Genomic DNA, 56,832 nt, shown 5'->3' with positions numbered 1-56,832 from the left:
CGCCGTGACGCGCTGGAACCGCTCGCGCCGGCCCTGGCCCGCCTGACCTGAGCCCGCGCCGACGGCCGCATCAACGAACGTTCCGACGGCAGTTCCGACGGCAGTTCCGACAGCCGTGTCGATCAAGAGGTTCGCGTCGGATTCCGGCTTCCGGATGACGCGAACCTCTTGATCAACGGGCCAGGGGCGTGGTCAGCAGCCGATCACCCAGTAGTTGGCGGCGGTCTGCTTGAGGGCGCTGGTGTAGAAGGTGTTGTAGAGGCCCATCCGCTGGTTGGAGCCGTTCGCGTAGGCGTAGCCAGCGGACTGGTACGCCCGGCCCGCCGCCACGTGCGCGTAGTTGCTGGCGGTCACGCAGGTCGCCGGAGCGGTCGGAGTCGGGGTCGGCGTCGGCGTGGCCGTGGGGGTCGGGGTCGGCGTGGCCGTCGGGGTGGGGGTCGGGTTGGTGCCGCCGCCGTTCAGGCCGAAGAAGAGCGCGTCACGGTACGTCGAGCAGATGGTGTCCAGGAAGTACGCGCCGGCGGTGCCACACTGCTCGGCTGCGGAACCCGGGTCGACCGGAGTGCCGTGACCCATCCCGGAGACCCGGTAGAGGCGTACGTCGTCGTTGCCGTACACCTCCAGGCTCGTGTTGCCGGGCAGCGACGAGGTGCTGCTCGGGGTCTGCGAGACGCCCCGCACGTTGGTCCACTGGTCGCGGGACTCGGTGGCGTTGAGCGGTGCGACGGTGTAGTCCGAGGTGCCGTGCCAGATGGCCACCCGGGGTCGCGGGCCGGTGTAACCGGAGTACGCGCCGCGGACCAGGTCGCCCCAGGCGGCCGGGGTCTTGTCCGCGCCCGGGCTCATGCAGCTGAACGCGTTGACCATGCTGGTGGCGCAGCGGTAGGGGATCCCCGCGATGATCGATCCGGCGGCGAAGACGTCCGGGTAGGTGGCGAGCATGACCGCGCTCATCGCCCCGCCCGCGGAGAGACCGCTGACGAAGACCCGGGAGCCGTTCACGCCGAAGTTCGCCTTGGCGTGGTCGACCATCTGCTTGATCGACAGTGCCTCACCCTGACCGCGGGTGGTGTCGCCCGACTCGAAGAAGTTGAAGCACGAGTTGGCGTTGTTGCCGGACGGTTGCTGGGCGACGATCAGGGCGAACTTCCACTGGTCGGCGTACTTCTGCCAGCCGGAGCCGGAGAAGTAGCCGGAGGCGTTCTGGGTGCACCCGTGCAGCAGCACGACGGCCGGGGAGTTGGCCGGCAGGTTGTCCGGGCGGTAGGCGTACATGGCGAGGTTGCCCGGGTTGGAGCCGAACCCGGTGACCTGGGTGAGGGTGGCGGCCTGGGCGGGGGCGGCGACGGCGACCGCGCCGGCCAGGGCGAGGGCAAGCCCGGCGAGCCCGCCGATCAGGCGGGTGATGGTGGACGAGGAGCGGCGCACGGCGGCCTCCTGAGAGGGGCGGACTGTGAACTGGGTCACGGTCGAATTGCCGTGACGTTACGACGATGTGTCGCCGCGATGACATGGGGCACACTCACACATTCACGACTGCCGAGGTGTACGCCAGACCGTCGACACGAGTCCTCCCCAACCCCACGCGACAACAACGGTCCCCTCCTCGCAGGTCTGACCGGCCTGTCCAGGTCCGGTTGGTAACGTCCGCTGCGTGCCGTCCTCCCCGTCGCTGGCCACCGGGCCCGCACCAGCGTCACCCCCGCGCGTCGTCCGGGACCGCCGGGCCGACCTGATCGTCGCGCTGGTGGCGCTCGCGCTCGCCGTCTGGGTGACCAGTGGGCTCTGGCGGGACCCGAACACCCGGACGATCACCGTCAACTCCAGCGACCAGGCGCTCTTCGAGTGGCTGCTGGCCTTCGGCGGGCACGCGGTCACCCACGGGGACAACCCGCTCTTCACCTATCTGATCAACGTCCCGGACGGCGTGAACCTCGCGGTCAACACCTCGATCACGGTGTACGCGGTGGTCTTCGCCCCCCTCACGTACCTGATCGGGCCACCGGCGACGTTCCTGGTGATCCTCACCCTGAACCTGCTGGCCACCGCGCTGGTCTGGTACTGGTTGCTCTCCCGGCACCTGGTCCGCAGCCAGCTGGCCGCCGGCGTCGGCGCCCTGTTCATCGCCTACTCCCCCGGCATGGTCTCGCACGCCAACGCGCACCTGAACTGGACCGCCGGCTGGCTGGTGCCGCTGCTGATCTGGCGGCTGTTCGCGCTGCGCCGAGGCGGGCACTGGCTCCGTGACGGGGTGATCCTCGGTGTGCTGGTCGCGGTGGCCTTCTCGATCGCCGCCGAGGGGCTGTTCTTCACCGCGCTGGGGCTCGGGGTGTTCGTCGCCGTCTGGGCGCTGCACCCGGCCAACCGGGCCGAGGCACGCGCCGTACTGCCCACCTTCCTGCGGGGGCTCGGGGTGACCGCCGTGGTCGCCGGCGTGCTGCTGTCGTACCCGCTGTGGTTGCACTTCGCCGGTCCGCAACGGTTCCACGGCACCGGCTTCGACCCGGTGATCCACTCCGAGGACATCGCGGCGTTCGCCGCCTTCCCGCGCCGCTCGCTGGCCGGTGAGGCGGGGCTGGGCACCTCGCTGGCACCGAACCCGACGGAGGAGAACTCCTTCTTCGGCATCCCGCTGCTGGTGCTCACCGTGGTCTGCTTCGTCGCGCTCTGGCGGCGGGCCGACCCGAGCCGCCGGGCCACCCTCTGGGCGCTGGGCGTCCTCGCGCTGATCTTCTCGGTGCTCTCCTTCGGCCCGGTCGCCAAGGTCGACGGGCGACGCACCGACCTCCCCATGCCGTTCGACCTGCTCGGCCAACTGCCGGTGGTGAACGCCGCGCTGCCCGCCCGGCTGGCGCTGGTGGTCGCGCCGGTGATCGGGCTGTTGCTGGCGTACGCGGTAGACCAGCTGCGCGCCGCACCACCCCGGCACCGCTCCACCGAGCTGGCCTGGCTCGTCGGTTTCGCGGTGGCCCTGGTGCCGCTGCTGCCCACCCCGCTGTTGACCGACGAGCGGGAACCGATCCCACGGTTCATCACCTCCGGCACGTGGCGCGACTACGTCTCACCGGACGGGGTGCTGACGCCGGTGCCGCTGCCCGTGGACATCTACCCGGACGGCCAGCGCTGGCAGGCGTACGCGTTGTCGCACCGGCAGGGCGAGTTCGAGATTCCCGGCGGGTTCTTCCTCGGCCCGGGCGGGCCGGACGGGCGCGGCCGGATCGGCCCGGTGCCGCGCACCCTGAGCGCGTTGATGGACCAGGCCGGCCGTACCGGGCTGGTGCCGATCGTGACCGACGGGACCATCCGGGAGGTCCAATCGGACCTGCGGCACTGGCGGATCGAGACGGTGGTGCTCGCCGACCAGGTGCACGGGGCGAAGTTCGAGGTCGACGAGGAGGCGCTGCTGCGGACCGGCACCGCCCTGTTCGGCGAGCCGCAGCGGGTCGACGACGTCTGGCTCTGGCGCATCCCGCCGGCCGCCCGGTAGCCGCGACGCGACCGAGCGGGACGTCGTGACGGGCCTTAGTCGCGTCTAATGGACCGATGGGAATGACGGGCCGGCGAGTGCGCCGTGCAGCCACGATCGGTGTCGCGCTGGTTCTCGTGGCACTCAGCGCGCCAGCCGCCACGGCCGGGGCCGGCTCTGTCGCCGACCGCACGACCGGCGTGGTCCCTACCAGGTTGCACAATCCGTGGCTGTGGCAGGCCACCGTGGGGCAACGAGCGGCCGGCCCGGCCGCGCTGGTGTTCTTCACCGACCGCACCCGTTACTTCGAGTCGACAGGTGTGCTTGTCGACCAGGACGGCGCGTACCGGCTGATCCCGATCGGCATCGCCGAGCGACACGGGTTGCTCTCCCCGGATGGACGGCACTACCTGCGGCCGGGCTCCGGCGAGCTGCTGGACGTCACCACCGGCCGGCAGCGCCGCACGATGAGCACCGGAGTCTCTCCCATGGCCTGGTCGTCGGACGGGCAGCAGGTGCTGGGCACTCGCGACAACGACGACACGGTGATCACCTACGGCCCGGAGAATCAGCAGCTCAACGACCCGGAGAAGCCCGACGATCTGCTCGTCGTCGACCCGTTCCGGGGCTCCGAGCGGGTGGTCGAGGTCGGCACCTTCGCCGCGCACAGCGGGGCGGCCTGGTCACCCGGTGGCGACCTGGTGGCGGTCACCGGCTCGCCGGACGTGCCAGCCCAGCTCGCCGAGCGCGAGCGACTGGTGGTCGTCGACCCGGACGGCGGCGGCGCTCGTTGGCAGGTCGACCTGGGCGACAGGCGAGTTCTGGCCGGTCCGGCCGCCTGGCATCCCGACGGCCGGCGGCTCGCGCTGCTCGCCTTCGACGGCTGCGCCGGGCCCAGCTGTACGGCCGAGCAGGCGGCGGCGCGCGCCTGGCGGGTCGAGTTCCTGGACACGGCCACCGGCAAAGACGTCGGCCAGGCCCTGCCGGCCGGCACCTCGGTCAGGGAGGTCATCGGCTGGCGCGGCGACGACCCGGTCCTGCGTTATGTCAGCAAAACGGAGCAGGACACCGACCGGCAGGCCGTTCTCGCCGCGCTGTCGCCCGACGGCGGTCGGGAGGTGCTGGTGACCGCGCCGGTCGGGTCAACCGACCTGATAGTGCCGGGCGAGCTGCTGGCTCGGGCCGCGTTCGGTGGGCCGGAGCCTCGGCCGTCACCGTTCGCCGCCCCGCTCTGGCTGTACCTCACGCTGGCGGTGTTGCCGCTGCTCACCGTCGGCCTGATCGTTCGGGTTGTTCGTCGCCGCCAAGCCGCGACTCAGGCGGCGTCAACGTGACACCGAGTGATGCGGCCAGGCCGGGCGGACGTGTCACCGAGCGGGCCGCAGACCAGCACCGACAGCTGGCGTGATCTTCGCCGGTGAGGCGGCTCACCAGGGAAGATCGCCCGCGGCGGGGCTAGGCTGGACGCCGTGACGACGACGACCCCCGGCCTGACGGCCGTCCACGGCGGCCTGCTCGACTACCAGGCCGCCTGGGACGAGCAGCGGCGCCTGCACGAGTCGGTGGTGGCCGGCGAGCGCGGCGACACCGTGCTGCTGCTGGAGCACCCGAGCGTCTACACGGCGGGCAAGCGCACCGAACCGTGGGACCGGCCGATGGACGGCACCCCGGTCGTCGACGTGGACCGTGGCGGCAAGATCACCTGGCACGGGCCGGGGCAGCTCGTCGGTTACCCGATCCTGCGGCTGCCCGACCCGGTGGACGTGGTCGCCTACGTCCGCCGCACCGAAGAGCTGCTCATCGACGTGTGCGCCGAGTTCGGGCTGACCGCCGGCCGGGTCGAGGGGCGCAGCGGGGTGTGGGTGCCCGAGGACGACCGGGGGCCGGCCCGCAAGGTGGCCGCCATCGGCATCCGGGTGGCCCGGGGCGTCACCCTGCACGGCTTCTCGATCAACTGTGACTGCGACCTGACGTACTTCGACCGGATCGTGCCGTGCGGCATCCGGGACGCCGGCGTCACCTCGCTCACCGCCGAGCTGGGCCGCCCTATCAGCGTCGCCGACGTGCTGCCGGTGGTCGAGCGCCGGCTGTCCACCCTGACCGAGGTCTGAGCGCACAGCCGGCGCACGGCCCTACGGGGTCAGGCGGTGCAGGTCGCGCGGGAACGCGGTGACCTCGCGGATGTTGGCCGCGCCGACCAGGCGGGCGACGAACCGTTCCAGGCCGATGGCGAAGCCGCCGTGCGGCGGCATACCGTGCCGGAACGCGTCCAGATACCCGGCGTACGGCTCGACCGCCTCGCCCCGGGCCGCCAACGCCGCCAGGTAGTCGGCGTGCCGGTGCAGCCGCTGCCCGCCGGTGACCAGCTCCAGACCACGAAAGAGCAGGTCGAAACCGTTCGAGTACGCGGGCCGCTCCGGGTCCGGGTGGGTGTAGAACGGTCGCTTCGCCATCGGGTATCCGGTGACGAAGAGGAAGTCGGAGCCGTGTTCGCGGCGGGCCCACTCGCCCAGCGCCCGCTCGTGGGCCGGTGCGAGGTCCGGCTCGTCGGCGGGCGCGCCGGCGATCGTCAGCGCCTCGGTGAAGTGCACCGCCGGGATCTCCGTGGGCACCTCCGGCGGCGTGACGCCGAGCGTCGCCAGGGCGCCACCGGCGCGCTCGCCCACCGCGCCCAGCATCCCGGCAAGGGTGTCGCGCAGCACCCGCATCACGTCGTGGTGGTCGGTGACGAAGCCCAGCTCCGCGTCGAGCGACGTGTACTGCGCGAGGTGCCGGACGGTGTCGTGCGGCTCGGCCCGGAAGACCGGCCCCACCTCGTAGACCCGTTCGAAGACGCCGACCATCAACTGCTTGTAGAACTGCGGCGACTGGGCCAGGTACGCGGGCCCACCGAACCAGTCCAGCGCGAACACGTTCGCCCCGCTCTCGGTGGACGAGCTGACCACCTTCGGGGTGTGGATCTCCACGAAGTCCCGGGTGTCCAGGGCGGCCCGGAAACCGGCCACCGCCGCCGCCGAGATCCGCAGCGCCGCCGAGCGGGTGGGGTGCCGCAACGCGGTGGGCGCGTTGTCGAGCTGGGTGGGCAGGCTCGCGGTGAGGGCCGGCCGGTACAGGTCGAACGGTGGCGGCACGGCGGGCGGCCCCAGTGGACGTACCGTCGGGTCGGTCAGCTCGACCCCGGCGGGTGCCGTCTCGTTCGCGGTGACCGTCGCGGTGACCTCGACGACCGTCTCCTCGGGAAGTTTCTCCAGCTCGGCGCGGACGGCCGGGTCGGTGACGACCACCTGGGCCAGGCCGGTGGCGTCGCGCACGATCAGGAAGGCCACCGACTTGAGCAGTCGGCGTCGGTGCACCCAACCGGCGATCCGCACGGTCGTGCCGATCCGGGTGGGCAGGTGGTCGGACAGGGTTCGTTGCATGGCGGGCTGCTCCTCGGTTGATCGCCACGCCGTCGCCGCCCTGGGGAAGCGAAGCGTCGCATCAGCCCCAGGGAGGTGTGGGCGAGCGGGAACCTCGCGGTGCCACCACACCTTCACCCCCGCCGAAGCGGGGGCCTCGTTCGTCGCCTGATGACCGGGGCCAGCCGGGCGGGCTCTACTGGGCACGGGTGACCCGCAACCGTTCTTCCCGCAGCTCGGGAGGGTCTTCGCGCACCGGCGCCAGACCGCCTCTCAGCACCGGCGGCTCTCTGCACTGGCGGGTCGGGGCGCTACTCGGCTCCGTCGTCGCTGTTGGCGGTGACGGTAGCACCCGAATCCCGCTCGTGTGACGCGCATTTTCGACTCCCCGGTGTCGGGCGTCACAACGTTCGGGGCGTGACGCCGGTCGCCTGACGCACATAGACACCCGCCGTCCGGCGTAGGCTCGTTTTCGTGACGATCGAGCACTCCGCGCCGACGACCGGCCAGGCAGCGCGCACCGCAACGGCGGCCCCCGAGGGGCGGCGACTGCTGCGCATCGAGGCGCGCAACGCCGAGACGCCGATCGAGCGCAAACCGCCGTGGATCAAGGTCAAGGCCAAGATGGGTCCGGAGTACACCCAGCTGCGCGGGCTCGTCTCGCGCGAGGGGCTGCACACCGTCTGCCAGGAGGCCGGCTGCCCCAACATCTACGAGTGTTGGGAAGACCGGGAGGCCACCTTCCTCATCGGTGGCGACCAGTGCACCCGGCGCTGCGACTTCTGCCAGATCGACACCGGCAAGCCGGCCGAGTTCGACGCCGACGAGCCGCGTCGGGTCGCCGAGTCGGTGGTCTCGATGGGCCTGCGCTACGCCACCATCACCGGCGTCGCCCGTGACGACCTGCCCGACGGCGGTGCCTGGCTGTACGCCGAGACCGTCCGACAGATCCACGCCCTTCAGCCGGGCTGCGGCGTCGAGCTGCTGATCCCGGACTTCAACGCCGTTCCCGAGCAGCTCGCCGAGGTCTTCGGCTCCCGCCCGGAGGTGCTGGCCCACAACGTGGAGACCGTGCCGCGCATCTTCAAGCGCATCCGGCCGGCGTTCCGCTACGACCGCTCGCTGGACGTGATCCGACAGGCCCGCGCCGACGGCCTGGTCACCAAGAGCAACCTCATCCTGGGCATGGGCGAGGAGCGGGCCGAGGTTTCGCAGGCGCTGCGCGACCTGCACGAGGCCGGCTGCGAGCTGATCACCATCACCCAGTACCTGCGGCCGACCCCCCGGCACCACCCGGTGACCCGCTGGGTCAAGCCGGAGGAGTTCGTGGAGCTGCGCGAGGAGGCCGAGGAGATCGGCTTCGCCGGGGTGATGAGCGGGCCGCTGGTGCGCTCGTCGTACCGGGCCGGCCGGCTCTACAAGCAGGCGCTCGACGCCCGCTCCGCCACCTCCGTCACCACCGCGGGCTGACCCCACCGGCAGCGCCGCGCGGCCGTTCGGCGTCCGGATGCCATGATCGTGGAATGACCCTCGGCGTACGCCAGCAGCCGCGTGGCGCGGGCTCCCCGCGCCCGCGGCCGGGCGCGCGTGTCGGGTTGGTCGGCTGGCTCACCGGGTTGGCCGTGCTCGTCGGAGTGGGTTACCGACTCTGGCTGCTGGGTCAGGCCGCACCGCCGACGAACAGCGACGAGGCCACCATGGGGTTGGCCGCGCTGCACATCGCCCGGGGCGAGGGCTTTCCGATCTGGTTCTACGGCCAGCAGTACATGGGCACACTGGAGGCGTACCTGGCCGCGCCGGTGTTCGCCCTGGCCGGCGGGCCGTCCCTGCTCGGTCTGCGGCTGCCCACCCTGGCGCTGTACGTGCTGTTCCTGCTGCTGTCCTGGCGGTTGACGCTGCGGCTGACCGGGGACCGGTGGTTCGGGCTGCTGGTGGTGGCATTGCTGGCGCTGGGCTCCGACCGGGTGATCAAGAACCAGTTGATCGCCGGTGGCGGCTACCCCGAGATGAACGCCGCCGGGGTGGGGCTGGCCGTCCTCGCCGTGGATCTGGCCGCCGGCCGGCCGGGATGGCGGCTGGCGCGGTGGGCCGCGTGGGGGCTCCTGGCCGGTCTGATGCTCTGGGTCGACCCCCTCGTGCTGCCGTACGTGGTGGCGACCGGGGCGGTGCTCGTCGGGTTCTGCCGCCGGGAGCTGTGGGGGGCCGCCGGTGCGCTGCTCGGCGCGGCCGCCGTGCTGGGGGCGTCCCCCCTGCTGCTGCACAGCCTGCTCAACGGGCGCAACCCGCTCCACGCGGTGCTCGCCGCCAGCGGCGCGAACGCCACCGCCGGCTGGGCGGACCGGCTGCACGGCGGCCTGCTGCTCGGCCCGCCGCTGGGCATGGGCTTCTGCGCTCCCGGGCAGTGCGCCACCTGGCAACTCTGGTGGGCGCTGGCCCTGCCGCTGCTGCTGGCGCTCGGTGCCGCCACCGCCTGGCGGGCACTACGCCGACCGCCCACCGGCCCCGCCTCGCCGGCCGGTGCCGTCTCGCCGGCGGACCTTGCGTCGCCAGCCGGCCCTGCCTTGCCGGCCGGTCCTGCCTTGCCAGCCGGTCCTGCCTCACTGGTCGATCCCGCTGATGCTGGTCACCCGGTGCTCGTTGCACCCCGGGTGGCGGCGGCGGTTCGGCTGGCGCTTGTGCTGGCCGCCGTGGTCACCCTCGGGGCGTACACCCTGAGCAGTTCCGCCGGGCTCACCCCGGTGGAGAGTTCCCGCTACCTGTCCTGCCTGCTCATCTCCCTGCCGGTGCTGCTCTGGCCGGTGTGGACGGTGGCCCGGCGCGGCCCGCGTCCGTCGGCGACCGGCCGGCACGGCTCCGGGCGAACGCTGGCCCGGCCGGTCGCCCTGGCATTGCTCGCGGCCACACTGGGCACCGCCGCCCAGGCCACCTGGCGGTCGGCGCAGACCGCACCGGCGACCCGGGCCGCCGACGCCCGGCACGCCGAGTTGGTGAGCACCCTGCGTCAGCTCGGCGTGCGACAGGTGCGCGCCGGCTACTGGACCTGCAACCGGCTCACCTTCGCCACCGCCGAACAGGTGGTCTGCGCGGTCGTCGACGACGCGCTGCGTCCCGGGTTCGACCGCTACCCCGCGTACCGGCGGGAGGTGGACCGGGCGGCGGCGCCAGCCTGGGTCGCACCGGCCGGCTCACCGCTGGCGGACGTGCTCGACGAACGGCAGCGCGCCAACCCTGGCGGCCTCGACCTGGTCACGATCGACGGCTGGCGGATCTACCTGCCGCGATGACCGCGCCGGGCGTCGGTGCGACGCAGCGGCGCGCGTCAGGGCGACTCAGCCGTGCGCGTCAGTGCGACGGTCCGCAGCGCCGCGTCCAGACCCGGCCGCGGCGGCGCGCTTCAGTGCGACGCGGCGGCGCGCGTCAGTGCGACGAGGCCGGCTCGGTGAGCAGGCCGAGGCGGTGCGCCAGGGCGGCGGCCTCCACCCGGTTGGTCACGTCCAACTTCGCGATGATCCGGGACACGTGCACGCTGGCCGTCTTGGGCGAGATGAACAACTGCTCGGCGATCCGGCTGTTGCTGTGCCCCTCGGCGACCAGTCGCAGCACCTCGCGTTCCCGGGCGGTGAGCAGGTCGGCGCCGGCTCCGCCCTGGCCCGGGGTGCGCAGGCCGACGCGTCGCGCCAGGGTCGCGGCAGCCTCGACCAGGGGCACCGCACCCAGGCGTCGGCCGATCTCGGCGGCCTCGGTGACCGCCGCCGCCGTCTCGTCGCGCTCCCCGGCGGCGGCAGCGGTCTCGGCCAGCGCCAGCAAGGCGCGGCCCAGCGGGTACGGCTGCCCGTCGGCCCGCCACGCGTCCACCGCCGTACGCCAGGCCGGCAGCGCCTGGTCGCCGACCGCCAGCAGCGCGGCGACCTGGGCGGCGTGCGCCCGCGCCGCCGGGTGCCGCACGGGCAGGTCGGTGGCGAGCGCCGCCACCGAGACCGACAGGTCCCGGTCGCCTACCCGGGCCGCGGTACGCGCGACGGCGCTGAGCACCGGCCAACCCTCGCGGGGCAACTGCGGCAGGCTCTCGTCGACCGCCGCGACCCGGGCCGCCCGGATCGCCTCCACCTTGTCGTCGGCGGCCAACGCCGCCTCGATCGCCAGCTCGTGCAGGGGGAGACGGTGGTTCGGCCACAGGTAGGGCCGGCCGAGGAAGGTGAGCGCCCGGTCGACCAGCTCGTCTGCGCCCGGGTGGGCGCGGGCCAGCCGCAGCCCGGCGCTCAACTGGAGCCAGTGCAGGCCGGTGACGCCGGACAGGTCGATCCGGGCGGCCTCCGCACACACCGCCTCGGCCTCGTCCCAGCGACCCAGCGCGATCAGCGCCTCGGCCCGGTTGGACAACAGGTACGCCCCGGTGGAGCGGCTGATCCCCACCCGCCGCGCCTCGGCCACCCCGGCCTCGGCAGCCTGCGCGGACTCGGCGTAACGGCCCAGCTCGCAGAGCACGTCCGACTGGTAGACCCGGGCGAGCACCAGGCCCGACACGTCCCCGGCCGCACGGACGACGGCCTCGGCCTCGCTGAGCTCGGCCAGCCCTCGCTCCGGGTCCCGCCCGCCGTGGCAGAGCAGGGCGATCCGCGCGTGCAGCAGGGCGACATCCTCGCCGAACGCCTCGGCGTCCGCGGCGGCCTCGGCGGCCACCCGGGCCGCCTGCCTGGGGTCGATCTTGACCAGGTGCGCGGCGATGTCGGCGAGCAGCCGGACCCGCTCCGCGCCCCGGGGGCCACCAGCGGCCAGCCGGTACGCCTCATCCAGCTCCCGGCGGCCGTCACTCTTGCCGAGCAGGGCCATCAGCCGACCCCGCTGGTCCAGCAGGCGGGCGGCGCGCAACGGTGCGGCGTCGGCGTCCACCTCGGCCAGGCCGGCCCGGGTCAGCGTGATGGCCCGGCTGAAGTCGCCTGCGGTGACCGCCGCGCCCAGCGTCTGCTCCAGCAACGCCAGGTGATCCATGCCGAGCAGGTCGGCCGCGTCGGGCACCAGCTCCCACAGCTCCAGCACCCGCTCCAACAGTCGGCGCTGCTCCGCGTAGGCGTACCGGTCGGCGGCGGCGCCGGCCGCGGCTCGTGCCGCGACGAGGGCCCTCGGGTGGTTGTGCGCGGCGTACCAGTGGTGGGCGATCTCCGCCGGGGCGCGACCCGCGGCGACCAGGTGCGGCTGGGCCTCGATGGCGGCGGCGAAGCGGGCGTGCAGCCGGGCGTGCTCACCGGGCAGCAGCTCGTCGTGCACGGCCTCGCGGACCAGCGCGTGCCGGAACTCGTAGTCGCCGTCGCGGTCGGCCACCACCAGCTGGGCGGCGACGGCGACGCGGAGCGCGTCCTCCAGCTCGGCCTCGGGCAGCCCGGCGACCTCGGCAAGCAGGTCGTGGGCGAAGCGGGTGCCGCCGGCAGCCGCGATCCGCAGCACCCGCTGGGTCGGCTCGGGGAGTCGGTCCACCCGGGCCAGCAGCAGGTCACGCAGCGTCTCGGGGAGCGCGGCGCAGCCGAGCGGGGAGCCGGCGACAGCCAACTCCTCGATGAAGAAGGGGTTGCCCTGGGTGCGGTCGTGGACATCGTCGACGGCCCGGGCGGGTGGCTCCGCCCCGAGCAGGTCGGCGAGGATCGCGCCGGTGCCGTCACGGTCCAGTCGGCCCAACTCGACCCGTTCCACGCCTCGGGCGCGGTCCAGTTCGGCGAGGAACGGGCGCAGCGGGTGCCCGCGCTGCAACTCGTCGGTGCGATAGGTGCAGACCAGCAGCAGGCGACCCGGCCGCGCCGCCCGGACCAGGAAGCCGATCAGGTCCCGGGTGGAACGGTCGGCCCAGTGCAGGTCCTCGATGATCAGCACCAGCGGGCGGGCATCGGCGAGTCGTTGGAACAGCTCGGCGACCAGGTCGAACAGGTAACCGCGCGGTGCGTCGCTGAGCGGGACGGCACGGGGGCCGGCCAGCGCCGCGGACGCCCGTCCCAGCTCCGGCAGCAGCGGGGCGAACTCCGCCTCGTAGCCGGCGAAGACCTCGGGGCCGTCGGCGCGCAGCACCGCGCGCAGCGCGGCAGCGAACGGCGCGAACGGCAGGCCCGCCTCGCCCAGCTCCAGGCACTGGCCGACCAGCACCCGCGCCCCGCCGACGGTGGCCGAGCCCCCGAACTCCTCCAGCAGCCGGGTCTTGCCCACACCGGCCTCACCACCGACCAGCACGGCGGTCGGCTCCCCCGCCCGGGCGCGGCCCAGCGCGCCGCGCAGCGCCGCGATCTCACGATGGCGGCCGACGAGGACGGAGCTGGCGGCGCGTACGGTCACAGGTTCGAGCATGCCATGACGGCCCCCGCCGCCAGCCCCGCCGATCGGCCGGTGGCCGGGCGGCGGGGTGGCGTCGAGTCGGTCGGCCAGCACGGCGGGCGACGTGGGGATGGCAGCCGAGGCGGGCGCGGTCACCGGCGGGCGTCGCCGGTGCGGCCGGCCGGCCTGCGCCGACCCAGCCAACCGCGGCCGGAAGGACGCGGCAGCGACCGGGCGAGCCGTTCCGCAGCCGCCTCGGCGCGCAGCTCGGCGGAGTGCGTACGGTGCAGGGAGAGCAGGAAGTCTGCGTCGTTGCCGAACATGTCGGGCTCCTTCGTGGCGTCGTCGTCTTCTGCTGACGACTCTTCGCGCGAAGGCCCCACCCGGGCATGGGCACGGTGCCTCATCTTCCCGGCCGGCACCCTCCTTACGCGTCCGTCCTCCGGCGGTGAGGAGACGTAAGGTACTCAGCTGCCCCGGCACCCGGACGCGGATCAACGGGGCAGGCGGCGACCACTAGACTCTGCGTCATGGCAAAGCCCCAGGAGAAGGTCTCGTTCGGCCAGCGGCTGAAGCAGATCGGGATGGTGTTCAAGTTCACCGCCAAGCAGGACCGGTGGTTCGCGCCGTTGGTCGCCGCCGCGGTGCTCATCCCGCTCGCCCTCACCGTGGTCGCGGTCATCCTCTGGAGCTGGATCTGGCTGCCGATCGGCATCCTGTTCGTCCTGCTCGCGGTGCTGATCGTGCTCAACCTGCGGTCCAACAAGGCGATGATGAACGCCGCCGAGGGTCAGCCCGGCGCGGCGGCGCAAATCATGGAGAACATGCGCGGCGACTGGCGGGTGACCCCGGCGGTCAGCTCGACCACCCAGATGGACATGGTCCACCTGGTGATCGGTCGCCCCGGCGTGATCCTGCTGGCCGAGGGCAACCCGCAGCGGGTGCGCGGCCTGCTCGGGCAGGAGAAGCGGCGGCTGTCCAAGGTGATCGGCTCCGCTCCCCTGCACGACTACGTGATCGGGCAGGAGGAGGGCGAGCTGCCGATCCGCAAGCTGCGGACGACGCTGCTGCGCCTGCCCCGGGCGCTCTCCGGCAAGGACGTCAACTCGCTGGACAAGCGACTCAAGGCGCTCACCGCCCGGCCGCAGATGCCCAAGGGCGCGATCCCGAAGAACATGCGCCCGCCGGGCGCCTTCCGCCAGTCGCGGGGCCGCTGACCCCCGAGGTGTACGCAGGAGAAGAGCCGGACCCGAACGGGTCCGGCTCTTCTCGCATGCGTCCCACTGCGCTGCCCCGTCACCCACCTCGTCGATCATGGAGTTGTGGTGGGTGACAAAGTGCCCGTACGGCAACAAGCCAGGCGCCATAACTCCATGATCGACCGAACTCGGAGGCGCGGACCGGCCGTGGCGGGGTTTGTTCAGCCGCGGGGGGCGTCGACGATGACCGAGTCGGCGAGCCGGTCGTGCAGGCCGCGACGGTGCTCATCCATGATCAGCGCAGGGACGACGAGGGCCAGCAACAGGCCCCGGATCAGTCCTCGGAGCACCCCGATCCGGCCACCGTCGTGCCAGTTCACGCAGCGGACCTTCGTGACGTACATGCCCGGCGTCTGGGTGAACAGGCCGAGGAAGATGCCGTACACCAGGACCAGCACCAGCACCGGCGGCCAGCCGTCGCGTACGGGGTCGGCGAAGATGTTGGACACCAGCAGGCAGAGCACCCAGTCGATGATCAGCGCCCCGAACCGTCGCCCGAGGGTCGGCGGGGTGAAGGTGGGGTCGGTGGCCGGGGCTGCCGGGCTGTGCGGATTGGTCACAGCGGTCAAGGGTATCCGCGTCGCGACGAGGGTCGCCGGGTGCCACCGCCACTGTGTGCCGATTCAGGCTAAAGGCATCAGATGTCATTACACTGGCACAGTCGGTACGACGTTCGCGGCGGGCCGAGGGCGTGGACGAGAGCGCCACTGACGCTCCGCGAGGGACGTAACACGGCAGAAACAACGGAGACACGGCCGGGCAACCCCCCGGCCCTAGCGTCGCCAGAAGCCTAGCCACCCCGTGGACGTGCCAGGAGGATGTGTGTTCGCCAATCCCGAGGAACTGCTGCGATACCTCAAGAACGAGGACGTGAAGTTCGTCGACGTTCGTTTCTGCGACCTGCCCGGCGTGATGCAGCACTTCAACCTGCCGGTCGAGTCCGTCAACGACGACCTCTTCACCGACGGCCTCGCGTTCGACGGTTCGTCGATCCGCGGTTTCCAGGCGATCCACGAGTCGGACATGCTCCTGCTCCCGGACGTCGCCACCGCGTTCATCGACCCGTTCCGCGCACAGAAGACTCTCGCGCTCAACTTCTTCATCCACGACCCGTTCACGCGCGAGGCCTACAGCCGCGACCCGCGCAACGTGGCGAAGAAGGCCGAGGCGTACCTGGCGGCGAGCGGCATCGCCGACACCGCCTACTTCGGCGCCGAGGCGGAGTTCTACATCTTCGACTCGATCCGCCACGAAACCTCGGCGCACCAGTCGTTCTACTACATCGACTCGATCGAGGGCGCGTGGAACACCGGCCGCGAGGAGCCGGGCGGCAACCGCGGCTACAAGACCGCGTACAAGGGCGGCTACTTCCCCGTCCCGCCGGTCGACCACTACGCCGACCTGCGTGACTCGATCGTGCGCCGCCTCGTCGACACCGGCTTCAACGTGGAGCGCTCGCACCACGAGGTGGGCACCGCCGGCCAGTCCGAGATCAACTACCGGTTCTCGACCCTGCTGCACGCGGGTGACCAGCTTCAGCTCTTCAAGTACATCGTGAAGAACGAGGCCTGGGCCAACGGCAAGACCGCGACCTTCATGCCGAAGCCGCTGTTCGGCGACAACGGTTCCGGCATGCACACCCACCAGAGCCTCTGGCTCAACGGTGAGCCGCTGTTCTACGACGAGACCGGCTACGCGGGCCTGTCCGACATGGCCCGCTGGTACATCGGTGGCCTGCTGCACCACGCGCCGTCGCTGCTGGCCTTCACCAACCCGACGGTCAACTCGTACCGTCGCCTGGTGCCGGGCTACGAGGCGCCGGTCAACCTGGTCTACTCGCAGCGCAACCGGTCCGCCTGCACCCGCATCCCGGTGACCGGCAGCAACGCAAAGGCCAAGCGCGTCGAGTTCCGCGTCCCGGACCCGTCGGCCAACGTCTACCTGGCCTTCTCGGCCATGATGATGGCCGGCCTGGACGGCATCAAGAGCAAGATGGAGCCGCCGACGCCGATCGACAAGGACCTCTACGACCTCCCGCCGGAGGAGTGGGGCGACGTCAAGCAGGTGCCGGGCTCACTGCCGGCCGTGCTCGACTCGCTGGAGGCCGACCACGACTACCTGCTCGACGGTGGCGTCTTCACGCCCGACCTGATCTCCACCTGGGTGGACTGGAAGCGGGCCAACGAGGTCGACCCGGTGCGCCTGCGCCCGACCCCGCACGAGTTCGCCATGTACTACGACTGCTGAGCAGCCGCTTCACTCCCGGCTCGGGCCGGTTCCGCGATGGCGGAGCCGGCCCGAGCCGCTTTGTAACGCCCCCCGGCATACCTTCGCATCCGATATATTGCGGAGGTGGACACACCGCTGCGCGAACCCACCTTCCTGATCCTCACCGCGCTCGCCGTCGGGCCGATGCACGGCTACGGGCTGATCGGCGAGGTCGCCGCCCTGTCCGACAACCGCGTGTCGCTGCGCCCCGGGACGCTCTACGGGGCGCTCGACCGGCTGGTCGACGCCGGCCTCGTCGAGGTCGACGGCGAGGAGGTGGTGGACGGCCGGCTGCGCCGCTACTACCGCCTCTCCCCCGGCGGCGAGGCCACCCTGAGCGCCGAGACCGAGCGGCTGCGGCGCAACGTCGAAGCCGCCACCAGCCGGCTGTCCGCGCGGACTCGCGCCGCTCGCCCGATCACCCCGCGCACGGCCGGAGGGCTGGCATGAACGACCTGGAACGCCGTTACCTGCGACTGCTGCACGCCTACCCCGCCGACTACCGGCGGGCCCGCGGCGCCGAGATCGTCGGGACGTACCTCGATCTCGCCGACCCGGGCCGGCGCTGGCCCTCGCCGGCGGACGCCGCGGACCTGCTGCGCGGCGGCCTCCGCCAGCGGCTGCGGGCCGCGGGTGTCACCGACCTGATCCCCGGGGTACGCCTCGCGGCGCTGCTGGCCCTGGTCACCGCGAGCGCTCTCGCCGGCGTCTGGGGCGTAGCGGAGTTGCATCCGACGCCGACCGAGTGGGGCGTACCCCACGTCGGCCCGTTCGTCTCGCTCGGTGTCGTCGCGTGGGCGGCATGGCTGCTGACGGCCGTGGTGATCGCCGTCGCGCCGATCCGGATCGCCCGGCTGACCATCGTCCTCGCGCTCCTGCTCACGCTGGCACCGCTGCCGATGGCCGTGGCGCTCGACGCACCCCGACCACCGCTGTTCGTGCTGCTGCCGCAGGTGGTCCTGGGCCTGCTGGGGCTCGCCCTGCCCGACCGGCCCTCCCGGGCGGTCCGCCTCGCGCCGCTGCTGTCCGCACTGTTGGCGCTGGCGGCGACGGAGTTCCTGGTGGGGTCCGACGCGATGGGTGGCTACTACGCCCCCACCGCGGCGCGTTTCCTGCCCACCGTCGGTGGGTTGCTGCTGGTCGTCGGGACCCTGCTGGCCATGGGCCTGGCACTGGGCGGGGACGCCCGCGGCGGCTGGGCGCTCGTCACACTGCTCACCCCTGCCGGCTTCCTCGCAGTGCCCGCCCTGGCCGGCGGCACCGGGATACACGGCGCCGTCACCTTCACGCAGTTGGCCGCGAGCGCCGTCGCCGTCGCGCTCGCCGGTCCTGCCGTACTGCTCCTGGCCATCCTCGTTCGCGCCCGCCTAAGCCCCGTCACCAAGCGCGGCGGCGAAGCCTGCCCCACCTGCGGCACGCGGGCCTGACCACCAAGATCGTGCTCCATCATTGATGTAGTGGTGTCCGGTGCGCAGGATGCCACTACAACCATGTTCGAGCGCGATCTTGACCGCACAAGCTTGACGATCATGAGGTTGCCCAGACATTCCGTCCGATTTGTCGCCCGTCAACCTCATGATCGACGAGCTGGACGCGGGGGCGTGCGGCGGCGCAGCACGAACGCGAGCACGAACGCGAGCAGAACGGTCATCGCCACCGCACCGGGGGCCTTCGTGAAACGGGCCAGGTTGGTGCCGTCGGGCAGAGCGAGGAAGGCCGCCCCCGCTGCCGGCAGCACGAACCACGTCGTCCTCGCAGCGGACAGCGCGAGCAGCCCCAGGGGCCAGGTCGCGTACCAGGGGTGGAAGACCGGGGACAGGACGACCGTGGCGACCAGCGCCAACGCCGCACCGTGCAGTGCCACCCGGGGCCGCGCCGCCGAAGGCACCCAGGGACGTGCCGGCTCGACCCGTGCCACCCGCAGCCGGTCGTCGTTCAGCCCGCCCAGGGTCTGCCAGGCCCGCCACCAGAGCACCACCAGCACCCCGGCGAGCAGCAGCAGGGCGACTGCCCGGGCCACCGGCACCGCCTGCGGGTCCCGGCCGACCAGCGCGCCCGCGTAGTCCACGACCAGGCCGACGGCGGTGGGTGGCGACGTCCACTGCTCCGAGTCGCCGCTGTGGGTCAGCCCGCCCACCCAGCCGAACCCGAGGCCGGACAGCGTCGAGGTGACCAGCAGCGCGGCGAGCAGCCCGACGGTCAACCAGCCGCCGTCGCGCAGCAACGCCCGTACGGTGTGGCGGCCGTGCACGGCGGCCAGCGCGGCGAAGGGCACCACCACCACGGCGCTGGCCTTCACGGTCACCGCCAGGCCGAGCAGCGCTCCGGCGACCAGCAGCGCCGCCGGTCGGCCCGGTCGACGGACCACGATCAGCAGCCCCCACAGCAGCAGGCCCAGCATCACGGCGTCGTTGTGCGCGCCGGCCACCAGGTGTACGCCGACCAGGGGGGCGGCCAACACGAGCCACCCGGCGCGCCGGGTCGGTACGCCGGCTGCCCGGGCCAGGCCGGGCAGGCAGATCGCGGCCAGCAGCAACCCCGCCACGGCGATCACCCGCAGCAGCACCACCGTGCCGGTGAGCCCGCCGCCGAGGGTGACCGCGAGTGCCGCCAGCAGGACGAACACCGGCCCGTACGGTGCCGGCGTGTCCCGCCAGATGGGTGCCACCGTGTCCAGCCACGGGCAGCCCGCCGCCGCCACGCCCACCGCGTACGGGTCGACGCCGTGCGCGTACGTCCAGCCCTGGCAGGCGTACGAGTAGACGTCCCGGCTGCCCATCGGTGGCGCGACGAGCAGCGGCAGCGCCCACAGCCCGGCGGTGACGTACGCCCACCGGGTCGACGGTGTTCCCCCGCGCAGCGACCACCACGCACCGACCAGCAGCGCGGTGCCGAGCAGCCAGCAGACCAGCGTGGCCGGGCCGTCGGGGGTTCGCCAGATCGACGCCGGTGTCGTGCCGAACGGGGCGTCGGGCAGCGCCCCGCCGAGGTGGCCGGCCACGGTGAGCAGGACCGCGCCGGCCAAGCCGACGTACCGGGCACCCGACACCGCCAAGGCGACAGACGGCCGCGGAACAGACGGCCGCGAGGCAGACGGCGGCGGGCCGGGCGGGCCGGGAGCGGTCACCGGCGCACCTTCCCTCAGTCGGCGGCGACCGGTTGACGGGCCGCCCGAGCCGACCGTACCAACCGGACGACCACCACGATCACCAACAGCGTCATCAGGGGCGCCCCGACCGTCTTGGTGAACCGGGGCAGCCCGGTGCCGTCCGGCAGCACCAGGAACGACGCGACCAGGGCGATCACGGTGAACCAGCCGGTACGCCGTGCGGTGGCGGCCAGCACGAACAACGGCCACGTCCAGTACCAGGGGTGGACCACGGGAGAGAGCGCGACGGTGACGGCGAGCGCGAGGCCGGCGTAGTAGAGCGGGTCGCGGGTGCGGGCCCGCCACCAGAGCCAGACGAGGAGGCCGGCCAGGACCACCACGGCTATGCCGCGGGTCACCGGCAACGCGTCGATGTGAGCGCCGAACAGCGCGGCGATGTAGCCGACGGTCTGACCGACGGCGGTCGGCGGGGACGTCCAGGCGATGGCGGCGCCGCCCTGGGACAGCCCGCCGGCCCAGCCGAAGTCCAGCCCGCCGGCGATGGTCACTCCCACCACGGCGGCGACCGCGCCGCCGACCACCCAGCCGCCGTCGCGGATCAGCGTTCGGAGCCGGTACGGCCCGGCGGTGGCGGCGAGCGCGGCGAACGGGACCACCACGACGGCGGTGACCTTGATCGCCACGGCGAGGCCGAGGAGCAACCCGCCGACCAGCAGCATGTCGCGCCGACGCGGGTGTGCGGCCACCACGGCCAGCCCACCGACCAGGGCGGCGAGCATCAGTATGTCGTTGTGTGGGCCACCGATCAGGTGCGCGGCGACCAGCGGGGAGCCCAGCGCCAGCCACACGGCCCGCTTGGCCGGCACCCCGGCCCGGCGTGCCAGCACCGGCAGCGCCCACGCGCTCACCACCACCCCGACCAGCGCCAGCGCCCGGAACAGCACGATGCTGGCGGTCAGGGAGCCGGCGACCTTGACGACCGCGCCCGCGACGAGCACGAAGAGCGGCCCGTACGGCGCGGGGGTGTCCCGCCAGATGTACGAGACCGAGTCCAGCCAGGGGCAGGGCAGCGCGGAGACTCCCTGCTCGTACGGGCTGATGCCACCGGCGAAGCTGGCGCCCTGGCACGCGTACGCGTACACGTCACGGCTGCCGAAGGGCGGCGCGACCAGCAGCGGCAGCAGCCACAGCCCCACGGTGACCAGTGCCCACCGAGTCGACGGGCCGCCGTCGCGCAGCACCCACCAGGCGTACGCCATCAGGCCGGTGCCGACCGCCCAGGCGGCCAGGATCAGCGGGCCGTTGTCGCCCTGCCAGATGCTGACCGGGGTGCTGCGCAGGGGACCGCTGGGAAACGCGCCGCCGAGGAACGCGGACAGCGCGAGCAGCATCGAGCCGGCCAGGCCGGTCCAGCGCGCGAGGTGGGGAGGCACGCCCGACATGCTGCCAGCAACCCGGTGGGTGACCAACGGCAGGCACCTCAGCAGTGCTTGGCCGGTGCCAGGCTGCTGGAGATCGAGTAGTCGCCGGCCGCGCGGACCCGCACGTCGGTCCACCCGTCCGCGCCGGGTCGCAGGCAGCCGTCCGGGCCGTCGAGCGACAGCCACCGCGACCACCGCACCCGGACCGGCACGTCACCGGGCGGGGCCGTCAGCCGGACCGATCCCCGGTCGGCGGTGACGAGTCGGCCGGGGGCCCCGACCAGTGGCGTCGGGTCGACCACCTCGTACAGGCGCCAGGTCGGATCGCGCCAGACCTCCCGCAGGTACGGCAGGTCGCCGCGGATCAACGCGGCCTCGTCGCGACCCCACCGGTCGGCGGGAGCGTCCGGGGCGACCACCACATGGGTCACCGCCTGGTCGCGGAGCCACTGCTCGTAGGTCTGCGCGCTCAGGGTGCCGTCGTAGAACAGCGCGTTGCGATCGCTGTCGACTTGGCGCTCCCAGCCACGGGCCAGCGGCACGGTCGGTGGCAGGTACGCGGACTCCCAGTGGTCCCGCAGGGGCACGGCCTCGACCCGCCCGGCTGGCTGCCGTCGGTCGAGTTCCGCGACGAGCGGGCGGTAGAACCCCGGGGCGCTCTCGGCGGCGCCGGCCCGGGTGACGTCGCTCAGCATCACCGGGGACTGCCACCACACCGTCGCGGCGAGGAGCCCGGCCAGCCAGGGGCCGGGCAGCGGCGCGTACGCGGCCAGGACGGGCAGCGCGAAGAGCAGCGGCAGGCGCAGCGCGTTGGAACCGATCGGGCTGGGCACGTAGTACGCGCCGACCAGGAGCAGCACGGTGAGCAACGCGCCGACGCGCAGCACCCGGCGGCGACGCGGCAGCACGACCGCCACCAGCACCGCGAGCGCGACGTTGATCCGCATCGACTCGGCCGAGTACGGCTGGGTGCCCCCGTTGCCGAAGAGGATCGCGATCGGCGCCAGGGTGACGGCGGGCGCCACGGCCAGCACGAATCCCTCCGCCAGTGGTCGCTCCGAGCGCCACCCACCCGGCAGTGCACGGCCGGGCCCGTCGCCTCGGCGCAGGGCGGCCAGCAGCAGCGCCGCGCCGGCCAGCCCGGTGAACAGGCCGGCGACCGGGCTCGCGGCCGTCGCCAGGGCGGCGCAGCCGGCGGCGAGCGCCAACCGCAGCGGGCGTGGTGGGCGTTGCGCGCTGACCGCGCAGAGCGCCAGCAACCCGAACGCCAGCCCGACGGCGAAGGTGACCCGACCGCTGGCCAGGTTGCCGACGAGGACCACGGCACCGAGGACGCCGGCCAGCAGCGGCCGTCGTGCCCGACCCCGGACGAACAGCCAGCCCAGCGCCGCCGCGCCGAGAACTGCGGCGACGGCCCCCAGTGGACGCATCCCGATCAGCGCGCCCAACCTGGCCGTAAACAGGCTGTAGCCGTACTGGTTGACGCCGCCGTACCAGCCGAGGTCGATGGGCGCGGCGCCGTACCGGTCGGCGAACTCGGCGCGGGCCACCTGGGCTGCGAGGTCCGTGCCCATCCGCGGCGCCAGCAGGAGCGCGACGGCGAGCACGACCGCGGCCCCGGTCGCCGCCGCCCAGACCACCTGCGGGGACCGCGTGGCCGGGCGGGTCGACGCGTCAGGCATTCAGGACCCGTTCCGTCGCGGTGCGGGAGCGGCGGCCGACGCGCAGGTACTCGTCGAGGAACTCCCCCGGGTCGTCCCGCCCGAGGAGTCGGACCACGCCGGCCAGCTCCACCCCGTGCCGGGGCAACTGGTCGCCGGCCCGGCCCCGGACCAGCATCAACGCGTTGCGGACCTGCGCCGCCAGGGACCACCCGGCGGCCATCTCCGCGGCGTCCGTCGAGTCGATCAGGCCGGCCCGCTCGGCCGCCGCGAGGGCATCGAGGGTACGCGTGCCGCGCAGCGACGGGACCCTGCCCGCGTGCCGGAGCTGGACGAGTTGCACGGCCCACTCCACGTCGGCCAGCCCGCCGCGCCCCAGCTTGGTGTGGGTGGCCGGGTCGGCGCCCCGGGGCAGCCGCTCGGTCTCCACCCGGGCCTTGATCCGGCGGATCTCGACGACCTGCTCGCGGGTCAGCCCCTCGGCCGGGTACCGCACCGGATCGATCATCGCCTCGAACTCGGCGCCCAGCTCGGCGTCGCCGCAGACGAACCGGGCACGCAGCAGGGCCTGCGCCTCCCACACCCGGGACCAGCGGGCGTAGTACGCCGCGTACGCGGCGAGGCTGCGGACCAGCGGGCCCTGGCGGCCCTCCGGGCGCAGATCGGCGTCGACGCCCAGCGGCGGGTCGGGCGCGGGCACGCCGAGCAGTCGGCGCAGCTCCTCGGCTATCGCGTGGGCGGCGGCGCTGGCGGCGCTCTCGCTGGCACCGGCGGGCGGGTCGTAGACGAACAGCACGTCGGCGTCGGAGAGGTAGTTCGACTCGTAGCCGCCGAGCCGTCCCATGCCGATCACCGCGAACCGCAGCCCTTCCGGGGCCGGCTGACTGGCCTGGGCGGCACGCAGCGCGGCGGCCAGGGTGGCGTCGGTGACGTCGGAGAGAGCCGTGCCGACCTGGGTGATGTCGGCCAGCCCCGGTGCCGGCCGGTTCGCGCCGTCCGGTCGGGTGGGGCTGGGTGCGAGCGCGCCCGCCCGGCAGAGCACGTCGGCGCAGGCCACCCGGACCAGCTCGCGACGCCGCAGTGCGCGTACCGCGCGGGTGGCCTCGACCGGGTCGACGTGCCGGGCCGCCGCGGCGAGGAACCCCTCCCGGAGCACCTCACGGGAGCGGGGCGCCAGCTCGTTCTCCTCGGCCAGCAGCCGCAGTGCCTCCGGGTCGCGGGCGAGCAGGTCGGCGACGTACCGGGACAGGGCCAGGACCCGGGCCAGCCGACGGGCGACCGGGCCACCGTCGCGCAGCAGCCGCAGATACCAGGGGGTGCTGCCCAGCTTGTCGGAGACCTTCCGGTAGTTGAGCAGCCCCCGGTCCGGTTCCGGAGCGTCGGCGAACTCGCTGAGCAGCACCGGCAGCAGGGTCCGCTGGATCGCCGCCGTGCGACTCACCCCGCCGGTGAGCGCCTGGAGGTGGCGCAGCGCCCCGGCCGGGTCGGCGAACCCGAGGATCTCCAGCCGGTGCTTGGCCGCTTGCGGGGTGAGTCGCAGCCCGTCGGCCGGCACCCGGGCCACCGACTCCAACAGCGGCCGGTAGAGCAGCTTGGCGTGCAGCCGGCGTACCTCGGTGGCGTGGGTGACCCACTCGGCCCGGAAGCTCTCCACGGCGCTGCGCCCCGGCGCTGCCGTGAAACCCAGCGCGGCGGCGAGCCACCGCAGCGCGCCCGGCTCGGTGGGAACGGTGTGCGTACGACGCAGGCCCTGTAGTTGCAGCCGGTGCTCGACGCTGCGCAGGAAACGGTAGCCGCGCAGCAGCGCCTCGCCGTCGGCCCGGCCGACGTAGCCACCGGCGACCAGCGCGCGCAGCGCCGGGATGGTGCCCGGCGCCCGCAGCGTCTCGTCGCCGCGACCGTGCACGAGTTGCAGCAACTGGACGGCGAACTCGATGTCACGCAGCCCGCCGGGGCCGCGCTTGATCTCGCGCTCCAACTCCTTCGGCGGGATGTGGTCGATGATCCTGCGCCGCATCGCGCGGACGTCCTCGACTGCCTCGGGTCGCTCGGCCGCCCGCCAGACCAGCGGCGCGAGCTGGTTGATCCACTCCTGGGCCAGCGGGAGGTCACCGGCGGCCGGGCGGGCCTTGAGCAGTGCCTGGAACTCCCAGGTGCGCGCCCACCGCCGGTAGTAGGCCAGGTGGCTGGCGAGGGTCCGCACCAGCGGGCCCCGGTTGCCCTCGGGGCGCAGCGCGGCGTCCACCGGCCAGGCGACCAGCCCACAGATGTGGATCAGCCGGGTCGCCACCAGCGTCGCGGCGGCCAGGTCGGCGTCCTCGGCGGCCACGAAGATGACGTCCACGTCGGAGACGTAGTTCAGCTCCCCGCCGCCGCACTTGCCCATCGCCACCACCGCGAGCCGTGGCCGCTCGGTGCCCTCCGCCAGCTCCGCGACGGCCACCTCGTAGGCGGCGGCCAACGTCGCGTCGGCCAAGGCGGACAGCGCGGCCATCGTCTGCTCCAGGCCGCGCCCACCGGTCAGGTCGGCCGCCGCGATCCGCAGCAGCGCCAACCGGTACGCGGTCCGCAGCACCGCCACCGGGTTGCCGCTGCCGGTCGGCTCCAACCGCCCCTCGGCGATCGGCGCGAGCCCGTCCGGGGCGGTCCGCAGCGCCGTGCAGTGGTCGGGATGAGCCACCAGGTGGTCGCCGAGCGCCGCCGAGGCGCCGAGTACCGCGATCAGCCGGCGCCGCAGCCCCGGGTCGGCATGCAGCTCCGCCAGCAGCGGCGAGTCGGCCGCGCCGTCGGTCGTGCGGCGTTCGGCCTCGAAGATGCGGTGCAGTTGGCGCAGCGCCAGGTCCGGGTCGGCGGCCCGGGACAACGCGGCGAGCAGCTCCCCGGCCGGTTCGTCGGCCGGCTCCTGCTCCTCCGGCCGCCACAGCCGCAGCCCGTCCGGGCCGAGCAGGTCGGCGGCGCGCGCGCCGCCGTCGCCCTCGGCGGTGCCGAAGCCGTACCGGGCGAGCCGGCCCGGTGCCCTGGTCGGCCGGCTCATCAGTGCCCGAGCAGCGGCAGGCCACGCCGCATCGTGCTGTCGTCCAACTCGCCGAGGGCCAGCGCGGCGAACCGGGCGGCGAACGGCTGCCAGACCTCCTCGACGTCGGGCAGCACCGAGGCGCAGGCCGCGACCACCAGCTCCGGGTCGTAGCCCAGCTCCGCGAGTTGGGTCGAGTCGGTGGCCCAGTCGGCGATCATCGCGGCGTCGCACTCGATGTGGAACTGCAGACCCCAGGCCCGGTCACCGAGCCGGAACGCCTGGTGCGGGTAGCGGGTGGACGCGGCCAGCAGGGTGGCGCCCCGGGGCAGCTCGGTGATCTCGTCGGCGTGCCACTGGAGCACGTCCGGGATCAACGGCACGTACCGGAACAGCGGGTCGTTCTCGGCGGCGTCGCGCCGGCCGACCACGCCGGGGCCGATCTCCGGCCCGGACGGGCTCCGCTCGACCAGGCCGGCGTGCGCGGTGGCGAGCAGTTGCGCGCCCAGGCAGACGGCCAGGGTCGGCACACGGTACCGGACCGCCTTGCGCAGCAGGCCCTCCACCGCCGGGAACCAGGGTGCGCCGGGCGAGCCGTCCGGCAGTGGGTACGCCTGCTGGTCGCCACCGAGCACCACCAGCGCCGCATACCCCTCCAGGTCGGCGGGGAGCTCGTCGCCGGCGTGCGGGCGAACCACCCACAGCTCCAGCCCAGCCTCGGTCAGCCACTCGCCCAGCAGGCGGGCGTCGTCGGTCGGGTCGTTCTCGATCACCAGCGCGGTTGCCACCCGTCGAGGCTAGCCGGTGCGCCGCACGGCACCACGCCCCGCCACAGGCCCGCGCCGCCGTCGGTGCCCTCTGCGGCGGCCAGGACCTGGCACGGTCGTTAGGCTCAGCGGTTGTGATCAGCGAGGACACCGCCGCCGTACGCCCGCCCGTGCTACGCCCGGGTGACACGGTGCTGCTGGTGTCGCCGTCCGGCCCGACCTCAGCGGAGCGGGTGGCCCGGGGCATGGAGCTGCTCACCGGGTGGGGCCTGCGCCCCGTGCCGGCACCGAACGCGTACGCCCGGCACGGCTACCTCGCCGGCACCGACGACCTGCGCGCCGCCGACCTGAACGCGGCCTTCGCCGACCCGGAGATCCGCGGGGTGATCTGCACTCGGGGCGGCTACGGCGCCCAACGGATCGTGGACGCCATCGACATGGCCGCCGTACGCCGCGACCCGAAGGTGGTGGCCGGCTTCTCGGACATCACCGCGTTGCAGTTCGCGCTGTGGCGGGGCGCCCGCCTGGCCGGGGTGCACGGCCCCGGGGCGGCCTGGCGCGACGAGCGGACGCCGCTGCGCTCCGCCGAGTCCCTGCACGCGGCGCTGATGACGACCGAGCCGGTGTCGATCACCGCGGTGCCCACCGAGGAGACCTTCGGCGTACGCGTCCCAGGCCTCGCCACCGGCACCCTGCTCGGCGGCAACCTGTGCATGATCGCCGCGTCGATCGGCACACCGGACCTACCCGACCTGACCGGGGCGGTGCTGTTGATCGAGGACGTGCAGGAACCCCCGTACAAGGTCGACCGGATGCTCACCCACCTGCGTCGGGCCGGCGCGCTGGACGGGCTGGCCGGGGTGGCGGTCGGGCAGTTCACCGACTGCGGTGACGGCTGGGACACCACGATCGTCGACGTGCTCACCGAACGCCTAGGCGGCCTGGGCGTACCCGTCCTCGGCGGCCTCCCGATCGGCCACGGCCCCAACCAGCTCACCGTCCCGGTGGGCACCACAGCAACCCTCGACGCCGAAGCCGGCACCCTGACCGCAACCCCCGCAGTCCACTAACGCGCTCCCGCTCCCGCACCCACCCCACCCCCTCCCCTGCCGCCCACCCCGCCCCCGCCCCGGTGATCAAGAGGTTTGCGTCAAATTCGGGCAGGATTCTGACGCAAACCTCTTGATCAACCAGGGTGGGCGGGGTGGGGGCGGCCGGGGGCGCGGGGTGGGGGTGGGGGTGGGGGTGGGGTGGCAGGGCGCGGGGGGCCGGGGGTTCAGGGGGTTAGGTGGGCTACTGCTCCGGTTTCCAGGGCGGCCCAGACGCCCTCAGGGGTCGCGGTGATGCCGTGGGGTTCGGCGTCGGGGATGGGCAGGTCGTGGCCGTCGATCCGGCCCGTGCCGTCGATGTGACCGATCCGGTTGGCGCCCCACTCGGTGAACCAGGCGCCACCGGCCGGGTCGGCCACGATCGCGTGTGGGCGGGCCGCTCGGTCCGGCAGCGGGAACTCGGTGATCCGGCCGTCCGGGGTGATCCGGCCGAGCTGACCGGCGGCGATCTCCACGAACCAGATCGCGCCGTCGTCGGCGAGGGCGATGCCGACCGGGCCGGCGTTCGCGGTGGGCACCGGATGCAGCGTCACCTGGCCGTCGAGGTCGATCCGGCCGATCGCGTTCGCCTGGTTCAGGGTGAACCAGAGGGCCTGGTCCGGGCCGCTGGTGATCATCGAGGCGTACCCGCCGGTCACCGGCAACGGGAAGGTGTCGACCGTGCCGTCAGTGCCCACCCGGCCGATGGTGTCGGAGGTCATCCCGGCGTACCAGAGCGCGCCGTCGGGGCCGGCCGCGATGCCGCCCGGCCCGGTGCCGGCCGGCAGGGCGATCGTGCTCTGCCCGCCGTCGACGGTGATCCGACCGATCCGGTCGTCACCCGAGCGGGTGAACCAGAGCGCGCCGTCCGACCCCGTGGTGATGATCAACGGGCGACCGCCGGCCGGTTCCAGCGGGTAGGTGCGGACCGCACCGTCCGGCCCAAGGCGGGCGACCCCGCCGGCGTGGACCAGCGTCAGCCACAACGCGCCGTCGGGGCCGGCCGTGATGCCGTACGGGCCGGCGCCCGGCTCGGCGAGTGGAATCTCCCGGATCTCGACGGTCGTCACCAGCTGTGCCCTTCTGTCGGCGGAGGCACCAACCCTGACCGCTGGTCCGGTCGGCACGCCAACCCTGACCGCTGGTCTGGCGGCGACGCAACCGTTTTCGCCGCCCACCGGCCTCGATTATCAGGCCGCTGACAGGTTCGCCATGGGTTGCGCCCAGACTCCTCCGTCACTGTCGGTGACGACAACGCAGGATGATCGAGTCTCTGGAGGACAGCATGTCCCGCACCATCCGTAGGAAGCACCTGCTGGCCGGCCTGGCCACCGCCGGCGTCCTCGGCGTGGGGATCGCCGCCCCGACGATCGCGTTCGCCGCGGACACCCCGACGCCGACCCCGAGCGCCAGCACCGCCCCGGCTCCCGGCGCGAAGGCCGACCGGCAGGGTGAGTTCGCCGAGGCGCTCGCCAAGGAACTGGGCGTTCCCACCGACAAGGTGACGGCCGCGCTGGAGAAGGTCCGCGACCAGCACCGCCCGGCCGACCGGCCGCAGCGCCCGTCCGCCGAGGACCGGCAGGCCGCACTGAAGCAGCGGCTGGACCAGGCGGTCAAGGACGGCAAGCTCACCCAGGAGCAGGCCGACGCCATCACCAAGGCCGTCGAGGCCGGCGTCTTCCCCGGGCCCGGTGGCCACCGCGGCCCGGGCGGTCACTGGGGTACGCCCACCAAGTGACCCGGCCCCGGCAGGCCGGACGCGCGGCCAGCCCGGCTTGATCCACTCCGATTTCATAATGTCGCGGTGTCCGACGCACTCGGACACCGCGACATCCTTAATCCCGAGTCGATCATCAGGCCCGAGCCGCGCCGGGCGGGCCGGGCATCAGGCGGCCCGGGCGATCAGCCCTGCGGGGGCGGGGGCGCGAACACGCCGAGGTGGTTTCCGGCCGGGTCGAGCAGGTGGGCCAGGGTGAGGCCGCTCGGTGCCGTACGTGCCGCCACCAGCACCTTGCCGCCGGCCGCCTCGGCCTGCCGGCAGGTTTCCGCCACGTCGGTGACCTCGGCGTAGAACACCGCGTAGTTCGGTGACGTGCCGTCGGTCGCCCGGATCGCGCCGCCGATCCCGGTGTCGCCACCCGCGCCGGTCACCCGGTAGGACCCGCCGCTGCCTGCGCCCTGCTCCTCGAAGGTCCAGCCGAACAGCTCCCCGTAGAAGCGCTCGGCCTCCTCCGGCCGGTCGGTGCCGATCTCGAACCAGGTGATGGGCGTCGTGGACATCTGCTGCCTCCAGGGTTTGCCGTACCGACCGTTCGGCCGTCGTCTGGAGCAGTCTCTGGGCCGTCCGCGACACCGTCCTGTCGGTGTTTCCGGATCACCCGACGGAGAACCGCTCTCGCAACACCGGATCAGACCAGGCTCAGCGAGCGGACCCGCTCGCGCGGAATGTCCAGGTCGGCCGGGCGCAGCTCGCGGGACACCACGTCGGGCAGCGCCTGGGCGCTGCCGATCCGGTCGGTGCGGAAGCAGCGCAGCTCGTCGCGCAGCCGGCACCAGGCCAGCAGATACCAGTGTCGTGGGTTACCGAGGTAACCCAGCGGCTCGACGTCACGGACCGAGTCGACGCCGGCCCGGTCGGCGTACCTGATGCGCAGCACCCGCCGCGCGGCGACCGCGTCGGCGACGAGAGCCGGGACGGGCGTGGGCGGCCCGTCGCCGACCAGGTGTACGCGGCCGGCGAGGCGGTGCGCCTCGGCGGCGTCGGCGGCCGGCAGCACCGCCATCAGTTTGCGCAGCGCGGTGACGCCCGGGCCGGCGAACGGGGTGCCGGCGAGCCGGCCCAGCGCGACGGCCATCGCGACCGCCTCCGCGGCGGTCAGGTTGACCGGCGGCAGGGTGCGGGCGCGATCCACCACGTAGCCGCCGGTGCGCCCGGGCTCGGCCCAGATCGGCACGCCGGCCTCCTGTAGCGCGCCGATGTCCCGTTCGATGGTGCGGCTGCTCACCTCGAAACGCGCGGCCAACCAGCGGGCACTGCGCGGCCTCGGCGACACCGCCCGCAGCTCCTCGACCAGGGCGTAGAGGCGGTCCGTACGGTTCATGACCGGCACGCTACGGCCGGGGTACGACGCCCTCAGGCGCCTGCCCGCACGGCGACGCGGACGGCCGTCACAGCAACGCGGACAGCCGCCCGCACGGCGACGCGGACGACCGCCTCAGGCGATGCAGGCACAGACGATCAGCGCGGCGCCGAAGTGGGTGGCGGCGCTGACCCGGGCCGCCGGGTGCGGCTCGTCCGAGCAGATGACCTCACCGAGCTTGCCCGGGGTGAGCAGGTCGAGCACGAAGAAGGCCAACGCCATGATGGCCAGCCCGACGATGCCGAAGACCACCGTGGAGGCGAGCCCCCTGCCGAAGTCGCTGTAGCTGGTCAGGATCGCGGTGAACACGATCCCGGCGATGCCGAGCTGGTTGGCGGCCAGCAACAACCCCGCGTTGGCGTTGCGCTGCACCCAGATCAGGTCGCGCAACCGACCGGGCGTGAGCAGGTCGACCAGCACGAAGCCAGCCGCCATGAGCCCCACGCCGACGATCCCGAACACGACGCTCTGCCAAGCACCGCTGAGCAGATCCTCCAGCACCGACTGCCTCCCGACTCTCCGCCCGGAGGGGTACCGGCGCGGTGATCGAGACGATAGCGCCAGCGCGCAAGCGCGTCAGCCCCGCGGTTACAACGCCAGGTAACGCTGCCGCTCGTACGGGGTGACCTCGCGCCGGTACTGCTCCCACTCGGCCCGCTTGTTGCGCAGGAAGAAGTCGAAGACGTGCTCGCCGAGCACCTCGGCGACCAGCTCGGAACCGGCCATCACGTCGATCGCCTCGGCGAGGTTCTCCGGCAGCGCCTCGTATCCCATCGCGCGCCGCTCCGCGCTGGTCAGCGACCAGACGTCGTCCTCGGCGCCCGGCGGCAGCTCGTACCCCTCCTCGATGCCCTTCATGCCGGCGCCGAGCAGCACCGCGAAGGCCAGGTAGGGGTTGGCCGCCGAGTCCAGGGAGCGGACCTCGACGCGGGCCGAGTTGGGCTTGCCGTACGCGGGGACCCGGACCAGCGCGGACCGGTTGAGGTGACCCCAGCAGACGTACGCGGGGCTCTCCGTGATCCGGTCCGGCAGGGCCTGCGGGAAGAGCCGCTTGTACGAGTTGACCCACTGGTTGGTGACCGCGGTGTATTCCCGGGCGTGCACCAGGAGGCCGGCGATGAACGACTTGGCCACCTTGGAGAGCTTCATCGGGTCGCCGCTGTCGTGGAAGGCGTTGCGCTCCCCCTCGAACAGCGACAGGTGGGTGTGCATCCCGCTGCCCGGCTGGTCGGTGAACGGCTTCGGCATGAAGCTGGCCTGCACGCCGGTGGAGAGCGCCACCTCCTTGACCACGTGCCGGAAGGTCATGATGTTGTCGGCGGTGGTCAGCGCGTCGGCGTAGCGCAGGTCGATCTCCTGCTGACCGGGCGCGACCTCGTGGTGGCTGAACTCCACCGAGATGCCGATGCGCTCCAGCGCCAGCACGCCCTGGCGGCGGAAGTCGCGGGCCACCGCGTGCGTGGTGTGCTCGAAGTAGCCGCCGGTGTCGACCGGGGTGGGCACCGAGCCGTCCTGCGGGCCGTTCTCCAGCAGGAAGAACTCGATCTCGGGGTGGGTGTAGAAGGTGAAGCCCTTCTCGGCGGCCTTGGACAGCGCCCGGCGCAGCACGTGCCGGGGGTCGGCCCAGGACGGACCGCCGTCGGGCAGCAGGATGTCGCAGAACATCCGTGCGCTCTCGCCGCTGACGCCGCCCTCGAACGGGAAGACCTGGAAGGTGGTCGGGTCGGGCATGGCGACCATGTCCGATTCGAAGACCCGGGCGAAGCCTTCGATCGCCGAGCCGTCGAAGCCGATGCCCTCCTCGAAGGCCGCCTCCAACTCTGCCGGCGCCACCGAGACGCTCTTGAGCGTGCCCAGCACGTCGGTGAACCACAGCCGGACGAACCGGATGTCCCGCTCTTCCAGCGTGCGGAGGACGAACTCCTGCTGACGGTCCACTTCCCCAACCCCTCGCGACGCTTCTGCTGTCCGCCTTGGCCGGGCTGCCGCCCGACCTGATCGCCCAGTCTTACCGGGCCTGGTTACGCAGACGTTACGCGAACTGCCGCCGGCCGTCCCCTCGCCTCCCGCCCGGCGGACGGGGGCCCGGCCGCCGACGGGCCCGTGCGCCCGCCGCACGGCAGGGGCCTTCGCCGCAGCGTGGCGGCCATCTCGCCGGAGCGTGGGGATTGTCGCGTCGAGGCTGGGGCAAGATGAGGACATGCCCACCCTGCGTCTCGCCCTGTCCCAGGTCAACCCGAGCGTCGGCGACCTCGCCGGCAACGCCGACCTGGTCCGCAGCTGGACTCGCCAGGCCGCCGATGCCGGTGCCCAGCTGGTGCTCTTCCCGGAAATGATGCTCACCGGCTATCCGGTCGAGGACCTGGTCTTCCGGCGCTCCTTCGTGGCCGCGTCCCGGGCCGCCGTGGAACGGCTCGCCGCCGACCTCGCCACGGACGGCCTCGGCGAGGTGCCGGTGGTGGTCGGCTACCTGGACGCCGACGGGCCGCCGCAGGTCAGCGGCGACGCCGAGCCGGGCCGAGGGGCCCGCAACGCCGCCGCGCTGCTGCACGGGGGTGCCGTGGTCGCCCGCTACTTCAAGCACCACCTGCCCAACTACGGGGTCTTCGACGAGGACCGCTACTTCGTCTCCGGCGACGCGCTGACCGTGGTGCGGATCGGCGGCGTGGACGTCGCGCTGACCATCTGCGAGGACCTGTGGCAGGCCGGCGGTCCGTTCGCCGCCGCCCGGCAGGCCGGCGTCGGCCTGGTGGTCAACATCAACGGCTCGCCGTACGAGCTGAACAAGGACGACATCCGGCTGCCGCTGGTCCGCCGCCGGGCCGCCGAGGCGGGCGCCGCCATCGCGTACGTCAACATGATCGGCGGGCAGGACGAGCTGGTCTTCGAAGGCGACTCGATGATCGTGACCGCCGACGGTGAGCTGCTCGCCCGGGCCCCGCAGTTCGTCGAGCACCTGCTCGTGCACGACGTCGAACTGCCGGCGGCCACCGCTGCGACGACCGCGGAGACGGTCGCGGACGACATGCGCATCCTGCACAGCACGCTCGACGGCATTCCGGCCGCGCCGACCGGCCCGGCCGCCACCGGCGGTCTGATCGAGCCGGTGGCCGACGAGGCCGAGGTGTGGCAGGCCCTGGTGCTCGGCCTGCGCGACTACGTCAACAAGAACCGGTTCCCGTCGGTGGTGCTCGGTCTCTCCGGCGGCATCGACTCGGCGGTGGTGGCCGCGTTGGCCGTCGACGCCCTCGGGCCGGACCGGGTGGTCGGGGTGTCGCTGCCCAGCCAGCACTCCTCCGAGCACTCCCGCGAGGACGCCGCCGACCTGGCCAAGCGCACCGGCCTGGACTACCGCGTCGAGCCGATCCAGCCGATGGTGGACGGCTTCCTGGCCAACCTGTCGCTGTCCGGTGTGGCCGTGGAGAACCTCCAGGCCCGGGTGCGTGGCGTGATCCTGATGGCGCTGTCGAACCAGGAGGGCCACCTGGTGCTGACGACCGGCAACAAGAGTGAGCTGGCGGTCGGCTACTCCACGCTGTACGGCGACTCGGTGGGCGGCTTCAACCCGGTCAAGGACGTCTGGAAGACGCTGATCTGGCGGCTCGCGAAGTGGCGCAACCGGGACGCGGCCCGGCGCGGCGAGACCGCTCCGATCCCGGAGAACTCGATCGGCAAGCCGCCGAGCGCCGAGCTGAGCCCGGGCCAACTGGACAGCGACAGCCTGCCCGACTACGACGTACTGGACCCGATCCTGATCGGCTACGTCGACGGTGACCTCGGCCGCGACGGGCTGGTCGAGTCGGGTCACGACCCGGCGGTGGTGGACAAGGTGCTGCGGCTGGTGGATACCGCCGAGTACAAGCGGCGGCAGTCGGCACCGGGCACGAAGATCTCCATGAAGGCGTTCGGCCGGGACCGCCGTCTGCCGATCACCAACCGGTGGCGCGAGCACGGCTGAGGCGTACTCCTCGGGGTGCCGGGTCGGTGGTGCGACCCGGCGCCGCCTCGCCGGGCCACGCGGCGCGGGCCTCGCGGTTTTCGGTGGAGTGACATCTTGCACTGGGCCCTGCCGTCATCCCGTCTCACGGTGCGACGATCGCGGCGGAACCCGGGGACCGCGCAGGCGGCCTCGAGGAAGGGAGACAGAGATGGTGGAGTCCACTCCGAACGAGGTGACCGCGCTGTACGGCGGCCCGGCCACCCGACGGGTCCGCACCCGGGACCTGATCGCCGCGAAGGAGCGCGGTGAGCGGTGGCCGATGCTGACGTCGTACGACCAGTACACGGCGTCGATCTTCGACCAGGCCGGTGTGCCGGTGCTGCTGGTCGGCGACTCGGCCGCGAACAACGTGTTCGGCTACGAGACGACCCTGCCAGTGACCGCCGACGAGCTGCTTCCGCTGGTGCGGGCCGTGGTGCGGGCGACCCGGCAGACGCTGGTCGTCGGTGACCTGCCGTTCGGCTCGTACGAGGAGGGGCCGGCGCAGGCGCTGCGGACCGCCGTCCGGTTCATGAAGGAGGGCGGCTGCCACGCGGTGAAGCTGGAGGGTGGCCGCCGCTGCGCCGAGCAGATCGCCGCGATCGTCGGCGCCGGTATCCCGGTGATGGCGCACATCGGCTTCACCCCGCAGAGCGAGCACACCCTGGGCGGTTACCGCGTGCAGGGCCGGGGCGACGCCGCCGACGAGGTGCTCGCCGACGCGCGGGCGGTGGCGGAGGCGGGGGCGTTCGCGGTGGTGCTGGAGATGGTGCCCGGCGAGGTGGCCAAGCGGATCACCCACGAGCTGCCGATCCCGACGGTGGGCATCGGCGCCGGCCCGGACACCGACGCGCAGGTGCTGGTCTGGCAGGACATGGCCGGCCTGCGGACCGGGAAGACGCCCCGCTTCGTCAAGCGGTACGCGGACCTGGCCGGGGTGCTCACCGACGCCACCCGGCGTTTCGCCGACGAGGTCCGAGGCGGCGAGTTCCCGACGGCCGAGCACACCTTCTAGGAATGCTCACGGCGTGATCCACTCGGGTTTGCCGAAAACGCGGTGTCCCTGACCTCGGGACACCGCGTTTTCACGAAACCGGAGTCGATCACGCCGCCTGCGACGACTCAGAGATCGGTGACGCGGATGCCGGCGTGTGCCTTGTAGCGCTTGTTGATGGCGATCAGGTTCGCGGTGAACGCCTCGATCTGGTGGGCGTTGCGCAACCGGCCGGCGTAGATGCCGCGCATCCCCGGGATCCGGGCGGCGAGCGCGCCGACGATGTCGACCAGCTCGCGGTCCTCGGTGCAGATCAGCACGTCCAGGTCGATCCGGTCGACCTCGGGGTCGGCCAGCAGCGGGGCACTGACGTGGTTGAACGCCGCGCAGACCCGGGAGTCGGGCAGCAACGCGGCGGCCTGCTGCACGGCGCTGCCCTCGGCGACGGTCAGCGCGTACGGGCCCTGCTTGTCGAAACCGAGCGGGTTGACGCAGTCGACGACGATCCGGCCGGCGAGTGGCTCGGCGAGGGCGGCGACGGTGGCAGCGTGCCCGTCCCACGGCACCGCGATGATCACCACGTCGCTGCGTCGGGCCACCTCGTCGTTGGCCGCGCCCGTGACACTGCCGGTGGCCGGCACACCGGGCAGGGCGGCGATCTCGGCGGCGGACTCGGCGGCCCGTTCAGCGGACCGGGAGCCGATCAGCACCGTCTGCCCGGCCCGGGCGAACCGGTAGGCGAGACCTCGCCCCTGATCGCCGGTGCCGCCGATGATGCCGACCGTCAGCCCGGACACGTCGGGCAGCGTGCTCGCGTCGTATGCCATGGCCTCATCCTCGCAAACCGCTCGCTCCGTCAGCAGCGCCGCGCGCTGTGAGAATCCCCGCTGCCGCGAGCGGCCGCACCGGCAGGGACCGGGCCGGGAGCGACCGCACCGCAGGGACCGGGCCGAGGCGGGCAGTCGGCACCGACAGGGACCGGGCCGAGGCGAGCGGCCCGGGTCAGGCCAGCTCGAACAGGACGGTACGGGCCGCCGGGTCGGCGGTGACCAGTCGGACCCGGACCCGTTCGCCCAGTGGCAGTTCGCCGAGGCAGCGGCTGCGCACCGGCGGGGCGTCCAGCGCGACGGTGCCACCGGGCGGTCGGGGCCGGGACCTGCCGTTGGGCGGGGCGTCGACGTCGAGGACGGCCGCGTCGAAGGTCTCACCCACCCGGTGCTCCAACACCGCCGCCTCGGCCAGCTCGACGGCACCGCGGGTGGCCGCCGAGGCGGTCCGGTCGGTGCTGGCCATCACCTCGGGCAGTCGGGGCAGCGCGGCACGGGCCCAGTCGGGCACCGGCTGGCCCGCGTGCAGGGCCAGGCAGACCTCCGTGGCGTACCGGTCGGCCAGGCGTCGCAACGGCGCCGTCACGTGGGCGTACGTGGCTGCCACGCCACCGTGCTCCGGTTGCTCCGGCACCGTCCCGTCGAAGGCGGTGTACGCGGCACCGCGCATCAGCTCGGCCGCCTGGTCGATGAACGCGGCGGCACGCGGCTGGGAGGCGTCCAGACCGGCGATCACCTGACCCGGGCCCACATCGTCGGGCCAGTGCACGCCCAGCGGCGCGGCGGCGGCCCGCAGCCGCTGCACGGCCTCCGGTTTCGGCGCGGGCATCGTCCGCAGCAACCCGACCCGGCCGGCCAGCATGATGTCGGCGGCAGCCATGCCGGTGAGCAGGGAGATCTGGGCGTTGTACTCCTCCATCGGCGCCGGCGCGCGCAGCACCAGCCGCCAACCCTCGCCGTCGGGCTCCAGATCCTGCTCGGGCAGCGGCAGGTTGATCGCGCCCCGGCGCAACCCTCGGGCCGTCAGCCGGTCACCGATCTCGGGCAGCAGCGCGATCGGCTCGGGCAGCCGCCCGGCGTCGGCCGCCGCCTGCACCCCGACGTAGTCGAGTTTGGCCCGGCTGCGGACCAGGGCGCGTTCCAGCTCGACGGCCACGGTGCCGCCGTCGGCGTCCAGGTCGATGGTCCACACCACCGCGGCCCGGTCGTCGTCGGGCAGCAGGCTGGCTGCGCCCTCGCTGAGCGTGTGCGGGTGCAGCGGCACGTTCCCGTCGGGCAGGTAGATGGTCTGCCCGCGCCGCCAGGTCTCCGCCTCCAGAGCGCCGCCCGGGGTGACGTGGGAGGCGACGTCGGCGATCGCGTACCGCACCCGGTAACCGCCACCCGGGCGGCGGGAGAGGTGCATCGCCTGGTCCAGGTCGCGGGAGGTGGCCGGGTCGACGGTGACGAACGGTACGTCGGTGCGGTCGACGGGCGGTCGCGGCGGAGCGCCGGCCGCCTCGTCGGCCTCACGTTGGGCGTCGGCCGGAAACTCCCCGGGCAGGCCGAGTTCGCGGCGCAGCGCGCCGAAGTCAATGCGGGGCGCGAGTACGCGTCGGATGACCACGGGTCAATCCTGACAGCGTCGCCGGTGATCCGCTTCCGGTGACCGGCCGAGATATCTCCCCCGGGTGAGCGGGGTCGACCTGCGCTCAGCCGGTCGCCTTCCGGGCAGCGCTGCGCGGGCTCCGGGGGGCGGTGGCGCGGGCGGCGGCAGGGCGGGCCGGTGACGTGCGGGCGGTCACCTTGCGGGCCGGGGCCTTGGCCGCGACGGTCTTCTTCGCCGGAGCCTTCTTCGCCGCCGCCTTGCGCGCGGTGGTCGACGAGGTGCCCGTCACCTTCGCGGCCGGGGCCTTCTTCGCCGGGGCCTTGCGAGCGCCGCCGCCGGGACCGGTCGACGCGGTCTTCTTCGCCGGAGCCTTCTTGGCGGCCGTCTTCGTCGCCGCCGTCCGCTTCGCCGCGGTCTTCTTGACGGCGGATGCCTTGGTCGCGGCCTTACGCGCCGGTGCCTTCGCCGCGGCGGTGGTCTTCTTCGCCGTCGAGGTGGTGGTCTTCTTCGCAGCGCTCACGGTCTTCTTCGCGGCGCTGGTGGTCTTCTTCGCGGTGCCCGCGGTCTTCTTCGCCGTACCCGTCGTCTTCTTCGCGGCGGCGGTGGTCTTGCGCGTCGCGGAGGCCGGGGCCCGCGTCGCCGCGACCGTGGTCGAGCGGGTGGTGGTCTTCTTCGCGGGGGCCTTCTTGGCCGTGGTGGTGGCCTTGGTCGTCGCCTTGGTCGTCGCCTTCTTCGCGGGAGCCTTCGTGGCCGCCGTGGTGGTCTTCTTCGCCGGGGCACGTCCCGCGCCGCCGGCGGCCTTCCTCGCCGGGGCCTTCGCCGCCTTCGCACCCGCGGTGGACTTGCGGACGGGGGTGGTCCGGCTCGCCGCCGTGTTGCGCTCCGCCGCGGCGGTCTTCTTCGCGGTGGTGCGTCGGGCGGCCGGGCGGGTGGTGGCCTGCTGTGCTTCGGCCATCGTGGTTCCCTCCTTGGGGACGTGCTCTCGCGTGCGTCCTCGCGGAGCACGAAATACCTCGGCACGGGCCGTCCCGCGCCGCCTACTTGTCCTCCCCGGCCCAACGAGCGTCCTCGGCATCCCACGCCTCGTTCCGCTCCTGCACGCGTTGCAGGGCGTTCTCCGCGTCGGCCGCCGAGTTGTACGGGCCGAGAACGTGCTTCGCCGGACACACGTCGGCGTCCGTCTCGACCCGGTGATGCCGGGTGCACCAGTAGAACTGCCCACCACGTTCGCTGTCGCTCATGGGAATCACTGTGCACCGCGAACCGGCAGGCCGCCACCGGATCGCACAAGTCGCCGACCCTCTCCACAGTAGATATGCATGGGGTTCGTCGGGCCGGAATGGCGAAACGCGTGGGACTGGAACACCAGAAGATGCGCAGGTGAGCCTCGCTGTGTGGGCGCGCCTATGATCGCCGGATGGCGACACCGGACTACATCGTGGCGATGCGCGAGCACGTCGGCCACGACCTGCTCTGGCTGCCCAGCGTCAGCGCGGTGATCCGCAACGACGCCGGGGAGCTGCTGCTCGGCCAGCGTTCCGACGACGGGCGCTGGTCGGTGATCAGCGGGTTCGTCGAGCCGGGCGAACAGCCGGCGACCGCGCTGGTCCGCGAGGTGCGGGAGGAGACGGGTCTGGACGTCGCGCCGGTGCGGATGTCCAGCGCCGTGTCGCACCCGCACACGTACCCCAACGGGGACCAGTGCGAATACCTGAACCTGGGCTTCCTGTGCCGGGTGGTGGCCGGCACCGCCCGGGTCAACGACGACGAGTCGCTGGCCGTGCGGTGGTTCGGATTGGACCGGCTGCCCGAGCTGGACAAGCACGCCCTGCTGGTCATCGCCTACGCCCTGCGCGACAACAAGTCGACCGGTTACCTGGAGCCGGGCATGACGTGGGACGACGTTCCCGACTGAGCTACGCGGTCAGACCGACGACGGGGTCGGGGTCGGGGCTGGCGTTGGCGCGAGTGCCACCGGCTCGGCGGGGGTCGACCGCGCCGCCCGGATGGTGTACGCGAGCGCGTACGGCGTGCAGGCCAGGTAGAGCATTGGTTCGATCGGCACCCGGTTGCTGATGATTCCAAAGATCTCCCATGGAATCGCGGGTCCGGGTAGGCCGACGTTCCAGTCCGTCCAGGCGGCGAGGAGCCACAGCGGCGCGGAGATCCGGTCGATGCTCTCCACCGGCGTCGGACCGATGACCGGGCCAGCGCGATAGCCCGCCGAGATCGCGTCGACCACGGCGAGAATCATCGCGAGGTCGGCGGCGGCGAGTGCGCCGAGGACGCCCACCGCCCAGGCCACGCGGAGGCGATGCCGAGCGGCGAGGCTTGCCGCGGCCCAGAGGGCCAGCGTCAGACCGGCCAACCAGAGCAGCAGACCGGGCAGGGTGGAAGCCAGGTCGTCCGGATAGAGGACGTACAGGAGAGCGACCGTGGCCGCCCCGATGGGGAGCACCACGCCGAGCGTGATGTGTACCGGGCCGTCGAGTGCGGTCTGCCGAGCCCAGCGCGCGGCGAACACCGCCAGCAGCAGCCCCAACCCGACGGTGAACGCCGCCCAGAGCGGCCTCTGCGCCCGATCCGACCAGCTCTCGGCCAACACGCGCTGGATCGGGTACAGGGCGTACGCACTGACGAGCACGATCCCGACGCAGGCGATCGGGGACAGCAGCAACGCCGCCACGGTACGGCCGACCCGACCGCGCACCAGGCGGCGGTCGACGATCGGGGCGCCGGCCCGACTGACCGCCAGGCTGACCGCGAAGCCGAGCATCTTCGTCCGGCGACCGCTCGCGGCGAGCACGTGCAGCTCGGCGGCCCACTCGCGGCGCAGGTCGTCGCGGACGTCGGTTGGCCAGCGGCGCGCGGCCAGCTCCAGCAGCAGCTCGGCGGCCCGGCGGGTCACCATGCTGGCGCTCCGGTGGGCTCGGTGCCGCCCCACGAGGGACGATCGTCGGGGATCGCGGCGCGCAGGTCGGCGAGCGCCTGACGGGCCTGCGTCACCCCGACAGCGGTGAGCCGGTAGTAGCGGCGGGCCGGCCGGCCGGCCGCGACGGGGTCGATCGTCTCCCAGTCGGATTCCAGCCAGCCGGCCGCGCTCAGCCGGTGCAGCACCGGATAGAGGGTGCCGCTGGGCAGGCCGGTCAATCGCATCAGGTCCAGCCCGTAGCGCTGCGCGTCGGGCTCGGCGAGCAGTGCCGCGAGCACCTTCGCGACCGGAATGGTGATCCGCATCCGACCACTGTATCGGAACTCTACATAGGGTGGGGACTGCGACCACTTCGGCGTACTCGCGGATCTACGGCGGCCCGACCACCCGCCCGGTCAGTGGCGGTGAACGGCGGGTGCCGGGTCGACGGGCGCACCGCCGACCCGGCACCGCGAGTCAGGACGCGGCCCGCTCCACCGGGATCCACAGCTCGGCGTCCGCCTCGGTGCCGTCCGCGGACACCCGGACCCGGGAGATCTCCGGTCCAGGTCGGCTGCGGTACGGGTTGGACGGAAACCACTGGGTGAACACGTCACGCCACAGGTGCTGCACCGCCTGCGGGAACGCCCCGGAGGTGGTGAACACCGCCCACGTCCCGGCCTGCACCGGCAGCGCGTCCAGGTCCTCCGGTGGCACGGCACCGGTCACCACACCGTGCCAGTAGTCCAACTCGGTGCCCTCCTCCCGGCGGTCGGCGAGGTTGTCGCTGACGTTGACGATCCCGGCCGGCTCCTGATCGGAGAGCGACTCGATCCATGCGGTCGTCTCCTTGTCGATGCTGCGGATGAACGCGACGATTGCCGGGTTCATCCCCTCGTGCACCAGCGGGACCCGGGCCTTGCGCCCCACCAGCGCGAACGCGTCCTTGCTGACGATTCGGTACTCCATGCTGCCGCTCCCTTCGACGGTGAGTCGGAAGGACATCCGGGGCTGGGCACGCAGCGCTGCCCCCGTACGCCGAGCCTCTCCGGGCCCCACGCCGTGCACGGCGTGGAACGCCCGGGCGAACGCCTCGGCAGACCCGTAGCCGTAGTGCACCGCGACGTCGAGCAACGTCCGCTCCCCCGCCAGCACGTCCGCGCCGGCAACGGTGAGCCGACGCCGGCGGATGTACTCCGACAGCGGCATCCCGGCCAGCGCGGAGAACAGCCGCCGGAAGTGGTACTCCGACGTCAGCGCGATCCGCGCCAGCTCAGCCACCTCGATCCGCTGGTCGAGGTGCCGCTCGATGTACGTCATGGCCTCGTTGAGCCGATCCAGCACCCGGATCTCCTTCCCTGTCGAGTACCGACGCTAGGTCGCGGGCTCGGTGGCCCACCCGACATCCGGTGCCCGCATCGGTCGGGTGGGATCGCACCGATCGCCGTGTCGTAGCCTGGCGGACTTCGCTTCCACCGGAGGTCGACGTGGCCGAGTATCCGCAGGACGTCGTACAGCGCTTCCACGGCACCCCCGAACAGGTCGGGGCCGGCCTGGTCGGCGACCCACCACGGACGTGGGAGTCCGTCGTCATCGAGGAGTACGACCCGGCCTGGGCGCAGCGGTTCATCACCGTCCGCTCGGCGCTCACCGAGGCGCTGGGCGCCCTGATCATCGGGGTGGAACACGTCGGGTCCACGGCGGTGCCGGGGCTCGCGGCCAAGCCCGTCATCGACATCGACCTCGTCGTCGAGGACACCGCCGAGGAGTCCGGATATCTCCCCGCCCTGGAACGGCTCGATTACCGGCTCGTCCTGCGGGAGCCCTGGTGGCACGGGCACCGGATGCTGCTCAGCCCCGCCGAGGACGTCAACCTGCACGTCTGGCCGCAGGGTGCGCCGGAACCCGTCCGGCACCGGCTGTTCCGCGACTGGCTGCGCTCGCATCCCCACGACCGGGAGCTCTACGCCGCGACCAAGCGGCGCCTCGCGCGGGACACCGCGCACCGATCCCGTGATTACAGCCTGGCGAAGAACGACGTCATCGACGAGATCTATGGGCGCATCTTCGCCGCCTGAGGCCAGCCTGGCTGGTGGTCACGCATAGATCTTGGACAGTTTCCGTTATTAGCTAACGGAAACTGTCCAAGATTCGGCCGTAGGCCGGGGACGTGAGTCTGCCAGTGACCATCCGGATTCGTCAGGAACAGTCGAAGCGGTAGTCGAACGGTCTGGTGGGGCAGGCGGTGCAGACGAAGAGGTAGATCCCGCCGACGTCGCCCAGCATGAGGCCACTCGGGTTCTGGATCGTCCGCCACGAGTGATCGTCGCCGGCGTCCCATCCCCAACCGGCCATCGCCGGACGATCCTCTACCGGAATCCACCGCTTTTCGTCACCGCGGCCGAACTCCCAGCTGGCGACCGTCAGCAGATGGTTCATGCGCGAGCCGCACTCGCAGACCGGCCAGTCCGGAGACTGGGTCCATCCGGGGTAGCCGCCGACCTTGATCCCCGAGGCGACCGCCAGATCGGTTTCGTACTCCCAACCGGTCTCCTGCGCGACCTGCCTCATCGTGCCCTCGATCTGCGGCCACACGGCATCCGGGAGGTCCCAACCCGGGTACTCGGTGACCCGCTCCGGGTCGAGCACGCACGGGTTGGGGACGTGCGCCGGATCTGACTCCACATCCGGGGTGGTGTGCACGCCGCCGATCGTAGGAGGCGCGCAATCAGCGTGTTCAGCGCGGCGGCTGCTGCATGATCCAGGTGGGCACCGGTTCCGACAGGAAGCCCAGCACCTCCCAGCCGGCACGGCGGTACAGCTCGACGTTGGCCGGTTTGCTGGTCTCCAGGATCGCCGGCAGACCGTCGGCGGCGGCGCGATCCAGCCCGGCGCGCATGACGGCGCGACCCCAACCGCGGCCCGCATTATCGGGGTGGGTGCCCAGGACCCCGAGGTACCAGAACGGGAACGCGGGCAGGGCGGCGTGCAGAGCATCGTCGTAGCCCTGGACGCGGGCCTGAACGTCAGCGGGGTATCGGGCTTCCGCCGGCGTCTCGTGGCCGGCCGCCGGCGTCTCGACCGGTGGCTCCCAGATGGCGACCGACGCTCCCCCACCGGTCGTCCAGATCGACGAGCGGTGCACCCGCTTGTCGAAGAGGTTGCCGAAGAAGGCGGCGGCGTAGCGCGGATAGGTTTCCTCGTCGGGGAACAGGTGCCGCAGGATGGGATCCTTGACGAACGCGGCGACCAGCGTGTCGACCACTGCCGGACGGTCCGCTGGGGTGGCGATGGTGATCTCGGGCGCTGTCACAGCAGTCGACACTATCCGGAAAGGCGCCTTGACCCTGACACCGTGGCGGACCGGAGACTGGCCCCATGGACCTCGATGACTACCGGAACCACTCCCCCTACAGCGACCCCGGTCGGCACGGCGGGCTTCTCGACGCCGTGGCGACCGACATTCCCACAGTGGCGGCGACCGCCCGCAACGTGATCGTCCACTACCGGGCCGGCGGGGTTGACCTGCCCACCGACCGGCTCGATGAGGTCAACTGCCGCTGGGTGGACCGCATCCTGGACACGGACCAGGCCCGTTTTCCCCTGCCACTCACCGCTGAGCGCCCGGCCGTCGACCGGGTGGCCGGCTGCTGCCGGGACCACACGTTGCTCTCGGTGGCGGTGCTGCGCCAACACGGCGTTCCCAGCCGCAGCCGGGTCGGGTTCGCCTCCTACTTCACGCCCGGCTGGCACCACGATCACGTCCTGTTGGAGTACTGGAACGGCCACCGCTGGGTCTGGGCCGACCCGGAGATCGACCCGGCCGGCGACCGGCGGTTCGACGGCTACGACATCGACCCGACGGCCGGGCTCTTCGACTCGGCAGCACGGGTGTGGTCGGCGTACCGGGCCGGGGCGATCGACCCCGACGTCTACGGCGTGGCCCCGGAATCGCCGATCCGCGGTGCCTGGTTCATCCACGACTACGTCATCCAGGAGCTGGCTCACCGGCAGAAGGACGAGCTTTTGCTGTGGGACAGCTTCGGCGCGATGACCGACGACCTCACCGACGCCGACCTCACGCTCGCCGACGAGATCGCCGCCCTGCTGCTCGCCGCCGACGACGGCGACGAGGGCGCGGAGAAGGCGCTCACCGACCGGTACGCGACGGACAGCCGCCTGCGTCCCGGCGCTCAGGTGCGGAGTTTCTCACCGGTCTCCGACACGGTGAGCACCGTCGATCTGCGCCTCAGCCGAACGTGAAGGCGTACGCCTGGGCGCCAGGTTCGTCGAACGTGACCTCCAGGGTCCGCTCCCGGACCGCGCCGTCCTGGCGGACGAGCTGGTAGAGGCGGCCGTCCTGGAGCACGCCGTTGCCGGCCTCGTCGACGTCGACGCCGTGTGACGGGCCGGGAGCGTCGCCGTCGAGGAGCACCCGGAAGGGGATCGACCGTCCCGTCCCGGGGGCCAGCACGAGATGCGCGTCGCGGGCGTGGAACCGGAAGGCGATGCTGCCGCCGGCCCGATCGACCACGACGCTCTCCGACCCGATCGTCCACTCGCCCGCCAGTGCCCACTGGTTGAGGCCCAGGCTCTCCGGCAGCTCGTAGGCGCGGCGTTCGTCGAGCGCGGGGCCGTTCGGCGACGCGAAGTGCTCGCCGCGACTGAACCCGAGGTACGTCTCGGGCGTCCGCAGGTCACCCCAGTCGGCTTCCGCCTCCGGGCCGAGACCCCGCACGGGTACGGGGTCGCGCTCGATGCCGAGCAGTTGCTGGAGAACCTGCTCGGACTGGTCGTAGCGCCCCTCACCGAAGTGCTCGTCGCGGATGACGCCGTCGGTGTCGACGAAGTACAGCGCGGGCCAGTACTGGTTGCCGAGGGCGCGCCAGATCGCGTAGTCGTTGTCGACCGCGACCGGGTAGTCGATCGATCGCGCCGCGACCGCCCGGCGCACCCCGTCGACCTCGTGCTCGAACGAGAACTCCGGCGTGTGCACGCCGACGACGACCAGCCCGTCGTCGCGGTAGGCCTGCGACCAGGCCCGCACGTACGGCTCCTGGCGCAGCCAGTTGATGCAGGTCAGCGTCCAGAAGTTCACCAGCACGACGCGCCCGCGCAGGTCGGCGGGGCCGAGTGGCCCGGAGTTGAGCCACTCGGCCGCCCCGTTCAGCGGGGGCAGGTGCACGGCCATCTAGCGAAGCGACCGGAAGGCGGTGCGAAGCTCCTCCGAGAAGATCTTCGGCTGTTCCCAGGCCGCGAAGTGCCCACCCACGTCGAGCTTGTTGTAGTAGACGAGGTTCGAGTACGCCTGCTCGGCCCAGCTCTGCGGCGCCTCGTACAGCTCGTCGGGAAAGACGCTCACGGCGACCGGGACCTTGACGCCCTTGGCGGCGAAGAACGACAGCTTGTTCTCCGCGTACAGCCGGGACGCGGAGACCGCGGTGTTCGTCAGCCAGTAGAGCGAGATGTTGTCCAGGATGTCGTCGCGGGTGAGGCCGGCCTTGGCCCCGTCGAAGACCTGCGCGATCAGGGCCAGGCTCTTCGCGTCGTGGTCGAGCAGGAAGGACGCCAGGCCGACCGGGGAGTCCGCCAGCCCGGTCAGCGTCTGCGGACGCGTCGCCATCATGAGGGCGTACGCGACGTGCTTCCAGACGTAGTTGACCTCCTCGGCCGCACGCATCTCGTCAGCGGAAAGACCGGACGGCAGCGAGCCCATGGCGTTGTTCGCGCCGGTGGTGTCGCCCTGGAACAACAGGTCGATCTCGGGTGGGACCGCACCGGGCATGTTGGTGTGGATGCCGAGCAGTTCCGCAGGCGCCTGGAGGCCCATCTGGTCCACGATGACCGCGCCCCAGTCGCCGCCCTGCGCGACGAACCGGTTGTAGCCGAGTCGCTTCATCAGCTCGGTCCAGGCGGTCGCGATCTTCTGCGGGTTCCAGCCCGACTCGGTCGGTTTGCCGGAGAAGCCGTGGCCGGGCAGCGAGGGAATCACCAGGTGGAAGGCGTCCGACGCGCTGCCGCCGTGCGCCGTGGGATCGGTCAACGGCTCGATGATCTTCATCTGCTCGATCACCGACCCGGGCCACCCGTGGGTGACGATGAGCGGCAGCGCGTCCTCGTGCTTCGAGCGCACGTGGATGAAGTGGATGTCGACGCCGTCGATGGCGGTCATGAACTGCGGCACGGAGTTCATTCGTGCCTCGACCTTGCGCCAGTCGTACTCCTTTTCCCAATAGCGGGCGACGGCCTGGATCGTTGCGAGTGGCACGCCCTGCGACTGGTCGTCAACCGTTTCCTTGTCCGGCCAGCGGGTGGCCGCGATGCGCCGTTTCAGGTCGTCCAGGTCCGCCTGGGGAATGTCGACCGAGAACGGCCGAATCTCGGTCGTGCCCGGACGGGTCTTGGTTTTGACAGCCATGCGTGTTCCTCTCCGTCTAGGTTTGCGCCTCGCGAGGGGAATCATGGGGTGAAGGCACTGCCCGGACCTGTGCGCCAATTCGAGATGGGCACGCCGCCGCCATATCTCGGAGCCTAGAACGCCGCGCCCCGGGCTCGTGGCGATACGAGCAGTCCCTCACTGGCCCTGCCCGGGCGCGGCGACCGCCTGCTCGGCGGCTCGGCTGATCTGCTCCCAGCCCGCCCAGGTGTCCATCCGTCGGCGGGAGACGTCGAACGCCAGGTCGTACACCATGCTCCCGAGCAGGAGCCGCAGCGGAGGGTCGTCGCTGTCGACCAGACGCAGCAACGCCTCGGCGGCCAGCCGAGGCTCGCTGTCGATCGATCCTTCCGCCCACTGTCGTTCCAGTTCGGCGCGCAGCGGCGCGTAGGCCTCCATCGGGGTGGTGGCGGTCAGACTGGTGTAGAGGTCGGTCCAGTAACCGCCCGGCTGCACGATGCTGAGCTTGATGTCGAAGGCCGCCGCCTCCATTGCCAATGCCTCGCTCATGCCTTCCAGGGCGAATTTGCTGGCGCTGTACATGCCGGTGCTCGGAAAGCCGCCGAGCGCGGCGATGCTGGACACCTGCACGATGTGGCCGGACCGTTGGGCGCGCAGATGCGGCAGCACGGCCTGACTGACCCACAGTGCGCCGAAGAGGTTGACCTCGAACTGGGCTCGCGCCTGCGCCTCGGTGAACTCCTCGACCATTCCCATGGACAGGGTGCCGGCGTTGTTGACGACGATGTCGAGCTGCCCGAAGTGCTCGACGGCGGTGGCCACGGCGGCGAAGACCGCGGCCCGGTCGGTCACGTCGAGGGTCAGGGTGAGCAGCCGGTCGCCGTGCCGCTCGTCGAAGTCGTCCCGGGCGATGGTCCGGGCGGCGGCGACCACCCGGTCACCACGGTCGAGCGCGGCGTCGGTGAAGGCACGGCCCAGGCCGCGGCTGGCGCCGGTGATGAACCAGGTACGCATGTCGGATCTCCACTTCCGTTGAACGAGACGAGACGGTCCGTCTCGTCATGAGGAGGAGATTAGGCCGCCTCGCTGTCGCCGTCAAGACGAGACGGTCCGTCTCGTCGCTGATATCGTGGTGCCCCATGACCCCCAACACGGCCCGCCGGCGAGAGACCTCCCGACGCGCCATCCTCACCGCGGCCTTCGACCTGCTCCAGGAGATCGGGTACGCGAAGGTCAGCATCGAGGGCATCGCCGCGCGCGCCGGCGTCGGCAAACAGACCATCTACCGCTGGTGGCCGTCCAAGGGCGCGGTCATCTTCGACGCCTTCCTCCTGCTCAGCGAGGCCAGCGAGGGCGGTCCGCCGATGCTGCCGGACACCGGCGACCTGGCCGCCGACCTGACCCTGGTGCTCCGCGCCACGGTCGAGGAGATGAACGATCCCCGGTACGAGCAACCCATGCGCGCGCTGGCCACCGAGATCGCGCTCGACCCCGAGCTGGCGGCGGCCTACGCCGAACGTCTGGACGGGCCGCTGAAGGAGGCCAAGCGGCAGCGCCTGCGCAGCGCCCAGCAGGCCGGGCAACTCGCCGAGGACGTCGACCTCGACGTGGCGGTGGACCTGATCTGGGGACCGTTGTTCAGCCGATGGCTGCAACGCAGCGGGCCGCTCACCGCCGCGTACGCCGACCTCGTCGTCACCACCGCCCTCGACGGCTTGCGCCCCCGCCGGCCTGTTTGATCCACTCGACTTCCGTGAAACCGGTCCATCCCGGGCCACCGGACACCCCGCTTTCCTTGTAGCCGAGTGGATCTGGTTGCACCGCGGCGAGCCGGTGCGGCAACATCAGGCGCCGTGGCGGCACCAGGTACGGACCCCGAGAACGACACCAACGGCACCCTCCGGGCGCGTCGGCGGGTCCGGCACTGGTTGGCCGGTGCCGGGGTCACCGCCCTGGCCGCCGTACTCGGCATCACCCTCGCCGTACGCGGTGGTGCCACCCCGGCCTGCGCCGCGCCACCGACCGGCAGCACCGTCCACAAGGCAAAAGCCAGCTTCTACGATGCCGGCCGCTCGGGCGGCAACTGCTCCTTCCCGAGCCCACCGGCGGATCGGCTCTACGTGGCCCTCGGCTCGTCGGCGTACTCCGGGTCCGCGGCCTGCGGCAGCTACCTGGACGTGACCGGCCCGCAGGGCACCGTCCGGGTCATGGTCATGGACCGGTGCGGCGGGTGCGGGTCCGGCAAGATCGACCTGTCCGACGAGGCGTTCGCCAAGATCGCCGACCGGTCGCAGGGCATCGCGCAGGTGACGTACCGGGCGGTGGTGAACCCGCCGCTCGACGGCGGCCTCACCTTTCGGATGAAGGGCGGCGCCTCGCGGTACTGGTTCGCGGTGCAGGTCGGCAACCACGGCAACCCACTCCGCTCGGTCGAGGCCAAGGGGCCCGGCGGCGGCTTCCGCAAGGCAGCCCGCCAGAGCGACAACCACTGGACCGTCGAGGGCGGGCTCGGCCCCGGGCCCTACAGCATCAGGGTCACCGACGTGTACGGACGCCAGGCGACCGCCACCACCATCCGGATGGTCACGAAGCAGGTCCAACGCAGCACGGCCACCCTCGCCAGCGCCTCCCCCACGCCCAGCAGCCCACCCACGGCCCCGCCGACCCCCAGTGCGACGCCCTCGCCGACCCCGACCGAATCGGTCGCACCGACCGTCGAAGCGCTCGCCGGTGCCGCTCCGCTCAACGCCCCCCGCTGCTGACCCGCCCTGCGCCTGGAAGCCTTCAGCGGAACATCCGTTTCACCGACGGCTCTCACTGCCGGGTACCTCTGAGCTGGTAACCCCTCGGCGAAAGAGAGAAGGGACACCCTCCACGGTCCGTTGACATGCGTTTTGGTCGAGTGACAGCGTTGTCATCGACTCATTTCCTCCATATGAGACGAGGAGCGCATCTTGCTCTATCGGAACTCACCCCGTCGCAGCGCGACAGCAGCCGCCGCCGTCGGCATCCTCATCACGGGGCTGGCGCTCGCTCCGTCCGCGCCGGCCCAGGCCAGCCGCCACCAGGCAAAAGACGCAGCCGCACGGTCGGGCGGCGCACGTTTCGAAGTGCTGTCTCCGACCCTGATCCGTACCGAGTACCAGAAGGACGGCAGGTTCACCGACGCCGCCACGTTCAACGCCGTCGGGCGCGACGATTTCCCCCGTACGCGTTTCACGAAGCACGTCGACCACGGCTGGCTCACCCTCGACACCGGCGCGATGACGCTGCGATACCGGGTCGGCTCGGGCGCGTTCACCGCCGACAACCTCACCGTGCAGCTCAAGGCCGGCCAGCAGACCGTGCAGGGCCAACCCTGGGCCGGCCACACCGCCCCGGCCTGCGCGTTCGGCGCGCTCTGCGAGGCCGAATCGCTGCAACTGGCCGGTCCGGGCGTGGCCACCGACCACCAGGGATTCACCGGACGCGGCTTCGCGGCCGGTTTCTCCTCGTCCGGCGACTCGGTCACGTTCGCGCTGGACGCCCCGGAAGGCGGCACGAAGCAGCTCAGCGTCCGCTACGCCAACAGCACCGGCGGCGACGGCCAGAACGTGGACCGCACCCTGACGGTTCAGGTCGACGGCGACGCCGGCCACACGCTGACGCTGCCGCCCACCGCGAACTGGGACACCTGGGGCACGGCCAGCGTGCCGGTCGACCTCACCGCGGGCCGGCACGAGATCAGCGTCGTGCGGGGCGCCAACGACTCCGGCAACGTGAACGTCGACAGCCTCGCGGTGGTCAACCCGGGTGATCCGTTCCCCGCGCCGACCCCGCCCCAGCCGCAACCCCTGCGGTTCGGCACGCTGGGAGAGGCCGAGACCGGCGCGCTGACCGGCGGCGCGAGGCCCGCGAACGACCACAACGGCGCATCCGGTACGGGATTCCTGGCCGGACTGGAAAGCACCACGTCCGCCGACACGCTCACCGTGACGGATGTTCCGTCCGCCGGTGACTACCAGGTGCAGATCCGCTACGCCAACGGCCAGGCCGGCGCCCAGCCGAGCCAGGCGCGCACCATGTCCGTCACCGCGGGCACGGCGACGCCGGTCACGGCGACCCTTCCGCCGACCAGCGGGTGGGACTACTGGAACACCGTTTCCGTCCCGGTCCACCTCGACCGCGGCACCAACACCGTGACGCTGGGGTGCCCCACCGACGCCAGCTGCAACGTCAACGTGGACACGGTCGCCGTCACGAGCAAGGCATCCCCGCTGCTGGCCCCGCACGCACCGCTCGGCGGCTACCGCCGGGGCCTGGACGGCGTCACCGGTTCCGCCCTCACCGCTCCGGGATTGCTCTACCAGGACGGCTGGTACCTGCTCGACGACTCGGCCTCCGCCCTGAGCGACACCAAGCCCCGGCCGGCCGCCGAACAGGACGGCTACGTCTTCGCGTACGGGCAGGACTTCACCCGTGCTCTGCGGGACCTGTCGACCCTGACCGGGCCCACGAAGCTGCTGCCGAAGTGGGCGTACGGGGTGTGGTACTCCGAGTACTACGACCGCACCGCCACCGAGTTCCAGGACCTGGTGTCCCGGGCCAAGGCCGAGGGTGTGCCGCTGGATGTGCTCGTCCTCGACACCGACGTCAAGGCCCCGGACAAGTGGAACGGCTGGAGCATCGACCCCACCCGCATTCCCGACCCGAAGGCGTTCTTCGAGTGGGCCAGGAAGCAGGGCCTGCACACCGGCATCAACATCCACCCGAGCATCCTCGGCTCGGATCCGAAGTTCGCGCAGGCGCAGGCCACCGCGAAGGGCAAGCTCCAGCGCGTCGGCTGCAACGGCGGTCCCGACTGCTACGCGTTCGACTTCGGCGATCCGGACCAGCTCAAGGCGTACATGCAGCTCCACGACGGGATGATCCCGAAGGGCAGCAAGGGCCCGGACCTCTGGTGGCTGGACTGGTGCTGCGACAACACGAAGTCCTCGCTCGCCGGGGTGACCGCGGACGCGTGGATCAACCAGCAGTACGCCGACAAGACCGGCTTCGCGTTCTCCCGGGCGTACGGCTCGTTGCAGGCCGGCGGCTACAGCAGCCCGACCCCGGTGTCGACCGGGCCATGGGCCGACAAGCGCACCACGCTGCACTTCACGGGCGACACCACCTCGGACTGGCAGACCCTTCAGATGGAGGTCGGCTACACGCCGGGCGAGTCCGCCGCGACCGGGCTGGCCGCGGTCAGCCACGACATCGGCGGGCACACCGGCGGCCTCCAGGAGCCGGGCAGCGAACCAGGCAGCACCAAGCTGCCTGACGACCTCTACGCCCGGTGGGTGCAGTTCGGCACGTTCCAACCGATCGACCGGCTGCACTCCAACCACAGCGACCGGCTGCCCTGGCAGTACGGCCCGGAGGCCAACGCGTCGGCCAAGAAGTTCCTGAACCTGCGGAAGGAACTGCTGCCGTACACCTACGCCGCCGCCAAGGAGGCCACCCGCACGGGTACGCCCATCGTCCGCTCGATGTACCTGGCGTACCCGAATGAGCAGGCCGCGTACGCCACCGCCGGTTCCGAATACCTCTACGGTCCGGACTACCTGGTGGCACCGGTGACGACGCCCGGCAACACCGCCACGACCTCGGTGTGGTTCCCGCCGGGCAACAGCTGGACCGACATCTTCACCGGGAAGACGTACCGGGGCGGCACCACGCAGAACATCACCACCACGCTGGACACCATGCCGGTGTTCAAGAAGCACTAGAGGGTTTTGCAGGGATCCGGACACCGGCCGGGTGGGGCAACCCACCCGGCCAGTTCGTTGGCTGGCCGATGGCACGCAGCACGAAGGGCACATCCGATCAACGGCCGATCTCATCGCACCTCGGTGCCAGACTGCCTGGATGACCGAACGCCTTGCGCCTGTCCTCCGGGCCACGGACGCGAACGCCGCCGCTGCCTGGTACTCCCGCCTTGGGTTCGTGAAGCAGTGGGAGCACCGGTTCGCCCCCGACCTGCCGCTCTACGTGAGCATCGCCCGAGGCGATGTGGAGATCCACCTGTCGGAGCACACCGGGGACGCGCGGCCGGACACCCTGTTGTATCTGTACGTCGCCGACATCGACGCTGCGGCGGCTGCGTGCGGCGTGGGTGCGGTCGGACAGAAGGACTGGGGACGTGAGTTCGAGGTGGTCGACCTCGACGGCAATCGGCTCCGCATCGGGGCGCTCCATCGGTGAGCCGAAGGGTGGTTGCGGCGAAGTTCACTCCGTTCCGGGACGCGACTGGACCGATGGAGGGATCCTCCCGCAAGTCATCGATGGCGATACTCGATCAGTCGAGTCGTCCGCAGGATCGAAGGAGCGTCATCGCCAGGGGTGTGGTCAGAGCGACGGCGCTTGCCCGAAAGGAGCACCGGTGAATCAGCCGTACCACGCTGTCGCCGCCTGGCGCGCCGCCGGCGAAGCAGGTGACGCCGCGGCAGCGGTCGCCGCTCTCAGCCCCACAGTCACACTGGTCTCGCCGATCACCGAGCAGTTCGTCTTCCACGGTCGCGAACAGGTACGCGACCTGCTTGAGGTGGCCCTGGCCGCGATCGACGGCATCACCTACACCGACCAGGTAGCCGAGGGCCGTACCGTGGCGCTGTTCTATGAAGCCCAGGTCGGCGACCGACGCCTGTACGAGGCGCAGCGCCTCCGCCTGGATGCGGCCGGCCTGATCACCGAGATCACGCTCTTCGTCCGCCCCCTCCCCGCGCTGACCCGGCTGATGACCAAGCTCGGCCCCGAACTGGCCCGGCGCAACAAACAACCCGGTCTTGCCCGGCTCATCCCACTCGCCGGCGGAATGTTGCACTCGATGGCCGACACCGGGGAGCGGCGCATCATGCCGCGCGCCGCGCCTCGATAGCGGCCCGCCGACGCACCGGTGCCCGCTCACGCCACTATGGAGTGCTTCTCATTCCCACTTCCCGGTGAGCGGGCCGATGGCAGACGGAGATGGCATGATCAGCGGCCTGGTGTCGCCCTGACAGCCGTCAGCTACCGGGCCTGGAAGCTGGCGTGACACGGAGGACCGAAGGTTGACAGACGTGGACGGGTTCTCCTTGCGTGGCGGCATCCGGGTGGTTCCCACAGTCGGGGGCGGTGTTCGTGCGGAGTCTGGCTGGCCGATGGCCAGGCTGCGGGCGGACTCGAACTCCATCACGCTGCGGGAGATCTGGGCCGGAACCCTGGTGATCACCGCCGACAATCTGACTGCGATCCGACGACGGCGAAGCACCGGGTTGGAGTTCGAGGTTGCCGATCATGATGAGTTGTGGACGTTTCAGACACTCAATGTCGATCGACTGATCAACCGCCTTGCGGCACTCGGCTGGGCCGTCGAACGATGACAGCCGCTCCTACCGCGATGGAGCAACAGCGAGGCGGTCTCGACAACCCGTGCGTTGACGGGGCACCCGGCCACGGCAAAGATCAGCGCATGACCGCCGACGACTCTCAGGCGCCTGCCGCGCCTGAGCCGCAACCGCCTCGCGAGATGCCGCTCCGCAAGATGTGGCTCTTTGGCGCATTCGGGGCGGTGGGCGCTGTCGCCGCGTTGGTGATCGCGCCGACGAACCCCGCCGGCTGGATCCTGCTGGCCTCGGTCGGCGGGCTTGCTTGGCTGACACGTGTCGAACTGCGACGGCGCGACGCGGCACAGCCATCAGACGAACGGCCGTAGCGGCGGCCCACCTCGGCGCGTCCGACACAGCGCGCACCGACCAGGTCGCCCGCGAGCGGCCAGCAGCAGCTAGTCGCCGCGAACCTCGCCGGTGTCAGGCAGGTCGAGGTACGCCAGGAGCCGCAAGAGCCCGTTCACGTGCGAGAGGTCGTGCCACAGCGACACGACGTCCTGCGGATCTCGCTGGAGAAGGCCGGACAGCTCTGCGAGATCGTCGCTGGTCTGCCCGCAGTCGATCGCCCGTTCCGGCTCAGGGACCATCGTGAATGCCGCACGAAGATCGACGTTCCAGTAGTAGTCCACGGGGAGCTGTGACAGATCGATCTGAGGACCGAATTGACTCTCCGCCGCGTCCAACAGCATCGAGCACGCTCGGCGCAGGTCCGCGACCCTCAGCACCTCGTCAGCATCGGTCACGCCTCATGATCGCTCGGGACGACGTCAGCTGACCAGTCGATTGAAGATGGACCGGACGGTCCCGGATTCGCTGGACGTAGGGAACACTGGCACAGATGGCCCGACCGGGGAGCCCGCCCTCGCGCGGCTGGAGCTGGGCCCTGCGGCCGGATCTGTTGCGCCGGCTTATGCCGCCGGTGATCCGGTGACCGCCGGCTTGTCGCACCTGTGGAACCAGCTGAGCCACCTGTTGTCCCGATTGCCGTCGTAGACGACGAGCGCCGGCTCTTTCTCGTCACGATCGACCCCGAGTTGCAGGACGTCCGAGGACTCCTTGTTATCGAGCCTGCGGTAGTCGAGGTCCAGGAACGGCCAGCCCTCCGTCGTGACCCGGAAACTCCATCTGCCCGATCCGGAGGTCGGCGCCACGCCGTCGAACTCCGTCCGGATGCGGTACCCATCCACGTAGTTCGGATCACCCAACAACTCGTCCAGGTGAGTCTTCGAGAGTCCAGCAATCTCGAAGGTCTCGTCGGCCTTGAGGGTGAGGATCTCCTGCTCGGAGCCGCACCACACGCCAGGCATGTCCTGCTTCGTGGCCAGCGGCGAGGGCGGCGAGGCGCAGCCCGCGGTGACCACAGCCACGACCGCCAGCATTGCCAGCCAGCGCCGAGCAGGACCCGGGTTCGGCGGCCCACCACGCCCAACCGAACCACGTTCCATCAGGTCTCCTTGCCCAGCGCAACCGCACCACCGTACCGGGCATGATCACGGCAGGTACCGCCGGCTGGTCGGGGCGTCACCGGGACGGAAGCACGTCAGGAAGCACCCGGTCTGATCGTGCTGCGGAAGTGGCGGTGCTCAGAAGCCGTAGCCTGGTGATCGTCGAGGAGGTCGCCGGGTGAACATTTCGTGGAGTGCTACCTCTCCGACCACAGGGAAGTTCGCTTCGGTGGAGCGGTCGGACTTCGCTGGCCTCATTGAGCAGTTCGATGAACTGCGTGCCCAGGGGCGCGGCTACCTCGAAGTACGGGGCGGCACCGCGTTCCCTGTGCTGACGCTCGGGTTCGCGGGCTCTGCGGCGGTCGTCCATCTGATGACGGACGAGGACGCCATGTCCCTCTTGGCCGCCGATGAGCCTG

At 72.1% G+C, this 56,832-nt stretch carries 54 protein-coding genes (2 of these 54 running past the window's edge); 25 read left to right on the top strand and 29 right to left on the bottom strand.

Annotated elements, in window-relative coordinates; all coding sequences use genetic code 11:
• Positions 1-51, top strand: partial view of an LLM class flavin-dependent oxidoreductase gene (locus tag LADH09A_RS23100; protein ID WP_238647551.1) — the end only. It extends 864 nt beyond the left edge of the window; 51 of the gene's 915 nt are visible here — the last part of the coding sequence; the start codon falls outside the window, past its left edge; its stop codon occupies positions 49-51.
• A 141-nt stretch (positions 52-192) separates the two neighbouring features.
• Here LADH09A_RS23100 and LADH09A_RS23095 read toward each other — a convergent pair whose 3' ends face one another.
• Positions 193-1,428 carry an extracellular catalytic domain type 1 short-chain-length polyhydroxyalkanoate depolymerase gene (locus LADH09A_RS23095; RefSeq protein WP_238647575.1) on the bottom strand — a complete coding sequence of 412 codons (1,236 nt, stop codon included), beginning with the start codon at positions 1,426-1,428 and terminating at the stop codon, positions 193-195.
• A gap of 226 nt (positions 1,429-1,654) precedes the next feature.
• Here LADH09A_RS23095 and LADH09A_RS23090 point away from each other — a divergent pair, with 226 nt between their 5' ends.
• From LADH09A_RS23090 to lipB, 3 genes are all read left to right on the top strand, one after another.
• Positions 1,655-3,487 carry a DUF6311 domain-containing protein gene (locus tag LADH09A_RS23090; protein WP_238647550.1) on the top strand — a complete coding sequence of 611 codons (1,833 nt, stop codon included), beginning with the start codon at positions 1,655-1,657 and terminating at the stop codon, positions 3,485-3,487.
• A 224-nt stretch (positions 3,488-3,711) separates the two neighbouring features.
• Positions 3,712-4,800 carry a TolB-like translocation protein gene (locus LADH09A_RS23085; RefSeq protein WP_238647549.1) on the top strand — a complete coding sequence of 363 codons (1,089 nt, stop codon included), beginning with the start codon at positions 3,712-3,714 and terminating at the stop codon, positions 4,798-4,800.
• A gap of 135 nt (positions 4,801-4,935) precedes the next feature.
• Positions 4,936-5,577 carry a lipoyl(octanoyl) transferase LipB gene (lipB, locus tag LADH09A_RS23080; protein ID WP_238647548.1) on the top strand — a complete coding sequence of 214 codons (642 nt, stop codon included), beginning with the start codon at positions 4,936-4,938 and terminating at the stop codon, positions 5,575-5,577.
• Between the two features lie 21 nt (positions 5,578-5,598).
• On the opposite strand, the gene aspS is transcribed toward lipB, so the two are convergent.
• On the bottom strand, positions 5,599-6,885 hold the full coding sequence (aspS, locus tag LADH09A_RS23075) for an aspartate--tRNA(Asn) ligase (protein ID WP_238647547.1): 1,287 nt from the start codon (positions 6,883-6,885) through the stop codon (positions 5,599-5,601).
• 453 nt (positions 6,886-7,338) lie between these two features.
• Between aspS and lipA the strand changes: the two genes are divergently transcribed.
• Complete coding sequence (lipA, locus tag LADH09A_RS23070) at positions 7,339-8,334, top strand: lipoyl synthase (RefSeq protein WP_238647546.1); 996 nt, start codon at positions 7,339-7,341, stop codon at positions 8,332-8,334.
• Positions 8,335-8,387: 53 nt separating this feature from the next.
• A complete protein-coding gene (locus LADH09A_RS23065; protein ID WP_238647545.1) occupies positions 8,388-10,148 on the top strand; it encodes a hypothetical protein in 1,761 nt (586 codons plus the stop codon).
• A gap of 133 nt (positions 10,149-10,281) precedes the next feature.
• On the opposite strand, the gene LADH09A_RS23060 is transcribed toward LADH09A_RS23065, so the two are convergent.
• On the bottom strand, positions 10,282-13,179 hold the full coding sequence (locus tag LADH09A_RS23060) for a helix-turn-helix transcriptional regulator (RefSeq protein WP_238647544.1): 2,898 nt from the start codon (positions 13,177-13,179) through the stop codon (positions 10,282-10,284).
• A 131-nt stretch (positions 13,180-13,310) separates the two neighbouring features.
• Entirely contained in the window at positions 13,311-13,481 is a 171-nt protein-coding gene (locus LADH09A_RS23055) for a hypothetical protein (RefSeq protein ID WP_238647543.1), read from the bottom strand.
• A 207-nt stretch (positions 13,482-13,688) separates the two neighbouring features.
• Here LADH09A_RS23055 and LADH09A_RS23050 point away from each other — a divergent pair, with 207 nt between their 5' ends.
• Complete coding sequence (locus LADH09A_RS23050) at positions 13,689-14,375, top strand: DUF4191 domain-containing protein (RefSeq protein WP_088949492.1); 687 nt, start codon at positions 13,689-13,691, stop codon at positions 14,373-14,375.
• Positions 14,376-14,578: 203 nt separating this feature from the next.
• Here LADH09A_RS23050 and LADH09A_RS23045 read toward each other — a convergent pair whose 3' ends face one another.
• Positions 14,579-14,977 (bottom strand): RDD family protein, encoded by a 399-nt coding sequence (locus LADH09A_RS23045; protein ID WP_238647542.1) that lies wholly within the window; start codon positions 14,975-14,977, stop codon positions 14,579-14,581.
• Positions 14,978-15,239: 262 nt separating this feature from the next.
• On the opposite strand from LADH09A_RS23045, the gene glnA (LADH09A_RS23040) reads away from it, so the two are divergent.
• The 3 genes from glnA (LADH09A_RS23040) to LADH09A_RS23030 all read left to right on the top strand — a co-directional run bounded on the left by glnA (LADH09A_RS23040) (position 15,240) and on the right by LADH09A_RS23030 (position 18,112).
• Positions 15,240-16,664: a type I glutamate--ammonia ligase gene (gene glnA, locus LADH09A_RS23040; protein ID WP_238647541.1), complete on the top strand. Its 1,425-nt coding sequence runs from the start codon at positions 15,240-15,242 to the stop codon at positions 16,662-16,664.
• Positions 16,665-16,769: 105 nt separating this feature from the next.
• Positions 16,770-17,135, top strand: a complete 366-nt coding sequence (locus tag LADH09A_RS23035) for a PadR family transcriptional regulator (protein WP_204941388.1) — start codon at positions 16,770-16,772, stop codon at positions 17,133-17,135.
• A complete protein-coding gene (locus tag LADH09A_RS23030; RefSeq protein ID WP_238647540.1) occupies positions 17,132-18,112 on the top strand; it encodes a hypothetical protein in 981 nt (326 codons plus the stop codon). The genes LADH09A_RS23035 and LADH09A_RS23030 overlap by 4 nt, the downstream gene beginning before the upstream one ends.
• A gap of 146 nt (positions 18,113-18,258) precedes the next feature.
• Here the strand turns inward: LADH09A_RS23030 and mptB (LADH09A_RS23025) are convergent, their stop codons facing one another.
• The 5 genes from mptB (LADH09A_RS23025) to LADH09A_RS23005 form a co-directional block, all read right to left on the bottom strand.
• Complete coding sequence (gene mptB, locus LADH09A_RS23025; RefSeq protein WP_274529972.1) at positions 18,259-19,740, bottom strand: polyprenol phosphomannose-dependent alpha 1,6 mannosyltransferase MptB; 1,482 nt, start codon at positions 19,738-19,740, stop codon at positions 18,259-18,261.
• 86 nt (positions 19,741-19,826) lie between these two features.
• Positions 19,827-21,227 (bottom strand): polyprenol phosphomannose-dependent alpha 1,6 mannosyltransferase MptB, encoded by a 1,401-nt coding sequence (gene mptB, locus LADH09A_RS23020; RefSeq protein ID WP_238647538.1) that lies wholly within the window; start codon positions 21,225-21,227, stop codon positions 19,827-19,829.
• 47 nt (positions 21,228-21,274) lie between these two features.
• Complete coding sequence (locus tag LADH09A_RS23015; protein ID WP_238647537.1) at positions 21,275-22,897, bottom strand: hypothetical protein; 1,623 nt, start codon at positions 22,895-22,897, stop codon at positions 21,275-21,277.
• Positions 22,890-25,910, bottom strand: coding sequence for a bifunctional [glutamine synthetase] adenylyltransferase/[glutamine synthetase]-adenylyl-L-tyrosine phosphorylase (locus tag LADH09A_RS23010; RefSeq protein WP_238647536.1), 3,021 nt, complete (start codon positions 25,908-25,910; stop codon positions 22,890-22,892). The genes LADH09A_RS23015 and LADH09A_RS23010 overlap by 8 nt, the downstream gene beginning before the upstream one ends.
• Positions 25,910-26,677 (bottom strand): type 1 glutamine amidotransferase, encoded by a 768-nt coding sequence (locus tag LADH09A_RS23005; protein WP_238647535.1) that lies wholly within the window; start codon positions 26,675-26,677, stop codon positions 25,910-25,912. Before LADH09A_RS23005 ends, LADH09A_RS23010 begins: the two co-directional genes overlap by 1 nt.
• Before the next feature lie 113 nt (positions 26,678-26,790).
• On the opposite strand from LADH09A_RS23005, the gene LADH09A_RS23000 reads away from it, so the two are divergent.
• Positions 26,791-27,726 (top strand): S66 peptidase family protein, encoded by a 936-nt coding sequence (locus tag LADH09A_RS23000; RefSeq protein WP_238647534.1) that lies wholly within the window; start codon positions 26,791-26,793, stop codon positions 27,724-27,726.
• 206 nt (positions 27,727-27,932) lie between these two features.
• Here LADH09A_RS23000 and LADH09A_RS22995 read toward each other — a convergent pair whose 3' ends face one another.
• A complete protein-coding gene (locus LADH09A_RS22995) occupies positions 27,933-28,814 on the bottom strand; it encodes a Vgb family protein (RefSeq protein WP_238647533.1) in 882 nt (293 codons plus the stop codon).
• Positions 28,815-29,029: 215 nt separating this feature from the next.
• On the opposite strand from LADH09A_RS22995, the gene LADH09A_RS22990 reads away from it, so the two are divergent.
• Entirely contained in the window at positions 29,030-29,482 is a 453-nt protein-coding gene (locus LADH09A_RS22990) for a hypothetical protein (protein WP_238647574.1), read from the top strand.
• Between the two features lie 164 nt (positions 29,483-29,646).
• Here LADH09A_RS22990 and LADH09A_RS22985 read toward each other — a convergent pair whose 3' ends face one another.
• The 4 genes from LADH09A_RS22985 to glnA (LADH09A_RS22970) form a co-directional block, all read right to left on the bottom strand.
• Positions 29,647-30,024: a VOC family protein gene (locus LADH09A_RS22985; protein WP_238647532.1), complete on the bottom strand. Its 378-nt coding sequence runs from the start codon at positions 30,022-30,024 to the stop codon at positions 29,647-29,649.
• A gap of 128 nt (positions 30,025-30,152) precedes the next feature.
• Positions 30,153-30,845, bottom strand: a complete 693-nt coding sequence (locus LADH09A_RS22980; protein ID WP_238647531.1) for a helix-turn-helix transcriptional regulator — start codon at positions 30,843-30,845, stop codon at positions 30,153-30,155.
• 114 nt (positions 30,846-30,959) lie between these two features.
• A complete protein-coding gene (locus LADH09A_RS22975; RefSeq protein WP_238647530.1) occupies positions 30,960-31,385 on the bottom strand; it encodes a DUF350 domain-containing protein in 426 nt (141 codons plus the stop codon).
• An 87-nt stretch (positions 31,386-31,472) separates the two neighbouring features.
• Entirely contained in the window at positions 31,473-32,822 is a 1,350-nt protein-coding gene (gene glnA, locus LADH09A_RS22970) for a type I glutamate--ammonia ligase (RefSeq protein WP_238647529.1), read from the bottom strand.
• A 262-nt stretch (positions 32,823-33,084) separates the two neighbouring features.
• Here glnA (LADH09A_RS22970) and LADH09A_RS22965 point away from each other — a divergent pair, with 262 nt between their 5' ends.
• On the top strand, positions 33,085-34,842 hold the full coding sequence (locus tag LADH09A_RS22965) for an NAD+ synthase (RefSeq protein ID WP_238647528.1): 1,758 nt from the start codon (positions 33,085-33,087) through the stop codon (positions 34,840-34,842).
• 190 nt (positions 34,843-35,032) lie between these two features.
• Positions 35,033-35,878, top strand: coding sequence for a 3-methyl-2-oxobutanoate hydroxymethyltransferase (gene panB, locus LADH09A_RS22960; RefSeq protein ID WP_238647527.1), 846 nt, complete (start codon positions 35,033-35,035; stop codon positions 35,876-35,878).
• Between the two features lie 107 nt (positions 35,879-35,985).
• Here the strand turns inward: panB and npdG are convergent, their stop codons facing one another.
• The 4 genes from npdG to LADH09A_RS22940 all read right to left on the bottom strand — a co-directional run bounded on the left by npdG (position 35,986) and on the right by LADH09A_RS22940 (position 39,513).
• The gene (gene npdG, locus LADH09A_RS22955) at positions 35,986-36,684 is read right to left on the bottom strand and encodes an NADPH-dependent F420 reductase (protein WP_238647526.1); all 699 of its coding nucleotides are present in this window, start codon (positions 36,682-36,684) and stop codon (positions 35,986-35,988) included.
• A 175-nt stretch (positions 36,685-36,859) separates the two neighbouring features.
• Entirely contained in the window at positions 36,860-38,290 is a 1,431-nt protein-coding gene (locus tag LADH09A_RS22950) for an RNB domain-containing ribonuclease (protein ID WP_238647525.1), read from the bottom strand.
• A gap of 85 nt (positions 38,291-38,375) precedes the next feature.
• Positions 38,376-39,227, bottom strand: coding sequence for a histone (locus LADH09A_RS31785; protein ID WP_274529970.1), 852 nt, complete (start codon positions 39,225-39,227; stop codon positions 38,376-38,378).
• An 82-nt stretch (positions 39,228-39,309) separates the two neighbouring features.
• Positions 39,310-39,513, bottom strand: a complete 204-nt coding sequence (locus LADH09A_RS22940) for a hypothetical protein (protein WP_238647524.1) — start codon at positions 39,511-39,513, stop codon at positions 39,310-39,312.
• A gap of 176 nt (positions 39,514-39,689) precedes the next feature.
• Here LADH09A_RS22940 and LADH09A_RS22935 point away from each other — a divergent pair, with 176 nt between their 5' ends.
• Entirely contained in the window at positions 39,690-40,187 is a 498-nt protein-coding gene (locus LADH09A_RS22935; RefSeq protein ID WP_238647523.1) for an NUDIX hydrolase, read from the top strand.
• A gap of 9 nt (positions 40,188-40,196) precedes the next feature.
• On the opposite strand, the gene LADH09A_RS22930 is transcribed toward LADH09A_RS22935, so the two are convergent.
• The 3 genes from LADH09A_RS22930 to LADH09A_RS22920 form a co-directional block, all read right to left on the bottom strand.
• Positions 40,197-41,183 carry a hypothetical protein gene (locus tag LADH09A_RS22930; RefSeq protein WP_238647522.1) on the bottom strand — a complete coding sequence of 329 codons (987 nt, stop codon included), beginning with the start codon at positions 41,181-41,183 and terminating at the stop codon, positions 40,197-40,199.
• Entirely contained in the window at positions 41,177-41,509 is a 333-nt protein-coding gene (locus LADH09A_RS22925; protein ID WP_238647521.1) for a PadR family transcriptional regulator, read from the bottom strand. Before LADH09A_RS22925 ends, LADH09A_RS22930 begins: the two co-directional genes overlap by 7 nt.
• A 151-nt stretch (positions 41,510-41,660) precedes the next feature.
• Complete coding sequence (locus tag LADH09A_RS22920; protein WP_238647520.1) at positions 41,661-42,527, bottom strand: AraC family transcriptional regulator; 867 nt, start codon at positions 42,525-42,527, stop codon at positions 41,661-41,663.
• A 143-nt stretch (positions 42,528-42,670) separates the two neighbouring features.
• On the opposite strand from LADH09A_RS22920, the gene LADH09A_RS22915 reads away from it, so the two are divergent.
• Positions 42,671-43,261 (top strand): GrpB family protein, encoded by a 591-nt coding sequence (locus LADH09A_RS22915; protein WP_238647519.1) that lies wholly within the window; start codon positions 42,671-42,673, stop codon positions 43,259-43,261.
• 121 nt (positions 43,262-43,382) lie between these two features.
• On the opposite strand, the gene LADH09A_RS22910 is transcribed toward LADH09A_RS22915, so the two are convergent.
• Together LADH09A_RS22910 and LADH09A_RS22905 are read right to left on the bottom strand one after the other, a co-directional pair.
• Positions 43,383-43,886: a hypothetical protein gene (locus LADH09A_RS22910; RefSeq protein WP_238647518.1), complete on the bottom strand. Its 504-nt coding sequence runs from the start codon at positions 43,884-43,886 to the stop codon at positions 43,383-43,385.
• A 34-nt stretch (positions 43,887-43,920) separates the two neighbouring features.
• The gene (locus LADH09A_RS22905; protein WP_238647517.1) at positions 43,921-44,496 is read right to left on the bottom strand and encodes a GNAT family N-acetyltransferase; all 576 of its coding nucleotides are present in this window, start codon (positions 44,494-44,496) and stop codon (positions 43,921-43,923) included.
• Between the two features lie 65 nt (positions 44,497-44,561).
• On the opposite strand from LADH09A_RS22905, the gene LADH09A_RS22900 reads away from it, so the two are divergent.
• Positions 44,562-45,446: a transglutaminase-like domain-containing protein gene (locus LADH09A_RS22900; RefSeq protein ID WP_238647516.1), complete on the top strand. Its 885-nt coding sequence runs from the start codon at positions 44,562-44,564 to the stop codon at positions 45,444-45,446.
• Here LADH09A_RS22900 and LADH09A_RS22895 read toward each other — a convergent pair.
• The 3 genes from LADH09A_RS22895 to LADH09A_RS22885 form a co-directional block, all read right to left on the bottom strand.
• Positions 45,433-46,374, bottom strand: a complete 942-nt coding sequence (locus LADH09A_RS22895) for a redoxin family protein (RefSeq protein ID WP_238647515.1) — start codon at positions 46,372-46,374, stop codon at positions 45,433-45,435. The two genes, LADH09A_RS22900 and LADH09A_RS22895, sit on opposite strands and share 14 nt — an antisense overlap.
• A complete protein-coding gene (locus tag LADH09A_RS22890; protein WP_238647514.1) occupies positions 46,375-47,601 on the bottom strand; it encodes an epoxide hydrolase family protein in 1,227 nt (408 codons plus the stop codon).
• Between the two features lie 156 nt (positions 47,602-47,757).
• A complete protein-coding gene (locus tag LADH09A_RS22885) occupies positions 47,758-48,594 on the bottom strand; it encodes an SDR family oxidoreductase (RefSeq protein WP_238647513.1) in 837 nt (278 codons plus the stop codon).
• 125 nt (positions 48,595-48,719) lie between these two features.
• On the opposite strand from LADH09A_RS22885, the gene LADH09A_RS22880 reads away from it, so the two are divergent.
• The 7 genes from LADH09A_RS22880 (at position 48,720) to LADH09A_RS22850 (ending at position 55,294) form a co-directional block, all read left to right on the top strand.
• Positions 48,720-49,319, top strand: a complete 600-nt coding sequence (locus tag LADH09A_RS22880) for a TetR/AcrR family transcriptional regulator (RefSeq protein ID WP_238647512.1) — start codon at positions 48,720-48,722, stop codon at positions 49,317-49,319.
• 114 nt (positions 49,320-49,433) lie between these two features.
• Entirely contained in the window at positions 49,434-50,342 is a 909-nt protein-coding gene (locus LADH09A_RS22875; protein ID WP_238647511.1) for an expansin EXLX1 family cellulose-binding protein, read from the top strand.
• 348 nt (positions 50,343-50,690) lie between these two features.
• A complete protein-coding gene (locus LADH09A_RS22870) occupies positions 50,691-53,330 on the top strand; it encodes a TIM-barrel domain-containing protein (RefSeq protein WP_238647510.1) in 2,640 nt (879 codons plus the stop codon).
• 139 nt (positions 53,331-53,469) lie between these two features.
• On the top strand, positions 53,470-53,805 hold the full coding sequence (locus LADH09A_RS22865; RefSeq protein WP_238647509.1) for a glyoxalase superfamily protein: 336 nt from the start codon (positions 53,470-53,472) through the stop codon (positions 53,803-53,805).
• A 178-nt stretch (positions 53,806-53,983) separates the two neighbouring features.
• Positions 53,984-54,478 carry a nuclear transport factor 2 family protein gene (locus tag LADH09A_RS31995; protein WP_238647508.1) on the top strand — a complete coding sequence of 165 codons (495 nt, stop codon included), beginning with the start codon at positions 53,984-53,986 and terminating at the stop codon, positions 54,476-54,478.
• Positions 54,479-54,659: 181 nt separating this feature from the next.
• Positions 54,660-54,962 (top strand): hypothetical protein, encoded by a 303-nt coding sequence (locus LADH09A_RS22855; RefSeq protein ID WP_238647507.1) that lies wholly within the window; start codon positions 54,660-54,662, stop codon positions 54,960-54,962.
• A gap of 89 nt (positions 54,963-55,051) precedes the next feature.
• Positions 55,052-55,294, top strand: a complete 243-nt coding sequence (locus LADH09A_RS22850) for a hypothetical protein (protein ID WP_238647506.1) — start codon at positions 55,052-55,054, stop codon at positions 55,292-55,294.
• A gap of 69 nt (positions 55,295-55,363) precedes the next feature.
• Here the strand turns inward: LADH09A_RS22850 and LADH09A_RS22845 are convergent, their stop codons facing one another.
• Together LADH09A_RS22845 and LADH09A_RS22840 are read right to left on the bottom strand one after the other, a co-directional pair.
• The gene (locus tag LADH09A_RS22845; protein WP_238647505.1) at positions 55,364-55,711 is read right to left on the bottom strand and encodes a hypothetical protein; all 348 of its coding nucleotides are present in this window, start codon (positions 55,709-55,711) and stop codon (positions 55,364-55,366) included.
• Positions 55,712-55,876: 165 nt separating this feature from the next.
• Positions 55,877-56,335 carry a hypothetical protein gene (locus LADH09A_RS22840; RefSeq protein WP_238647504.1) on the bottom strand — a complete coding sequence of 153 codons (459 nt, stop codon included), beginning with the start codon at positions 56,333-56,335 and terminating at the stop codon, positions 55,877-55,879.
• Positions 56,336-56,591: 256 nt separating this feature from the next.
• On the opposite strand from LADH09A_RS22840, the gene LADH09A_RS22835 reads away from it, so the two are divergent.
• Positions 56,592-56,832, top strand: partial view of a hypothetical protein gene (locus tag LADH09A_RS22835; protein ID WP_238647503.1) — the 5' portion only. 149 nt of this gene lie beyond the right edge of the window; 241 of the gene's 390 nt are visible here — the first part of the coding sequence; its start codon is at positions 56,592-56,594; its stop codon lies off the right edge, out of view.

Origin of the sequence: Micromonospora cabrerizensis (assembly GCF_022230955.1) — a bacterium.
In the GTDB taxonomy this organism is placed as follows: domain Bacteria; phylum Actinomycetota; class Actinomycetes; order Mycobacteriales; family Micromonosporaceae; genus Micromonospora; species Micromonospora cabrerizensis.
Note: the sequence above shows the minus strand (reverse complement) of the source record. Positions and strands in the feature narration are given on the sequence as shown.

What these genes read in the sequence shown, in the direction of transcription:
- LADH09A_RS23030 (WP_238647540.1), top strand. Translation starts at nt 17,132, where the DNA reads ATGAACGACCTGGAACGCCGTTACCTGCGACTGCTGCACGCCTACCCC.
- LADH09A_RS22865 (WP_238647509.1), top strand. Translation starts at nt 53,470, where the DNA reads ATGACCGAACGCCTTGCGCCTGTCCTCCGGGCCACGGACGCGAACGCC.
- LADH09A_RS22850 (WP_238647506.1), top strand. Translation starts at nt 55,052, where the DNA reads ATGACCGCCGACGACTCTCAGGCGCCTGCCGCGCCTGAGCCGCAACCG.
- LADH09A_RS22895 (WP_238647515.1), bottom strand. Translation starts at nt 46,374, where the DNA reads ATGGCCGTGCACCTGCCCCCGCTGAACGGGGCGGCCGAGTGGCTCAAC.
- LADH09A_RS22890 (WP_238647514.1), bottom strand. Translation starts at nt 47,601, where the DNA reads ATGGCTGTCAAAACCAAGACCCGTCCGGGCACGACCGAGATTCGGCCG.
- npdG (WP_238647526.1), bottom strand. Translation starts at nt 36,684, where the DNA reads ATGGCATACGACGCGAGCACGCTGCCCGACGTGTCCGGGCTGACGGTC.
- LADH09A_RS22980 (WP_238647531.1), bottom strand. Translation starts at nt 30,845, where the DNA reads ATGAACCGTACGGACCGCCTCTACGCCCTGGTCGAGGAGCTGCGGGCG.
- panB (WP_238647527.1), top strand. Translation starts at nt 35,033, where the DNA reads ATGGTGGAGTCCACTCCGAACGAGGTGACCGCGCTGTACGGCGGCCCG.
- LADH09A_RS22985 (WP_238647532.1), bottom strand. Translation starts at nt 30,024, where the DNA reads ATGTCCACGACGCCCATCACCTGGTTCGAGATCGGCACCGACCGGCCG.
- LADH09A_RS23055 (WP_238647543.1), bottom strand. Translation starts at nt 13,481, where the DNA reads ATGTTCGGCAACGACGCAGACTTCCTGCTCTCCCTGCACCGTACGCAC.
- LADH09A_RS22925 (WP_238647521.1), bottom strand. Translation starts at nt 41,509, where the DNA reads ATGCGGATCACCATTCCGGTCGCGAAGGTGCTCGCGGCACTGCTCGCC.
- LADH09A_RS23015 (WP_238647537.1), bottom strand. Translation starts at nt 22,897, where the DNA reads ATGCCTGACGCGTCGACCCGCCCGGCCACGCGGTCCCCGCAGGTGGTC.
- LADH09A_RS23010 (WP_238647536.1), bottom strand. Translation starts at nt 25,910, where the DNA reads ATGAGCCGGCCGACCAGGGCACCGGGCCGGCTCGCCCGGTACGGCTTC.
- LADH09A_RS31785 (WP_274529970.1), bottom strand. Translation starts at nt 39,227, where the DNA reads ATGGCCGAAGCACAGCAGGCCACCACCCGCCCGGCCGCCCGACGCACC.
- LADH09A_RS22965 (WP_238647528.1), top strand. Translation starts at nt 33,085, where the DNA reads ATGCCCACCCTGCGTCTCGCCCTGTCCCAGGTCAACCCGAGCGTCGGC.
- LADH09A_RS22885 (WP_238647513.1), bottom strand. Translation starts at nt 48,594, where the DNA reads ATGCGTACCTGGTTCATCACCGGCGCCAGCCGCGGCCTGGGCCGTGCC.
- LADH09A_RS23065 (WP_238647545.1), top strand. Translation starts at nt 8,388, where the DNA reads ATGACCCTCGGCGTACGCCAGCAGCCGCGTGGCGCGGGCTCCCCGCGC.
- LADH09A_RS22935 (WP_238647523.1), top strand. Translation starts at nt 39,690, where the DNA reads ATGGCGACACCGGACTACATCGTGGCGATGCGCGAGCACGTCGGCCAC.
- LADH09A_RS22940 (WP_238647524.1), bottom strand. Translation starts at nt 39,513, where the DNA reads ATGAGCGACAGCGAACGTGGTGGGCAGTTCTACTGGTGCACCCGGCAT.
- LADH09A_RS22930 (WP_238647522.1), bottom strand. Translation starts at nt 41,183, where the DNA reads ATGGTGACCCGCCGGGCCGCCGAGCTGCTGCTGGAGCTGGCCGCGCGC.
- LADH09A_RS22990 (WP_238647574.1), top strand. Translation starts at nt 29,030, where the DNA reads ATGTCCCGCACCATCCGTAGGAAGCACCTGCTGGCCGGCCTGGCCACC.
- aspS (WP_238647547.1), bottom strand. Translation starts at nt 6,885, where the DNA reads ATGCAACGAACCCTGTCCGACCACCTGCCCACCCGGATCGGCACGACC.
- LADH09A_RS23050 (WP_088949492.1), top strand. Translation starts at nt 13,689, where the DNA reads ATGGCAAAGCCCCAGGAGAAGGTCTCGTTCGGCCAGCGGCTGAAGCAG.
- LADH09A_RS22880 (WP_238647512.1), top strand. Translation starts at nt 48,720, where the DNA reads ATGACCCCCAACACGGCCCGCCGGCGAGAGACCTCCCGACGCGCCATC.
- LADH09A_RS22900 (WP_238647516.1), top strand. Translation starts at nt 44,562, where the DNA reads ATGGACCTCGATGACTACCGGAACCACTCCCCCTACAGCGACCCCGGT.